Source organism: Nesterenkonia haasae, from assembly GCF_010119385.1.
GTDB classification, from domain to species: Bacteria; Actinomycetota; Actinomycetes; order Actinomycetales; family Micrococcaceae; genus Nesterenkonia; species Nesterenkonia haasae.
This window is the reverse complement of the sequence record NZ_VFIE01000018.1, coordinates 322,863-378,471: the sequence shown is the minus strand read 5'-3', so window position 1 is coordinate 378,471 and position 55,609 is coordinate 322,863. Positions and strand designations below refer to the sequence as shown.

Sequence of the window (55,609 nt, the reverse complement as noted above, 5' to 3'; positions counted from 1 at the left end):
GCGGCGTCGTGCTGAGGAATGATCCCGGAGTCCAGGTAGCTCTGCGCAGCTGCGCGGATGTCTTCCAGTCCAGTCTCAGCGCTGAGCGGCACTGCCCCGGCCCGCGACATTTTCATCCCGTTGTAGCCGGCCGGATTGTGGCTGGCGGTGAACACCACCCCAGGTGCGTTCGCGGTGCCGGAGGCGTAGTAGAGCATATCGGTGGAGATCAGCCCGAGGTCGGTGACATCGGCGCCGCGGGATGTGGCGCCTTCGGCGAAACTCTGCGCGAAATCGGCTGATGAGGGCCGCATGTCCCCGCCGACCAGCACCTGCTTCCCGGCAAGTTCCAGGACGTCGACGAACGCGGCGCCTACCGCGCGCACGGATTCGACCGTGATGGTGTCCCCGACGATGCCGCGGACATCGTAGGCTTTGAAGGAGGCAGAAAGCTCAATAGTCACGAGCATAATCCTACGGTGGAACACCGGGAGGGCGGTCACCAGCGCGCTGTGCGGAAGGAGGTGCCTGACCAGGTGGTCCCGCATTGCGTACACTGGTTTATATGGAGATCCTTCTGCTCTTAGTCCTCGGGCTGGTGGTCTTCCTGTTTGTGCGGACAATGATGCAGCGCCAGGCGCAGAAGATGAACAACCGCATACAGCAGGAAATCACGCCTGAGACGGCTCGCCAGGCCGCATTGGCATTGAACGACGACCAGCACAAAGCTGTGTATCAGGCGATTGCCGCCGAGGACGCTAAGCGCGCCATGATGGTCTTCAAGCAAGCGACGGGTGCGTCGGTCCAAGACTGTTTGGTGGCTGTGCAGGCCTTGTTCCGCTTCCCGCAGCCCAACCCTTCGGAGATTCGCTTCCAGGAGGGCTTCAACCTCAACCATGAGGACGCCTCCGGTGAGGACGTCAGCGAGGAGTACCTCGAGGACGCCATTGACGATGTTAGGGACGACGCCGATTCCTCTCCGGACTCTGAGGAGGGCCCGTTGGCGGAGGCGGACCCCAACACTGGGGAGATTGTGGGCGAGAACGCCTCGAATGTGCCGAACATCCCGAATGGCCAGAAGCCCACCACCGGTGATCACGGCAGTGATGACATTGACGCTCGAGCGCGTGAGCTGATGGAGGCTTCCGGATTCGACCCGGATCAGGAGCTGACCATCCCTGAGGAGTGGGCCTCTGAGGATGAGCAGGCCGGTTTCCATCTTGAGGTCCAGCGCGGCGATGAGAAGATCACCCTGTCACACGAGGACCTTGAGCCGTGGGTGCACGATCAGCTCTATGCGTTGCTGCGTGATGATCACGTGGATGAGGCCGCAGACCTACTGGCCGCGAATTCGCCGCTGACAACAGAAGAGGCCCACCGTTTCCTGGTGGTCTTCAAGAACCAGGGCTGATGACTGGCCTTCAGCTGACTGCCGTGCTCCTCGTGGGCCTGACCATCATGCTTGTGGTGTTCCTGGGCTCCATCATGGTCAGCAACCGTAAGAACGCCGAGCGGAAAGCTCAGGGCCAAGACCCCCACCAGGAGTAACTTGCGGGTAGGGGGCCGCTTTCTTGGCTGCCCAGAGCGTTGGAGGGCAAAGCGAATGACTGAGCCAGTGCGGCGTTTCCAGGTGATCCCTGCGGCCTATGTGCTGCTGATAGACGAACAGGACAGAGTGCTGCTGTCTTTTCGCCGGGGCACCGGATATATGGATGAGCACTGGGCTTTCGGAGCTGCTGGCCATGTGGAGCAGGGTGAGACGGTGTTTCAGGCCGCGGTTCGTGAGACACGTGAAGAGCTTGGAGCGATCCTCAACGAGGAAGACCTTATTCCGTTGACGGTCATGCATCGCGCGGGCGCGAACGGACGGCCTATCGACGAGCGGGTGGACTTTTTCTTCGCAGTACGGCGCTGGGCGGGAGAGCCGAAGATCCAGGAGACGGACAAAGCGGTGGAACTGCGCTGGGCGGAGCCAACGGCGCTTCCCCATCCCGTTGTCCCGCATGAACTTTTCGTCCTGGACCACTGGGCGCAGGCCACACTACCCGCCGTTACGGCGTTCGGCTTTCCTTCGCACCAATCCTGAGGAACTGCCCCAGGGTTCTTCGCTCTTGTCCGGAGAAGGTCCTGACTCTCACGCGTCTATTCGTCGTCGTCCTTCAGGGCGGTAAGCAGTTCTCCGACTCGGTGATGGCGCTCCAGCGGGTGCCGCAGTGGTAGTTCCGGATGCACCCGGTACCGGTTGCGGCGCCCATCGCGTTCCCTGTCCAAGTACCCCGCCTCTATGAGCTCTGCCAGAATCCGCTGGGCGGCGCGTTCGGTGATCCCCACCTCTTGAGCGATCTCTCGGACCCGTAACCCTGGATCTCGAGAAACGCATATGAGTACATGAGCGTGATTGGTGAGAAAGGTCCAGTCGGCCATGGTTCAGCCTAACCCATATACGACATGAAATGCATGACAATATATTCGTGTATTCTATGTCTCTGGTTGGGGTTCCCTGTCGAAACCCCATGGTGTTGAACATTCCTGGAAGGACTCACCGGCGTGCTGGATCCCGTCATTCTCTTCTTTGTGCTGGGCATATCTGCCGGCCTATTGCGCTCAGAGCTGCGCTTGCCAGCTGCGGTCTACGAGCTCGTCACCATAGTGCTGCTGCTGGCAATCGGGCTCAAGGGCGGCGTCGAGCTGGCGAAACAACCGCTGGGGCAGTTGCTGCCCCAGATGGTGGGTGTGGTGGTGCTGGGGTTCTTCCTCGCACTGATTGCTTTCCCCATCCTCCGCAAGCTGGGCCGCCTGCAGCGTGCGGATGCGGCATCAATTGCTGCTCACTACGGGTCGGTCAGTGTCGGCACCTATGCGGTGGCCGTGGCCTATTTGGGCAGTCGGCAGGTGTCTTTCGAAGAGCACATGCCCCTGTTGCTGGTGCTCATGGAGGTGCCTGCAATCCTGGTCGGTATCATTCTGGCCAGGGGTGTGACGCGTTCTACGAACTGGGGCTCTGTGATGCACGAGGTGTTCCTCGGCAAGGGCATCGTGCTTCTGCTCGGAGGTCTGCTCATCGGCTGGGCGGCCGGTCCGGAAGGTGTCACGCCGCTGGAACCGCTCTTCGTTGACCTGTTCAAAGGCGTGCTGGCGCTGTTCCTGTTGGAGATGGGTCTCATCACCGCGGCTCAGCTGACGGGCCTGCGCCGATACGGCCTGTTCCTGGTCGGCTTCGGAGTTGCCATGCCACTGTTCTCAGCCGTGGTGGGCACCGCGACCGCGTATGTACTGGGGCTCTCCCTCGGTGGGACGGTAATTTTGGCGACATTGGCCGCCAGCGCCTCCTACATCGCCGTGCCCGCAGCTATGCGAATTTCAGTCCCGGAAGCCAACCCCACATTGTCGCTGGCGGCTGCCCTCGGCATCACATTCCCCTTCAACGTCCTGCTCGGCATACCCATCTACCACGCCATGGCCACCTTGGTGCATGGCTGACAAGGAGAGAAGCGTGAATGCTCATAAGAGAAAACTACTGACCATCGTCACCGAGGCCGCCCTGGAGGGAACGCTGGTGCGTGAGATCGACAGACTCGGCGCGCACGGCTACACCATTACCGATGCTCGCGGAAAAGGTGAACATGGGGTGCGCAATGCTGGTTGGGAGGCTAGTGCGAACATCAGGGTGGAGGTCGTGTGCGACGCCGAGACTGCCGTGGCACTGGCCACGCATCTGCGGGAGCACTACTCAGAGAACTACGCGATGATCCTCTATCTCAGCGACGTGGAGGTGCTCCGCCCAGAGAAGTTCTGATCCGCGGCATATGCGCTGGGGCACAATGGGCGGTGGGTGCGGGATTCCAACAACAAGGTCACCGTCAGATTTCAACAGTGTCGATTTTCAACAGTGTCAATCGCGAGAGGGAGAACCGAAATGGTGAGTGCATCGGAACTGTTAGATCTTGAACACCAGGGCTGGAAAGCCCTGTGTGACTCTACGGGTGCGGACTTCTACGGTGAGATGATGACTGAGGATGCGGTCATGACGCTGGCTCATGGATTTGTCTTGGACAGACAGCAGGTCATTGATTCACTCAACGAGGCTCCGCCGTGGAATGCGTACGAGATATCTCAGGAACGGCTGATCTCGGCAGGCGACACGGCTGCAGTGCTGGTGTACCGAGGTGCTGCTTGGCGGGGCGAAGGTGCAGATCCTGAGTTCCAGGCATGGATGACAAGCGTTTACGTGAAGAAGCAGAGCCGCTGGAGGTTAGCCTCATACCAGCAGACCCCGATCCCACCTGGATCGTAGCTCGAACTTCACATGGCGGTGCGGGTGGGATTCGAACCCACGGTAGGGGTTGCCTACAACGGTTTTCAAGACCGTCACCTTCGGCCGCTCGGTCACCGCACCTGGACTATGTCCGGCAGATTACTATACGCCAAAGAGACCGGCAGGCTCGAACCGGGTCCTCGCCGCGCGCCCCGTAGACTGGTCGGCACTATGAAGCTGTTCAAAGTGCGCCGTCGAGCCAAGAAGATTGACCAAGAGCTCGGCAAGGGGCTGTGGCGTCAGGCCCACGACCGCTACGTCCGCGGCTTGGACAGGTACCACCAGATCCTTGAAGGTGTGGAGGACGACGCCGTTTACAACGAGTTGGTCACCATAGGGGACCACCTTGCCGAACAGCTTCCCCGCGTGTACGAGCTGTGCCGTCGCGGCCAGCAAGAGTTCCCAGCCACCGAGATGCAGGTCCCAGCGGGTGCCCACGCCCTGCACGGCGGGCTGTCCCGGGCTGCCAATCACCTGGCCACGACTGCTGAGGCCGAGGCGATGGTCAGGCTGAGCAACGGTCAGCTAGCGTCCGTGCACCACCGAGCGAGGCAAGTGGTGGACAGTCTCACCGAGGCTGAGTCGACCTTCAGCTAAGCGCTGCGAACACCGCTCCAACGCGGGACTCCCAGACACACCAACACAGACACAACAGAACCGGCAGCGGATCGGATTGATCCGCCACCGGCCCTGACTTCTATGTGCGATGCAGGAGCGTGGACTTCCTGCCGCTATGGGCTCAGTTCTGGACGAGTGCCTCATTCATCGAATCAATGGCGCCGGCCAAGCTCTGCACATGCATGCTCAACCCATCTTCGATATCTTCGGCAGGCAGCTCACCGCCGGAGATGTCCTCGAAGAACTCACCAGCGTCATACCGATAGGCATCCAGATCCATCAGAGCTGACTCGGCGGCGTCGTCGTCGCCCTCTGCCACTGCTCCGGCGTAGTCCACGAAGTAACCGATGTGGTCACGCCACAGCTCCAGGAAGGGCTCGCGCTGGTCCTCACCGGCAAGCTCACCGATAGCATCTGCCAGTTCAACGGCGTTGTCATCAACTACTCCGGCTGCAGCCTCGAAGGCCTCGGACTCAAGGCCATCTTCATCGGTGTAGCCGACGAATACGGCAATACCTGCCACGTAGACGTGTTCGTTGAGGTTGGCGGTCAGTGCGCTGCGCAGTTCGGAGGCGTCGTCGTTGGGATCGCCTTCCAGGTCGGTGGCGTTGGCGAGGCCCTCTGCCATGACGGCGGAGCCCATGACCATGTGGTCAGCGGCGGCCTTCAGATTGGTGAACGCATCGGGGTCACCGGCAGCGAGTGAATCCACTGCTGCCGCAAGAGTCTCGATGTGACCGTTGATGGATTCGGTCACTGCCTCGGCGGGCAGCTCTCCGTCTGTGATCCGGTCAAAGAACATGCCCACACCATCGGCGTACTCGGTCAGATCTGCAACGGCCTGGTCCATTCCTTCTTGGTCACCAGCTTCGGCGGCCACGGCGTAGTTGACGAAGTAGTCGATGTGCTCACGCCAATTGCGCAGGAAGGACTCGCGGGCGTCGTCGCCGGCCAATTCGCCGACTTTGTCAGCCAGGGCCACGGAGTTCTCATCCACAGTTTCGGTGGCGAGTTCAAACTCGTCGGAGTCTGGGCCTGCCTCGTAGGCGGTGGCTACGGCGATGCCGGCCAGGTAGACGTGCTCCTGGAACAGGGCAGTCAGCTCGCCGCGCAGTTGCGCTGCCTCAGATTGGGGATCGCCTTCGATGTCGAGGGCTTCGGTGAATCCGGTGGCGAAAGTTTCACCGGTCATGGGCATGTGGACGGCCGCCGTGCGGGCATCAGCGAAGGGGTCGCCTGTGCTCTCTGGCTGGACTGCGCTGAGGTCATCAGACTCGGAGTCTTCTTCCTCATCCATCTCGCTGTCCATTTCGTCGTCGTCTTCTTCCATGTCCATGTCTTCGTCCATGTCGGAGTCGGTGTCTTGCTCGTCCTCCTCCATAGTCTCGGTTTCTTCCTGCATGGTTTCTTCAGGCATTGGCTCGTCGGCGTCGGCGCTGTTGTCGCCGCAGGCTGCCAGGGCAAGTGCGAGGGTCAGTCCGGTTGCTGCGCCCATAGTGACTTTTGATGTCCGCATGAAGTATCTCCTTGTGTATCTGCTAACTCGGTCACTACGGGTTCGGAGCTGATTCACAGGTGGATGGTGAAATTTTGAAATTCTTTTTGGAGGGTATCTCTGGACCGCTATCTGGGGGTCGCTGGATCCGCGTCAGGGCGGGTCATCCTGGGGGATGAGATGACTTTGGTCCCACGGGCCGATTCATTTTCCTGCTGGGGTCCATAGCGTGAGGGGTATGGAGAATTTACTTGAAACCTTGACCACCGTCGGCCAGATCTCAGCTTTGGTGTTCGGCGCCATGGTGATCGTTGCTATGGCCCTAGCTTCGCTGTCGATGTACCATCGCAACCGCCCTCAGTCGTAGAGGGCGTCGGCATGAGACAGCATGGGGAATGATGTTTCGACCGCTGTCCTGCAGACGAGGCATTAGTTGCTTTCGCAACCTACACCGTCGTTGTCGGCGTCAAGGCCGTGAACGTCCGAACCTATGACTCGGACCGGGAAGCTGATGTCGCTGCAATTGATGTCAGGAGGATACACCGGCACGCACGGTGTGTAGTTCGGGTCGCAGTCTGAGGCGTTTTGCTCCGGTGCTGGTGCTGGTGCTGGTGCTGGTGCTGGCGGTGGCGCACAGCTTTGCATGGCGGTAGCGGAGTCTGCTGCGACGTATTGTGGTTCCCGAGTGTGGAAGCCGTAACCATCGCGGGAGTCATACCGGGAGATAGCCAGACCTTCCTGAATGAGTGTGAGTCCAGCGTCGGTGTTTCCGACATCCAAGTAACGCAACAGCCGATCGTATCGGTCGGTGTCTTCCCCGTCCCGGGTTAAGGTGACGGTTTGGCCCTGGACGAGTTCGGCCATGCGAGCTGAGGCTGTCTCGAAATGACACTCGCCTTGCTCCGGTGTGTCGATGCCCAGAAGGCGGACTCGCTGTCCGCCCTCGATTTCCACAGTGTCTCCGTCAACCACTCGTGTCACGACGGCAGAGGCCTCGCGAGGGTTCTCGGTGGGTGACGGAGATCGTGCGGGGGAGGGCGTGGGTGTCTCAGATGCCGTCGCGCTCGAACGTGGAGTCGGAGTCGCGGATGCAGTGTCAGTGGGTTCAGCTGAGGGAGTCACCGACTCAGGGGCAGCGGAAACCGGAGTGGGTATAGGAGTCTCCGTGACTGTCTCGGCAGCTGCCTCGTCGGACTCTGCAAGCTCGGGCGCGGCGATCGCGATAATTATGCCGAGCACGACCAGTAGCGTGAAGAACCCTACCGGGATGGCACACCCTATGGCTGCGATCTTTCCTGCAAGCGGCCAGGCTTTAACCCTCTGCCTCAGTGTTCGCCGAGCTGGTAGGTGAGCGTGGGTAGGGTGGCTAGACATTGGGCCTCAAAGGTAGTCGCGTTGACAGCCCGCCCCTCGCGAACCTGGACTCAGATTAGCCTATTGAATGCCGTGACATAACTCACTGGAATTTGTGTCGTCACTAGTCAGCCGCCACTCGGCCCCCTACGTCTTGTCTCCGCGGCCGGAGTCTCGACACGGTAGCGTGTGACCATGGGCGAAGAAAGCGCGATCACCAGACTCAGAGAGTTCATGCGGGCACGCGACTGGGAACAGTTCCACTCGATCGAGAACCTCATTAAGAGTGTTTCCGTGGAGTCAGGCGAATTGCTGGAGTGCGTCCAGTGGCATGGTCAGCCAGACACGGAGCGTGTGAAGGATGAGCTTGCCGATGTCCTCACTTACTGCTTCCTGCTGGCAGATGCACTCGGTTCGGAGCCTGAAGAGCTCATTCTTGCCAAGCTCCAGAGCACCGAGGCGAAGTACCCCGTCGACAAAGCCAAGGGCAGGAGCGCGAAGTATGACGAGCTTTAGAATCGAAACTCTCACGCTCAATGATCAGACACTTGAACAGCTGGCTCGGCAGAAGGGCCGGTACGTGAATTGGCCAGCTGTCTACGCGCTCCGAGACCGACGCCGAATTTACGTGGGTGAGTCTCGCAATGTCGCGGCTCGTCTGCGCCAGCATATGGCATCAGATAGCAAACGTACGTTGGAGCAAGTCCAGATCGTTCTTGATGAGACCTTCAACAAATCCGCCGCCCTAGACCTCGAGGCGTTTCTCATTCAGTACCTCGGAGGAGAGGGGAAATACTCGCTACTGAATCGAAACAAGGGAATCATCGACGCTGAATACTTCGACCGTTTCAGCTATCGGGAGCTTTTCCGGGATATTTTCGAGCAGCTCAGATATGGGGGCACATTCGAGCGTACCCTGCCCGAGATCGAAAACGATGACCTTTTCAAGCTCTCACCATTCAAAGCGCTGACCCCGGACCAGGCTGTTGCAGTCGAAGATGTGGTCCGGAGCTTCTTTAGCGACGGCGGGAATGGCCCGATCGTGGTCCAAGGTGACCCCGGCACGGGAAAGACCGTTGTGGCCATCTACCTGATGAAACTTCTGGCAGACATTGCCGCGTCTGAAGATGCGGATATCGAAGTCGTGACTGACGATGCCGATGCGCGCTTCGCCGAGTTCTTTACAGCCTCCCATCGCGAACAGATCCGGGACTTACGCATTGGTATTGTGATTCCGCAACAGTCTCTGCGTGCCTCGGTGGAGCACGTTTTTCGCAACACCCCCGACCTCCACAAATCCATGGTGCTGAATCCTTTCAAAGTCGGGTCTTCCGAAGAGCACTTTGACCTCTTGGTGGTGGACGAAGCTCATCGTCTCAACCGTCGCGCCAATCAAGCATCTCCGGCTCAGAACCGTAAGTTCGCTGAAATCAACAAGAAGCTCTTCGGACGAGACGATGATTCTTATACGCAGCTCGATTGGATAGTGGCCAAAAGTGACCATCAGATACTGCTCCTAGACTCTGAACAAAGCGTGAGACCCGCAGACATACCCGACGAAACTTGGGCTGAGCTTGTCGCATCAGCGAGTAGATCGTCCCGGTTCCACCGTCTCAGATCCCAACTCAGGGTGCGTGGGGGTGAACGATATATCGACTACATTCGCTCCATCTTGTGGTCAGAGAACCCACAGCCCCAAAAGTTCCCCGAGTACGAACTTCAGATGTTCGACAACGTGGAATCCATGCACCGACATATAAAATCTCAGAACCAGCAGCACGGTCTCGCGAGACTTGTTGCAGGGTTCGCGTGGCCGTGGGTTAGCAAAAATGACAAGTCTGCCTTCGACATCGAAATAGACGGTTACGAGTTGCGGTGGAACTCCGTGGCGAAAGACTGGATCAACTCGAAGAATTCAGTCAACGAGGTCGGGTCCATACACACCGTTCAGGGGTACGACCTGAATTACGCCGGGGTCATCATCGGTCCTGACCTCACTTTTGATGAGTTGTCACAGAGGATCACCTTTGTGCGCTCGAACTACCATGACAAGAAGGGCCGGGAGAACAACCCGCGACTGGGCATCACCTACGATGACGACGACCTGCTCAAGTACGTCATCAACATCTACAAGGTGCTTCTGACTCGCGCCATCAAAGGAACTTACGTATACGTCGCAGACCCTGAACTCAGGCGCTATCTGCAACGCTATTTCCCACGCGTCGGCTCGTCCACCCGCACCATTGATATTGGGTACACGGAAACGCCCGGAATCAATTACAGGGCAGCGGGATCTGACGAAACCTTGCCAACGCCCCCCTAATTGGGCGACGCCACATGGGCTGAGGCCAGAGCGCTGCGGCTGTGAGGGTACTAGTCTGTGATCCATGCGAGCCATCACATTTGATGCCCCTGGAGATGAAGACGTTCTGACCTGGAGCGAGGTTCCTGATGTGGAGCCCGGCCCGGGAGAGGTGCTGATTGAGCTAGCTGCAGCAGGCGTCAACAACGCCGACCTGCTGCAGCGCAAGGGCAACTACCCCGTGCCATCCGGCGCCTCAGAGATCCTGGGACTCGAATGCTCCGGCCGGATCATCGCCCTGGGCGAGGGTGTGACCGGGTGGGAGGTCGGACAGCACGTGGCTGCGCTGCTCACCGGCGGTGGATACGCCGAGCGCGTGGCCGTTCCCGCCCCACAGCTCCTGCCGGTGCCGGAGAACCTGGACCTGGTCTGCGCGGCAGCCCTGCCGGAAGCAGCCTGCACCGTCTACTCCAATATTGGGATGGTCGCCAACCTCCAGCCGAGGGAGTCCTTCCTGGTGCACGGGGGCGGCAGCGGGATCGGCACTCACGCCATCCAGTGGGCCCATGCACTGGGGGCACGCGTGTTCACCACCGCCGGTAGCCGAGAAAAACTCGACGCCGCAGAGGAACTGGGGGCCAGCGTCGTCATCAACTACCGCGAAGAGGACTTCGCGCAACGCATCAAAGATGAGACCGAGGGTGCAGGGGTGGATGCCATCCTCGACATCATCGGTGCGCCCTACCTGAGACCAAACCTGAAATCACTGGCCTACAACGGGCACCTGGTCATCATCGGCGCCCAAGGTGGGCTGCGCGATGCCGAGTTGGACCTTGGACGGATGCTCGGGCGCCGGCTCCACGTCTCCGCCACCACCCTGCGCGGACGCCCCGACGAGGAGAAGGCCGAGATCGTCACCGCAGTGGCGGAGAACGTGTGGCCCATGGTCGCCGACGGCCGGATCGCACCTGTGGTGCACACTGTGCTGCCGATGAAGGACGCCGCTGAGGCGCACCGGATGCTGGGACGCGGCGAGGTCATCGGCAAGCTGGTGCTGACGCCCTGAGGTCCACAAGGCCTCAGAGAAAACGGTGGTAAGAGTATGCAACGAGCGCCAGAGCCGCCGTTGCGGAGAAATTCAGTGTGACACCGGTGTCCCAGTCGTCGACCAACCACCAGGCTTGATCCAGCGGCCACCATTCAGGTACCGGTAGTTGGAATACCCACAGCACACCCAGCGCGGTGAGGCAGAGGGCTCCGACAGTGCTGCCGGCAATCCTGGGCCAGGTACGGACCCCTTTGATGGCGACCCTGATAGCACGTGCTTTCAGAGGGAGCAACCAATTCCTAACCCAGGTGTAACGGGTCGCCAGCAGAGCGAACCCCGAGACCATCAGCAGCAGGCCCGGGATCAGGGAGCACCAGCGCAACGGCGCCCAACACCACCAGAGTTCAGCGTAGGGTCTCCGCCCCACGGCGCTTGAGTCACCGCTGGACAACAGGGAGATCGTGGTTATCGAGTTCCACCGGAAGACACCCACCTCCCGGTGTCGAGCGTCAGGAAACGCCTGAATCGCTCTGACAAGCACCGACGTTCCTGGCTTCAGAGCGTAGGCCATGCTGGACGTTGGGTGTTAACACTCCGTGAGTTGCTCAGGAGCCCCCGCGGCTACTGCCGCCGGCCCTCGTCAAATTGACCACGGAGCGATCCCACGAAGAGTGCGTCCGCAGTGAGATCATCGCTGAAGGTGGGTCCCAGTGGTGTGGGGTACAGTACGTTCACGAGTATCCGAGCCATTGTGATGCGGTTGCCCGAACGGCGTTCAGAGTGTTCCAACAGCGCCGCCGTGGAGATGGTCAGCCGCCTCAGAGATGAACACAGGCCTCTGTTGGGCAACGTATGCCGCTGGTGATCCGCTAGCAATTTCCGGCGAGACGAGTGAGCCGAAGCGTTTAGGTTCCGAGTTCGAAGATCCCGATCTCGCCGATCAGTAGAAACAGCAGTAGGCCCAGGCAGATGAAAGCAAAGATTGCCAGCATGGTCGTCGTCGAACGTGGGCTCTTGACCGGTTTATCTGGAGGGCTGTCGGTCGAAGTCTCACCGTGAGCGGGAGCCTTCTGCTCCTCGGGCTGGGGTGCACTGGGAGTGGACATAGTGACCACCACATCCTCGCGAACGTTTCAGGTTGTTCCTTGCCCGGAGACCGGGGCGCTGTGCACTGTGTCTCCGTAACTCAAGCGCACTCCTCGCTGCGTAACCCATCAGTGCATGAGAGCGATCTCACTATGGCGAGTTTCATGGGCGCGCAGTGATAGGGCCGTAGCGGCTGCTGTTCTCCAAGGAACCCTCGTGGTGAGCGGCCCGGGCCCCGGTCTCCTCCGACTCCACGACGTAGACCGGGTCCTTGTCCGAGGCGCGGAAGGTCTGTCCCTTGAAGGAGAGATCCGCAGCGTGGTTTGAGACCACTTTCCCGTGAGTCCTGCCCTGGCTGGTCTTCCAACTCACGAACTGGCCCTCTTGGAATGCCATCGTCGACTCTTCAGGGCAGATCCCTGGCCGCCTGCTGCGTGCGACGCTCATCGTTACGGAGTCGTGCGGCGGCCAAACGTGACGGCACGTGCCGCGGTCGGTTTGTCACGATGCGCCGGGAGACGGCACTAGCCTCCGCCTCATCGTCACCGAAATAGCCGCCGCCCAAAACCTCAGCGGCATCGTGGATCACCTCGACCAGCGAATCACCCAAGTCTGTGCCCAGCTGGCCCACCAGCCTTTCCTCAAAGACTTCCAGCTCGGCGTAGCATGCCTGAATAAGCTGCCAGCCCTGCTCACTCAGCCGCACTAACCGGATACGTCGGTTCTGAGGATGATCTCCTCTAGTCACCAACCCACTCTCCACAAGTTCCTCCAGGACGGTATGGGCTGCTTGTGGGCTCACAAAGGTTCGGCGAGCCAGTTGAGCGTTTGAGACAGGCTTCCCTTCCGCCAGGACCTGAAGTGCGAGAAATTGGGAGAGCGTCACCCCGTGTGCCAGGGCAAGATTCTCCGTGAACCGGTCAAGCGCTCGGCTGAGCCGGTAGCCGCTGTAATTCAGGCGCTCAGTCGCTGGCCTCCCTCTCGGGTCACATTCGAGTTCATTCACGAGAGCCGATTTTATCAGCGCACCTTTCAGAGCCTCGTCTTGAGGAACTGCCTAACCTGCTCTGGGATGCGCGCAGCTTGGCTTGAGCGTTGATCGGCGTTGTTGGCACGAATCTCGAGAACGGGTATACCGGTGGCCTCCAATGCATCAGTGATGAACCCGCTGCCTGGCGTGTCATCTGCGATAAGATGGACCACGCCATCGATGCCATGAGTTTTCGCTTCTTTGACATACCATTCCGATGACCAGGGTGGCACGTAGAGTTGATCCGTCAGACCCACGAATCGCGCGGCTAAGGCCCTGCGGCTGTTGTCCCCGTACCTGGCGTAGCCATCGGCGGCAATGGCCAGATACATCGACCATACAAACACCGCTCCAAATTCTTTGTGGAATTCGGTGTAAAGGTCTAAGTCTGACCAGACTCCACGACCCACCCACATCAAGCGGCGTCGCTCTCCTGGACACACAGCGGCAGACCGCTCCACACGTGCTTCAATCTCCCGATAAAGACCCTGGGCTGCGTCAACAGCCCATTCCGTTCCGCGATGCCACTGAGGGACCATCACCGCGGGCATAGTGTCGCGCACCAGAACCGGCGTGGGACGCACACTGGCCACTAAGTCACGAGACCGGCGGTTCCATTCTGCCTGCTCATTTGCGCGAGCCATGATTTCAGCGAGCTTGTTCTCATTCAGGCGTCTGCCCGTGCGCTCTTCCAACCAGAGGATGAGCTCATCAATCTCGCCTTCCAACAGGTCGAGGCGTGCCGCTCCGAATGCACTCTCCCATTCGTGGGGCACAAGCTCCCACCAGTTCCTGGGCACGGGTTGCGCTCCAGTGCGCGAGAGCAGAAACGTCTCAGTCTCCGGCCGTTTGCCCCACTGCTCGAAGATTTTTTGGGTCACGTCCCCGCTGCGTTCCGCGACGGCAAAAGCGGGAGTGGGAAGTCCGCCCCAGGGTCGCTGATCTTCCGGCAGCAGCTGTTCACCCAGCGGGAGCGCATCATATTGAACGCTGAAGTCAGGCAGACCCTGTTCTGCTAGTTTCGACAGCGCTGCGGGACCGAACCCCTTGGCTGCGATAATTGAAGACCACCACTGGGTCACCACGTAGGGTATGTCCAAGGCCCTGAAGATCTCGTGGGGGGCGTCGGCGTTGAGTATCGCGATGGGCTCACCGGAGCGTGCCGCATCACGGAGGTCGCTGAACCACTGCTTCTGGTACCGAGTCGCGGATACAGCAGCTTGGAGCCGTTCCCATTTCACCGTGATTCCCTCCATTTCGGGCCCTTTAGCTCGCCTATGATTGACTGGGCAGCTTCAACCGCTCCCGCCGCTGCGATACGTACACGAGACGCCATCGGCAGATTCCGGGCGCGTAGTGCCGTCTCTTGTTCCGGCAGGTCCCACGCGGGCGCATCATCGAGTTCACGTATGAGCGACACCGCACCCACGCATCGAGTCTCTTCGACGCCCCGGGTCAGGTGCTGCACGCGCTCGCTGGTGAGCGCTCGCGCAGCAAGCGGAGGTCGCACCGCATGCTGATTGGCGAGGCGCTCGAATAGGACATCCGGGTCGGCTTCGTCTATAGCCTCACCAACCCACGAAGAGTCTCCCGTATCGTGATCTTCAGTGATCACTACATGCCCGGCGTCCTCCAAAAGGCCGTAGATCGTCTCGTCCGGGTGAGAGCTTCCTGTCATGTAGATACGCCGAGCGCCTTCGATCCCCGATGAGACAGCAGCGTCGATTATCCGCACCGCCACATCAGGAGTCTCTTGAGTTGCAGCTCGGTAGGCTTTCAGCGCCTCTGCCCCGGAGCAGTGCTGGGCGAGGCGCCTCTGCCGAAGCCTCCGCAGCGCTGCTCCGATTTCATGTTCTTCTTGGGCCGCGCTGAGGACCGATTCGCCGTCGAGCGCGTGCCCGGTGATCGTCTCAGCGAACTGAGCAAGCTGTGCAAACTGTCGGGTGACGAACTGTCTGCGTGGTCCGCCGGTCCCACGCGGGGCATCAACTAAGTGAACAGGAAACGGCAGGCGGCCCTGCTGTGAAAGCAGACGCGCTATGTAGAACAGGCGTAGATGAGCCATTGAATCGTTGCAGATCACAAGTCCGTCAAACCTGTATTGGCTGGGTACAAGGAGTGAATCTAAAATACGCGTGGTCACGGCGTCGACCGCACCGAGCAGCCGAGTGGCCTCAGCCGTGATGGGCCCGTCCCAGGTACCGAATACGCGCACTGGCAGGGCACGGGATGCCATTACGATCTGGCGAGGTACGTCGGCGCCCACTATCCCGATCCGATGCCCGCTTCTGGCGGCGTACTCGCCGGCCGCCGAGAGATTCACAACACCCCCGATTTCCGCAGACCGGCAATGGATCCCTCGTCGTATCCGAGGCTGCTCAAAATCGTTTCCGTATGCTGACCTAGGTGGGGAGCCGTAGTGTCCATACCCGCCTGACTTTTCGAGTACCGGAAAGGCATGCCTGAGCCGAAGAGCCCGTCAAAGTGACCAAATTCAGGGTGAACCAAGGGCACGACTTCGCCGCGTTCTGTGACACGAGGGTCACGTACCGCTTCGGAAGTGGAACGGACGGGTGCTGCTGGCGCGCCCTCCCTGCCGAGTGAGCTTAGGGCTGTGTCCAAAGTTTGTTCGGCCGCCCAACCGGCTATCAATCCGTGGAGGCGTTTTGAGTTTGCCACTCGTGCGTCGCGAGTCCCGAAGTCCTCAGAGTCCAGAAGATCTGACCGACCTATGCCCCGCAGGACTCCGGCGGCGAATTGGTCGGTCGGAGCGCAGATCGCGAACCATCCGTCCGAGGTCTCGAACGTCCCGAACGGGGCCAGACGAGGAACATAGGCACCGGTGCGCAGGGGAAACCCTACGGACTCAAGGGCGTCAAAGGGTTCGCATGCCACCAGGGAGGTGAGGGCACCCAGCATGGAGACGTCCACGTGTTGGCCCTCTCCCGTGCGTTCGGCGTGCAACACGGCTCCCAGAGTGCCGATGACGGCCGAAAGTGGGGCCACCAGGTCTCCAACAGGCAGCCCGAAGCGCACGGGCGGTTCGCCGGGCTCTCCGGCCGTCATCATGACCCCGCTCAAAGCTTGAATGATCGTATCCATCGCTTTGCGGTCGCCGCTGTCAGTGCCTGCTCCGAAACCACTGATGGAGGTGTACACCAGTCTTTCATTCAGTGACCGCACACTCGCATAGTCGATACCGAGTCTCTTGGTGACCCCGGCACTGTAGTTCTCCACGAGAATGTCCGCCTCGCGGATGAGATCGAATAGTACGTTGCGACTCTCCGGATGCTTGAGATTCAAGGTCATGGACTCTTTGCCGCGTCCCCGGAGCATCATGGAGACGGACATGTCCTCGGGGGAGGTACGCCGAGTGCTCAGCCCCTCTTTAGCAATGTAGGGGGAGTTGTTTCGTGAGGAATCGCCTCCGCGTGAGGGGTTCTCAACTTTGATCACTCTAGCTCCGAGCCCGGAGAGGAGCAGAGTAGCGTAGGGCCCGGCTAAGGCCGTGGTCAGGTCGACGACCGTCTTGCCCTCTAGTGGTCCGGTTTTCATAGTGTGCTTCCCTCCAGTTTCACGTTCAAGCGATCCTCCTGCCACTCGAGGGTGGTTCTCAGACCGGCTTCTTCTGTGATGCGCTCAATGTAGTCGCCGACTGCCTGGCCCTTATCTGATCTGGTGACAGGCAGTGGGCGGGCGTTGTCGTCGATCCAGCACGGTATGAGCTGGGCTCGGATCAGACCGCCTGCGCCAAACTCCAGGGCGGCAATCGCGGTATTGCGGCTTTCCGGGTGAAAAGGGTACTCAGGCATCATGGGGTCGGGTTCGAAGCCGAACAGGCGAATCCGCTCACGTGCCCAGGACCGCCGCTCCGGAGATTGACCAGAACTGTTGTTTAAGGCAGTTGTCACGGTCGCGAAGTTCCCTAAACCGTGGAAGATGGGGCGTCCTCGGTACACTTCGACGCCTTTGAGAATGTGTGCATGATGAGAAAGGACGGCAGAAGCTCCGGCGTCGATGACCGCGTGTGAAATCTCGTACTCGTAGTCAGCGAGGGCTGCTGGCTGGTGAACGAGTCCTTTGTGCAGTGACACGACAATGTCGACATCATCGGCTACATGTCGGTTGATGTGTGCTTTTAGCGACGCCAGGGAGCGGGATTCCGCAAAGGTATAGATCCGCGGAGGGCCACCTGGGTTTGCGCCGCGGGACTCGTAATGGGTTATCACGTCCACGAACGCGCAACCGGGCTTGTTGCTGCCCGCCCATGACTCTCTGGGCCCGACGCAGTTCACGCTCAACACCACAAGCCGCCGACCGTTGTGAGTCACCACGGCAGGTTCCCATGCTTGGGTGAGATCGCGTCCGGCCCCTGTGGGGGTGATACCCCTATTTTGGCAGTGCCTTCGGGAGTCCTCGATTCCTTTTCCGCCGAAGTCGAAGACGTGATTGCCTGCAAGTGTCAGAACTGAGAAACCAGCTTCGGCAACTGCATCGAGAGCCCCGGGCGGGCCGGGCTGGGCCGGAACATCAGAAGACATGACCACCGATGCACCTGTATGGGGCACCTCCAAATGTCCGATGACCACATCAGCGGACGAAAGCAACGACGCTGTCGGGGACAGGAGATCGCTGCAATCTTCCCGCTCCAGTACGAGGTCTCCAGTGGCGAAGACAAGAGTCATGCATTCACCTCGTTGGCGTCACGGTTGCTTCTAGCGAGGAATGTGCGCAGCTGTTCTGAGTGCGGGTTCTCGAAAAACTCTCGCGAAGGGCGATCTTCAATAATCTTTCCCTCAGCCATGAAAATGCACCGATTCGAGACTTCGCGCGCAAATTCCAGCTCATGAGTTACCACCATCATGGTTCGCCCGGTGGATGCCAGGTCCTTCATTGTCTGAAGTACCTCCCCGACGAGCTCTGGGTCCAGTGCGCTGGTCGGTTCATCGAAGAAGAGCACGCGCGGTTCCACGGCAACAGCCCGGGCGATGGCCACCCGCTGCTGCTGCCCGCCGGAAAGGTGACGAGGATAGGCGTGGGCTTTCTCAGAGAGCTCTACTCGCGCCAACAGATCGAAGGCACGCTTCTCGGCTGCGGCCTTCGACAGCCCGTGCGCGACCACCGTCGCCTCAGTGATGTTGCGCAGGACGGTCCAATGCGGAAAGAGATTGAACTGTTGGAAAACCATGCTCATGCGTCGGCGCTGCAAACGGTGTTTCTTATCACTGAGCGGGCGAAGCCTCCCCCGGACCTGTTCGAAGCCCAACAGCTCGCCATCGAGGTAAACGGCACCTGCATCAATCTGCTCAAGTTGGTCTATGCATCGAACAAGAGTAGATTTTCCTGAGCCTGAGCGCCCTAGCACGGCGACGACTTCTCCCTCATCCACTGTGAGACTCACCTTGTCCAACGCGGTCAGCTCACCGAAATGCTTGCTCAGCGAGGTCACCTCGAGCACAGGTGCTGTTGATATATGAGTTTTCACGATTTCTTGCCTCGTGTTCTGGGTTTTTTGTGTGCAATGCGGACGGCTCCTCTGCCGAAATGCGCTTCGACCCTGCGCTGGGCAAGGGTCAGCAGAGTGACAACGATGAGATACCAGATGACAGCGACGATCAGCATGGGAACGACCTCGTAAGTTCGGTTGTAGATCGTCTGCACTGCGTTGAGTAGATCTCCCATCGCAATTACGCTCACCAGCGACGTGCCCTTCAAGAGTGCGATGACCTGGGAACCTGAGGGAGGAATGATGACTCTCATCGCTTGGGGAAGGACAACGCTGCTGAAGGTGTGCCATCTGCTGAAACCCATGGCGGAGGCGGCGTCGTGCTGGCCCAGATCGACAGACAGTAGGCCGGCACGAATGATTTCTGCCATATAAGCGGACTGATGTAGTGAAAGTCCGATGATCGCGGCGGTCAAAGGGGTGATGAGCGAGTTGGTCGACCAGCCGAAAAACTCGGGCCCATAGGGAATACCAACCGAGATGCGTGGAAGAAGATACGCAAGATTGAACCAGAAGATGAGTTGGACCAATGGGGGCACGCCTCTGAAGAATCCGACGAACACCACGCAGGCCAGCCGATACGGCCAGAAGTCACTCAATTGGCCAGAAGCCAGCACGGTGCCCAAGAGCGTCCCCAAAAACATGCACACTACGGTGAGCATGAGTGTCATGACCAGGCCGGTCAGCACACTCGGCGCAAGGAGGTACTCAGCCACGACGGGCCACTCGAATCTCTCGTTGGTGATGAGGAAGGTCAGCACGCCTAGCGTGACCATGACCAAGAGGGTGGATCCGAGGATTCGCAGTGGCATGATTCTAGGTCGTGCCTCCGCTGCATCGTGTTTAAGCGGTCGAGCAGGACTGGTTGTAGTGGGTGCAGATGTGAGCGTCATACGTCACCGTTCGACATGGGGTTCAATGATGGCTCATCGACCGCTGCGTCCTGGAGATTCCAATCTTGCATGATTCGCGCGTATTTTCCGTTCTCGAAAATGGCCTCGAAGGCGGCGAACATGGGTTCCGCAAGATCGTTGTCCTTGGGCATAAACATGGCTAGCAGGTCGACACCTGCTCCCTGCTCGTCGGATTGTGCGATGTAATCGTAGACATCCGGATCCTGGCCTTGGATGTCCAAAGCAGCTGCCTGAGTGGTTCCTGCGTAATCGGCCCGATCAGAATTGAGGGCGAGGATTGTCGAATTGGTGTCTTCCAGACCGATGAATTCAGGGGCCTCCAGGTCTAGTTCCGCACACCATTCTGTGTACAGTTCCAACTGACTCTCGGTGACGGATCCTGACACGCCAGCTACCCGAGCTCCACACAACGCTTCGGGATCCTCCAGCTCGTTGGATTGCTCGGCAAGGTAGAGATAGGAAGTCCGTGTGGTCATCCAGACGACGGCATCGAAGTCTTCTTCTCGTTCAGGAGTGGTGCGCACTGGACCGTTGAATGCGTGATAGCGGCCGGAGAGCATCCCTGAGAGCATGGCGTCGAGCCCAGAGGTCGTTTGAACGTCGAAGGGAACTCCCAGCTGCTCCACCAGGGCTTCCTGGAGATCGGGATCAATGCCGGTAATGTCACCGTCGTCAGCGATCGTGCGATAGGGAGGATGAGTGTCGGCCGCAATCACTATGTGGCCGAGGTCTTGGATGTCTTCCGGCAGTTGGTCGTAGAGCGGGGCATCGGTGTTCACCCCTCCCGCTTCCTCCGGCGCATCCTCAGCTGAACCGCCGTCATCTCCTGCGCATGCTGTAATCGCTAGGACCGCAGTGACAGTCAATGCTGCCCTTCGGAGTCGTCTCTCTCTCATGGCAACCTCCTAAATTGTGAGCTGTATCACCTGTGTAGGTAGTCGGACAATATCATACAGATTGATAACTAACCATTGAGAAGTCCAACGAAACTGGACACCGAATCACGCTCCGACGGAAGGCTAGGCTCAACCCGGGGGAGACACCTCGGATGGAGCAGGCGACCGGACCACCACGCGCTAAGCAGGAGTCCATGACGCTGCCGACGAGTCGGAGACCTAAGTTTGCAGCTGTAGAAGAGGTCAGTTTTTGGCCGACAGTTCTACATTTTGGTCGATGCATGGCGCCGACAGCGTAAGGAGAGAAGTGACAAGATTCCGATGTCATAGCGGAGGACGGGACCGGCCGTGATCGTGAGGACGAGGTTTTACGAACCGCCGATCGCCTACACCGTCAGAAGTGGCCTGCAAGGAGAAAACGCTCTTGACGTCCCTGGGAAAAGGTGATCTTCTATTTTGAGTATGATAACCGTCACAATACTCAGCTTCTCCAGGGGCATTGGCTCAGCCGCGATCTGCGGTATCGAGAACCCATCAGGCCCTAATCCAGGTTAAGTAGTCACACCCTCTCCTTTGAAAGAGGCACCATGACCGACACCACTACAGCCCTGCAGGACGCGGGGCAGCAGGCTCCGATCAATACGCCGCTGTTCTACGGGGGCAGAGAGCACAAAACCGATCAGACCATAACCGTTACAAACCCCGCTAAACCTTCCGAGGTGGTCGGCCACGCTGCCGCGGCAACTCGCGATCAGGCGCTTGAGGCTGTGGTCGCAGCGAAGGAAGCCTTCGTCTCTTGGGCTGAGCTCTCGGGCTCGGAGCGCGCCCAGCGGCTGACTGAGGCTGCGGGCACCATCATGACGGAGTCCGAACGAGAGGCAGCCATCCTGTCTTCGGAGAACGGCAAGGTCGTTGGCGAGTCAACGTTCGATCTGATGGGTTTGGCGAAGCGTTTTGAGTTGGCCTGTGGGTTGGCTGAGGAAGTTGATGCCGTCGAAGCTCTTCCTGGACCGCCCACCGAGGTGCACATTTCACACAAACCCATGGGTGTTGTGACCATCATCGTCCCCTTCAACTGGCCGATCGCGATCCTTGGTGCCTCGCTGCCCTACGCTCTGATGGCGGGAAACGCCGTGGTGGTCAAGCCGCCGCCGTCATGCCCGCTGGCCACCACGCGCGCCGTGCAGCGCCTAGCAGAGAAACTGCCAGCTGGCGTATTGAACGTGGTTACTGGCGAGGACGCCGAGATCGGTGAGGCACTGGTCTCTAACGAAGATGTCGCTAAGGTGTGCTTCACTGGCTCGGTCAATGGAGGGAAGCGGATCATGTCCATGGCCTCGCAGACGCTGACCAATGTAACCCTGGAACTGGGGGGCAACGACGGTGTTCTGATCCTGGACGATGCTGAGTTCAATGAGCAGAACATGGACCTGCTGTTTATGGGCGTGTTCGGCACCACCGGCCAGGTGTGTATGAATGCCAAGCGAATCTACGTGCACTCCGCCAAGAAGGACGAGCTCGTGGCAGAAATGACTAAGCGCCTGGAGCAGGTCAAGATCGGCCCGGCACAGGATACTTCCACCACGATGGGGCCGTTCCACCAGAAGGCCCAACTGGAGTTCGTGCAGGCACTTGTGCAGGAGGCCAAGGACTCTGGCGCAGAGGTCCGCGAGTTCGGTGAACTCCCCGGTGGTGAATGGGCTGATGGCAACTTCATGCGTCCCTCTCTTGTCTTGGATCCTGATCCGAGCCTGCGCATCGTGACCGAAGAGCAGTTCGGGCCGACCATCCCGATCATCACCTTCGAGGATGTCGAAGATGGCATCCGTATGATCAACGACACCCGGTACGGTCTATGCAACTCCGTGTGGACCTCCAACGAAGAGAGCGCTCACGCGGTGGGCACCCGCCTGGAATCGGGTTACGTCTTCCATAACACCCATGGTCCGGCTCTGCTCGACCAGCGTGCCCCGTTCGGTGGCGTCAAACAATCCGGTATCGGGCGCGAAATGGGCACTATTGGCCTGCGCGAGTTCCAGGAACCGCATGCCCTGGGCATCCTGAAAGGCTGATGCTCGGCGGTACGGCTCCGATTCCAAGTCCGGCCGTTCAAAAGGGTGTCGTTGTTTGCAGTAAGCACCGTTGCCGGGTGTAGGAATAGGTGCCAAGCTGGAGCGGAAGGCGTCCTGACTAGGAAGGTTATACGACCCTGGACTGCTCGGTGCGCCGAAAAGCCAACTAAAGTCACCTCGGGCGACCGTTTGGAGCGGTCGTTCCTGAAGATTGTGGAGTTCTACTGCGAGTACCAGCGCGTTCCGAGATTGACAACACGGGAGATCACTGAGCGTAAGTTCGGAGCCAGGTTGGACGGCATCCTGGCTCACGACGAGAAAATCGAAGCGCTGCGACACCTGGAGGAGTTTGGACTGCTCGAGATACCAGAATCACCAGAATCCGTGGATGACCTGTTGGACTCCGATGGTGCGGACCTACTGGAGGACACCTCCGGCGTTCTGGATACCAGTAGTCTGCCTGCCCCGCCGCGGGCTAAGCGGACTGACCCGGAGGATGTGGCGCAGAAGAGTAAGAGCGAGGACTCTGCAGCCTTCGATCCGCTGTTCGCGCAGAAGCATGAGGAACTGCGTAGCCGCCAGGCCAAGCTCGCGCCGTTCGGAGGAGAGTCCAGTATCGAACCTGGTGCGTTTTTCGTCCTCTCGGGCCTGATGCTCTTTGTCGCTGAGCTGGGGGCGAAGCAGCCGGTCTCCGGTAAGCGCGTGTGGTATAAGCAGCGCACCCGTAACGCCGACCAGGCCACCGGATTTATGTACGTGCTGCGATCACTCAGCGATGCCCCGCAGATCAGCAGCATTGAGAAACTCCACAAGATCGGGTTCTCCCGAGGCACTCGAGCCGGTTCATCACCGCCGGCAGCCAAGAAAAACTCGACGCCGCAGAGGAGTTGGGTGCCAGCGTCGTCATCAACTACCGCGAAGAGGACTTCGCGCAACGCATCAAGGACGAGGCCTAGGGTGCCGGGGTGGATGCCGGCCTAGCTGGACCTCGGACGGATGCTCAAGCGCCGGCTCCACGTCTCCGCCACCACCCTGCGCGGACGCTCCAAAAAGGAGAAGGCCGAGATCGTCACCGCAGTGACGGAGAACGTGTGGCCCACCGGATGCTGGGACGCGGCGAGGTCATCGGCAAGCTGGTGCTGACGCCCTAGCTCAGCTGTCCAGCAGGGCGTAGACGCGGGCCGGGCTGCCGGTGCCGCCCACGATCGGCAGCGGAGCCACCACAAGGATTGCGCCCGTGGCGGGGAGTTTATCCAGGTTCTGCAGGGAGGTGATGCCGTACTTATCACTGCCCAGCAGGAAATAGTGCGCGGGGAACGGCGGGTCCAGCTCCGCCGCATTTCCCTGGTCGATGCCGACGGTCTCCACGCCGTAGCCGGAAAGTTCAGTCTCCTCCGCCAGCCATTTGGCACACGCTGAGGAGATCCCCGGAGTGTGGGAGCCAGACTCATCTGCGTTGAGGAACGCCTCCTTGTCATCGGCATACTTGTCCCATCCCGTGCGCAGCAGTAGCCAGCCATTGGCCGGCAGCGGCCCGTGCTCGGCCTCCCACGCCTTGACATGTTCGACCTCCAGAAGGAAGTCCGCATTCTGCGCCACCGCAGCGCTGACATCCAACACCGCGGCGGGCCCGATCAGACGTTCCGGCTCAATCTGAGACACGTCCTTACCCTCCTTGCCGGATGCCCAGTGGACGGGTGCGTCAATATGGGTGCCGATGTGCTCACCTGTATGGATGTTGTGGTGCTTCCAGAACGGGCCAGACTCGTTGTAAGCGGCAACCTCCTCCAATCGGAAATCAATCAGGTTCGGGAACGGCTCCGGCAGGCGCAGGGTCGGAGTCTCGGCGGAGAGAGTATTGGTCAGGTCCACGATCTTCAGTGAACCCTCCGCCAGGGCAGTGGCGAGGCTGGTGGTCAGTGACATGGGGCTCCTTCGTCTTCAGTGCGGTGCAGGCGGGGTGCAATGAGTATTCAGTTATCAGGCATGTGCAGGCTAACGTCAGTGCCCTTTGAAGGCTTCGGCGAGCCACCAGGAACCGCCGTCGGAGGCGATCTTGGCGTCAATCACCAGCACAGAGTCCACACCCTGACTGATCCGGGTGCAGGCTGCGGTCAAGTCTTCTGCGGTGCGGATCGTTAGGCCCTCGGCGCCGAAGCCGCGGGCCACAGAGGCAATGTCCGTCTCCGGGAATCTCACGATCTCAAGCTCGTCCTCCGCTGCGTCGAAGTGGTGGACTTCTGCTCCATAGGCGTCGTCGTTATAAACCACCACAACCATGGGCAGCTGCTGCCGCACCGCGGTGTCCAACTCAGCGATGCTCATCAGGAATCCACCGTCACCGGTGCCCAGCACGGTCAGCCGGTCCGGGGCGGCGGTGGCGAGTCCGATCGCGGTGTGCAGGCCCAACCCGATGGATTGGAAGGACTGCGTCATGCAGAATCCGCGCTCATCGGGGACCTGGAAATAGGCCGCTGGATAACCCATGAAGTTCCCGGAATCGATCGCCACACTGCGCTGGGCCGGAAGCGCCCTATCCAGCTCGATACTCAGCACACGCGGATCGATCCGCTCACCAGTCGAGAGATCCTCAAACGGCTCAGTGTCCTTCCGCGCCCGCTCCGCAATGAGGTCCTGCATATGGGTGGTGCGCAACTTGAGTTCGACGTTGAGTGGGGCGGGGGAGCGGCTGAGCAGTTCGGTGCGCACAGCGGTGGCGGTCTCCGCGGCGTCGCCCAGCACGCCGGCGCTGATGGGCCGGTGAGCACCCAGTGCCGTCTGCTCGGTGTCGACCTGGATCACCGTGGTGTCCTCGCCGATGAGGGAGCCATGGCGCATAGTCCACATATTCAGCGCACATCCGAAGGCGACGATCAGATCCGCGTTCCTGATGGTCTCAGCGGCGAAGTCGGAGGAGAACCCGCCGGAGATTCCCAGGCAGAAGGCGTCGGCGTGGAACAGGCCATGGGCCGCGGCGGAGGTGGCGGTCAGCGCGCCAGTCACCTGAGCCAGGGCGAGAAGTTCCGGGCCGGCATTCCGCCCACCGCGGCCTGCGAGGATGACCGGCCGTTGCGCCCGGCTGAGGGCATCAGCCAGTGCGGAGACAGACTCTGCGGAGGGGCGCAGACTCTGCGCAGTGGGGCGACGGCGAGTACTGCCCGCCGCAGGTGAGTCGGCACCGGGGTACGGCTGGCCCTGGATATCGATCGGTACCGACAGCACCACTGTGCGGCGGGCTAAGACGGCCGTGCGGAACGCACGCTCCGTGTCCGCCACGGCAGAAGCTGCCGAATGCACACGCTCTGCCACCGCACCGACTGAGTCGGCCAAGCCGTCCTGATCAATGCGGAAGTTCGACAGCGTGGCCGCGACCCCGGTATCAGCGGTGAGGACGATCATCGGGGTCCGCGACTTCGCCGCCTCAGCGATCCCTGTCACGGCGTTGGTGAGCCCACACCCCTGATGGGTGGTGACCACCGTGACCGTACCGGTAGTGCGTGCGTAAGCATCCGCCATAGTCGCTGCCCCGCCCTCATGACGTGCAGCCGTCCAGCCTGCGCCACCGCGCCGCAGCGCGTTGGTCATGGCGAAGTTCCCGCTGCCCACCACACCAAAGACATGCTCGACGCCGAGCTCTGCCAGGGTGCGGCCCACAGCCACGGCAACCGTTTCAGGCTGCGGAGATGGTGCGTTGACGGACAAGCTGACCTCCTCTATCAGGGTCAGCCTATGCAACACGCGCTCGCGGCAGAACTTCGGTCAGAAATGAGTCAGCGAATCCGCCGGTACGAATAGGCAACCATGGCCAGCGCGATCACACCCGAGAGAATGAGCGTGATGCCGGTACCCCAACCTCCGAAGAGCCACCATCTTGCGTCCAGCGGCCACCATTCGGGAACAGCGGGTTGAACCACCCAGAGCACGCCCAGTGCAGTGATACCGAGTGCGCCGATGATGCTGCCAATGATCTTGGGCCAGCTGCTGACCCCTTTGATCGCGAGCCTGATGGCGCGGGCCTTCAGAGGCAGCAGACGGTTCCTGGCCCAGGTGTATCGAGTCGCCAGCAGAGCGAAACCAGACACCAGCAGTAGGAGTCCAGGGCCAGGGAGCACAAGGGCTGCGGCCCCCACCGCCACCAGAGTCCAGCCGAGGATCTCCGCGCCACGGCGTTTGAGCCACCGCTGTGCCGTGGGAGGGTCGTGTTCCAGGAGATCCACTGGGAGATCACCCACCTATCAGACTCATACACCGGGGAACGTCTCACACGCTCTGATCAGCACCGATGTCTCTTATCTCAGAGTGGGGCGTGCGGCTGGACGTTGTGTGTGAGCAGGCCGTGAGTTACTCAGAGAGTGAGGTGGGATACAGTGCGGACATGATCATCCGAGTCATTGTGATGCGCGTAGCCCGTATGGCGATCAGAATGTTCCGGCAGCGCCGCCGCGGTCAGGGCCAGCCTCCTCAGCGATGACTGGTCTGTCGTTAGGGGGTCATTTCTGCCTGTCATGGGCGCCAGCAGCCCCCGGAGCAGCGGCTAGGTCAAGCTGAGTCAGTTTCCTGTCTCGAAGATTCCGATCTCACCGATGAGCAGAAAAAGCAGCAGACCTACGCAGATGAGGGCGAAAATTGCCAGCATTGTGGTCGTCGACCGTGCGGGCTTGCTGGGGCTTTCCGGTGAGCTGGCGACGTCGTCAGTGCTGAGCTGCGAATCCGCAGGGGATCCGGGCTGACCTGTGCCCTTTGGGTCTTCTGACTGATGTGTATTGGAAGCTGACATGGTGACCGACACATCCTCACGAACATTGTGGATATTTCGCTGTGCGGAGTTTCAGGCTGGTCGCCCTCCCTCCGATACTCAGCGTACTCCTGTCATGCGGAGGTGACTCCGCTGTGCGGCACAGATCACGGTGGTGTGCGGCACGTTGATGGGATATGGCGTACAGGGGGCGCGCAAGCCTAGCCGAGCTCTGCCGTTCCTGGGCCAGCAGTGGCAAGATGAAACTGTCAGCACGCAGGAGATCAACGCGGCGCTCGGGCAGCATCAGCCAGAGCGCACGGCAAGGAGGCCAGCAATGAAGGCACTGCAATACGTCCAGGTCGGCAAGCCTCCGGAGGTTCGGGAAGTCCCGACTCCGGAACCGGGCCCGGGAGAGGTCCGACTCAAAGTGACCGCCGCTGGCGCATGCCATTCGGACAGTTTTGTCATGGGGTTGAGTGAAGAACAGTACGCCGCCTTCGGCTACCCGCTGCCGATGACGCTCGGCCACGAAGGTGTGGGAGTCATTGATGCACTGGGAGAAGGCGTCCGTGTCGCCGAACTGGGAGAGTCCGTAGCCGTCTACGGACCGCAAGGCTGCGGGCGATGCAAACCCTGCGCTGAGGGGAGCGAAAACTACTGCCCCCACGCCGCAGGCCTAGGAATTACCCCTCCGGGGTTAGGCAGCGACGGCGCGATGGCTGAGTACATGATTGTTCGTGACCCACGGCTGCTGATTCCCTTGGGTGATCTTGACCCCGCAGAGAACGTGGCACTGACCGACGCCGGACTCACCCCCTACCACGCAGTCAAAGGTTCTATGGAGTTCCTGGTGCCCGGCAGTGTTGCCGTTGTGATCGGTGTCGGCGGGCTCGGCCATGTGGCTGTGCAGATGCTGCGGGCCATGACCTCGGCAACGGTGGTGGCGCTGGACATCAGTGAGAGCAAGCTCGAGTTCGCGCGCGAAGTGGGCGCCCACTACGCGTTCCTTTCGGATGAGAACGCTGCTCAGCGCATTGCAGAAGAGGTGGGGACCGGGCCCGCAGCAGCGATCTTCGACTTCGTCACCAATGACAAGGTACTGGAGATTATCGACGCGCTGAGTGGACCTCGGACTGACATGGTGCTGGTGGGAGCTGGAGCGGTGCAGAGAACTGTGGGCCTATTGGGCCAGCCGTTCGGCTCACGCGTGAGAGCACCGTACTGGGGCACTCGACCTGAGCTGATGGAGGTCTTCGAGCTGGCTCGCACCGGTCAAGTCTCTGTAGAGACGGAACACTTCACATTGGATGACGGTCCGGAGGCGTACCGGAAGCTGCACGACGGTGAACTCCGCGGCCGGGCCGTGGTGGTGCCATAGGATCAGGTGGCCCCGGTGCCTATTCGGGCGGCTAACGTCTCTGCAGCCTCAGGGAGCCCTCGTGGTGAGCTGACGCGCATCGCGCTGCGATGGTTCCGATACCACCACAGCGCGATGCGCGTGTTTTGGGTTTTCGCCTAGCTGACCTCTGCCTCCAGTTCGGCGACCATGCCTTCTGCTGCCTCATCTACCGTCATACGGTCGAACAGCAGTTCCAGCAGGTGCCGGTCGATGATCTCTTGGAATGTGCCGAACCCCGGTGGAGGTACGGGAGTGGTGCCCGCTCCACTCTGCTCTACCTCTTCCACGAATTCTGCAGCGGCTAGTTCAGGACCCTCGATCTCTTCCAGCACCGATTGGCGGATCTCAAGGTTGGCAGGAAGGCCGCGCTCCATGCCATTGATTTCGCCAGCCTCCTGAGAGTTCACGAAGAAGTCGATGAACTGCTTCGCCTCCTCAGGATGGTCCGTGCCTGCCGCAGCGGAGAGGAACATGGACCCCTTGATCCAATCACCGTTCGCCTCCGCGCTGCCTTCCTCACTGGGGAGTCTCAGTACCTGGAGGTCCGAGCCGGAGGCGCTGGTCTGCGCAATCACCTGTGTTGCCCACCTGAATCCCATGGCAGCCTCATTAGTGCCCACAGCAGAGTCTTCCGGGCCGAGACCTTGAGACTCGGAGATGTAGTCAGCGGAGGGATAGTCGGCATCCTCGTGGAGGTCGAGGGTGAACTGCAGATAATCGCGTGCATCATCTGTGCTCAGTGCCAACTCACCGGAGTCATCAAAGAGGTCTTTGTCATGCTGACGCAGCCACACCTGCAGACCCATTGGTGCTCCGACGAGTTCGCCTGCGCCGTAGACTCCATCCAGGTCGGAACTGACCTGGGCTGATATTTCAGCGAAATCATCCCAAGTCCATGATTCGTCGTCGGGCATGTCAATCCCGGCCTCATCCAGAAGGTCAGCGTTGACGATAGTTCCGAGCGCAATCACGCCGAGGCTAATGGCGTAGAGCCCATCTTCGGTGCGCCCGGCGTCGACGGCGGCGTCTTCGAGTTCAGAAGTGTCCACATCGGAGAGGTCCAGCAATGCGTTTCTGTCGGCGTATTCACGCACGTACATCTCATCCATCTGAATGATGTCCGGGGCGTTGCCTCCGGCGGTCTGGGTGGCGATCTGGTCCCAGTAGTTGGACCATTCGCCGAATTGGGCCTCGACCGTGATGCCAGGGTTTTCTTCCTCGAAGAGGTCGATGATTTCCTGGGTCGCTTGGTGGCGGGTGTCGGAGCCCCACCACGCGAAGCGCAGCGAGACATCCTCTTGTGTGTCCTCTCCGCCTTCTGCATCAGAGCTGCATCCGGTCGCGGCCATGAGCCCGACGATGACGATGCCGAGTCCTGTGGTGATTTTGTTCCTCTTCATGGGGTGCCTTTCAGTGATCGTGAACAGAGTGCCGGTGATTGCTTCTGAAGTGAGGTCGTCGCAGGGGAGTCGCTTATACAGCGGGTGCTTTCATGGGAGCCCACGGCACGAGGTCGCCGCTCATGCTCTGAGCAAAAGGATCGGTTCCTGCGATCTGGCCTGCCGAGACTGTCTCGCGGCGGAATGCGGAGGCGTACGTCGCAGCGGCGAACTCCAAGGTTCGGCGCGCCTCTTTCAAAGAGACTTCCGGCTCAGTGTGGTTCGTGAATGCCTGGAAGATCGCACTGAGCTGCATCCTGTGGCTACTGACCTCATCAGAGGTCGCCTCGCCCCATTCAGCCGCAAGATGCTCGTGCCCGGGGGCTGCAGTGAAGGTCCAGTCGGCGTCCTGATAGCCATACAGGTGTTCGACTTCGACTGTTGCGTACTCGAAGTCAAAACGAAGCCGCGAGGTCTCGCGAGGAGAGACCACGGAATTGACGACAGTGGCCAGCGCCCCGTTTTCGAACCGAGCCAGAGCAACTGAGACATCCTCGGTGTCTGTGGGCCGAGACTGCCGAGCAGCAAAGGCGCTGATATCCACCCACGGACCCAGGACCGAGAGCATCAGATCGAACTGGTGAATCCCGTGCCCCATAGTGGGCCCTCCGCCCTCGATGTCCCACCGACCGCGCCAAGGAACCTCGAAGTATGCATCGTTGCGGTACCAGAGCGTTTCGCAGGTCGCCACAAGCGGCCGGCCGAGCTTCTCCGCCTGAACGAAGTCACGCAGGCGTATGCCAGCTGCCCCGAATCGGTGCTGGAACACAGTAAGGATCGGCGCCTCATACCGAGCCTGAGCCTCAGCCAACTCATCCATTTCCCGCAGGGAAAGCGCCGTCGGCTTTTCCACCAACGCTGCGACGCCGTGACGTATCACTTCAATTGCGAGAGGTCCGTGGGTCTGGGGTGGAGTGCAGATATTGACCAGATCGAGTTCTTCGGCTGCCAACATGGCTCCAGCGTCGGTGTAGACCGCAGGTACTGAGAATCGCTGCGCGAACTGTTCTGCTCGGTCGGCGTCGATGTCAACGACGGCGACCAGTTCTGCCTGCTGAGGGAGATCGGCGAGAGCAACGGCGTGTGCAGTGGCTATACCCCCGGTACCGATGATGGCGACTCGATAAGGCGAATGTTCTGAGCTCATGTACATCTTTCTCTTGAGATTGACGACGATGCATAGGTGACGTCGGTCGCTGATGCGTTCGCCGCAAGTCGTATCGATAACATGCTGTGATAGTAGTCACAATAGTTATCGATACGACTAAGGTCAAGGGGCGAACACAGATTGTGTGAGAATTTGAAGAGACACCCCGAGCCAGTCAGGAGCCAAGTATGTCGACAAGGGATTTGCCGGCGCGGCGCCCAACCATATATGACATCGCCAAGACCGCCGGTGTGTCTCATATGACCGTCTCGAGGTACCTGCGCTTCGATGGCGAGCGCACCAGCGAAAAAGCGCGGGCCAATATCAAAGCGGCCATCCTCGAACTGGACTACCGGCCAAATCTAGCCGCGCGAGCTATGCGCACTTCTCGCACGGGTCGTCTAGGGATTCTGTTGCCGGCCGGAAACGCCATCAGCTCGATGCCCATGCTCGCTGGCGCAGCCCGCGCTGCTCGCGAAGCAGGCTACGAGGTCGACGCCATCACACTTGCCGGTACTACCTCTGACCGGTCCGAGCGCATACTCGAACTTGCCGAAGCAGGCTTGTTCGAAGGGCTCTTGGCGCTCACGCCGCTCTCCGAACATCGCGATGAGCAGATCGCCCAGCGGGTTCCGACCGTCGTTGGCGCAAAATATGACGACGAGATGCGAGGCATCGGTGACGTCGCTGATGCATCGCCGATGGACGAGATCGTCTCTTCATTGGCCGATCTTGGACACCGGCACTTTCTGCATATCTGCGGCGATCGAGCTCATACGGCCGCGCGGACTCGCGAGCAAGCCTACCTACAGGCGGTGGACAGAAAAGGGTTGAGGTCAGTGGGCGTGGTCGGAGGCGACTGGTCCGGCGCGACGGCACACCAGGCGATCATGGACCTGCCCCAGGACACGGAGGCCACCGCAATCATCGCAGCGAATGACGTGCTCGCAGCAGCGGTCGTTCATGGCCTGCACGAGCGTGGCTGGGCGGCTCCTGCAGATTTCAGTGTCACTGGTTGGGACAACACTCCGGTCGGCGAGTGGCTCATACCGTCGTTGACAAGCGTGAGTCTGGACTACGTGGAGCTCGGTCGCAGATCCATGGCCCAGCTCCTGGCGACTATGCAAGGGTCTGCGCTGCCGGTCTTTACTGCACCGGTGGGTAGTGTTCTCTGGCGCGGAAGCACCGGACCCGCCCGGCGCACCTGAATCAGGGAGCGCAGGTCGCACAAATCCGGCCTCGACTGCTTACTCAGTTGTTCCAGATACCTGATGACGCCAGAAAATGAGCGAGCACATCAACCCCTCCGATAGAGTGCTCTCACAGTCTGACCTGGGGCTGGACCGGATTTAAGGGTGTGAGATGGATTCGCTAGTTGAGATGTTGGAAGCCGTGGAGGATCCTGCCTGGCAGTTTGTGGGCATCCCAGTCATTACGGCTGTCGCGATATACCTGATGGTGCGTACGCGGTTAGTCCAGCTGCGGCATATACCTAATATGTTCCGGTCCATCACTCAACGAGCACAACGTGACTCAGGCGGCCGTACCCGTTCTCTGTCAGCGTTCCAAGCGTTTGCCGTGACTGCTTCAGCCCGAGTGGGCACCGGCAACATCGCCGGAGTCTCTGGAGCAATCGCCATGGGCGGCGCCGGCGCCGTCTTCTGGATGTGGGTCATGGCCCTGTTCACTGCGTCCGCCAGTTTCGTGGAATCCACGCTGGCCCAGTTGTACAAGACGCGCCGGTTCGACACCTTCAAGGGTGGGCCGGCCTACTACATCCAACGAGGTCTCGGCTCACGTTCATTAGGAATGGCCTTTGCGGTCGTCTTCATTTTCTGCTTCGCGCTCAGCTTCACCTCCCTGCAGGCCAATACCATTGTCGACACTGTGACGGGAGCTGCGGAGACTGCTGGAATGACCGACACCGGGCCCTTAACCTGGGCGTTGGCACTCCTCCTGGTCATCCTGACCGGCATCGTGGTGATCTTCGGGGGACTGCGCAAGGTGGCCCAGGTAGCACAGAACGTGGTCCCGCTGATGGCCGCACTCTACCTAGTGCTGGGCGTCGTGGTGGTGATTGTCAACATCGACCAACTGCCCGGCGCGGTGGCCGCAATCTTCGGCGAGGCCTTCGACTTCCGGGCGATTGCTGGTGGCGCGTTCTGGGCAATGATCGTGGCCGGGGTCCAGCGTGGAATGCTCTCAAATGAGGCAGGTATGGGTTCAGTGCCGAACGTTGCGGCCACTGCGGATGTTTCCCATCCGGTGAAACAGGGTCTTGTGCAGACTCTCGGGGTGTACTTCGACACCTGGCTGATCTGTTCGATCACAGCGTCCATCATCCTCGTGACATATCCGGATCCGGCCGCCGCGGAGGCGAACGTCGGTGCTGAACTCACGCAGGGTGCGCTGGAGGAGACGTTCGGACTTTTCGGTGCCATAGCTCTAGCATTGATCATCTTCTTAGTGGCCTTTACCTCTATTTTGGGTAATTACTCCTACGGGGAGGCCAACGTCCTGTTCATCTCAGACTCGGAAAAGCTCCGAAAGGTCTTTGCAGTCGTGCTGACCGGTGTCGTCTTCATCGGGGCAACTATCGAGGTGGACTTGGCTTGGGCTATTGCAGGGGTCGCCATGGTGGTCATCGCATTGTTCAACCTGGTGGTCATCACCATCCTCGCCCCCACTGCGCTGAAACTGTTGCGTCACTATGAGGATCAGCGGAAGAGAGGCCTTCAGCCTGTATTCACGGACACCGACCTTCCGGAGTTGGAGGATGTCGAGTGCTGGGGCCTCGAAGATGTGCAGTACTACCTAGACGAGCGTGCCGCGGAGAAGACCTAACGACGCCAGAGGACCAGGACTCCTCAGCCGAGGGTCAGTTCTTTCCTGGTGAACAGGGTAGTCCCGCGGTCGGCGTCCACCTCCGTGCGACCGGTTTCTGTGAATCCAACCTTGGACAGGACACGACGTGAAGCCGCGTTCCAATCCCAGACGGTCGCCCACAGAGCTTGATACCCAGACGCCTTCGCCCAGTCGATGACCACCCGGGCAGCTTCTGTCGCGTAACCGTGACCCCAGGCTCGGCGCAGCAGCTCGAAGGCCAGCTCCGGTTCCCCTTCCGAGCCTCGTCCGCTGTCGACCAGTCCGCAGTATCCGATGACATCCCCGGCGGTCTTCCGTTCAACGGCGAGCAGACCGACCGACGAAGGCTGGCTGGTGCGTATCGCCTCTTCGAGTTCTTCCAGCGTCGGGCGGCCCTCTGCGTCTATCCGGCGATGGGGCGGTACTCGTGGATCTCGCTCCGTCCACAGTTCACGCATGACGCCGGCCTCGGTGACTCGCCAAGGTCTTAGCAGCAACCGCCTCGTCTTAAACATGAGCTCACCCTCTGGATACCCCTCACTGACCATGACGGCAATTCTGGCACAGTGACCGGGGCGCTACTGTGTTTCTTCGCGTTCGATGCTTCCCCGTTTAACTGAATCTGGAAGGGTATTAAAGCCCCCGGCAAGGTTGACGACATTGGAGTGCCCCATGTGGCGGAGGGCATCAGTTGCTAAAGCTCCTCGATTGCCCCCATTGCAGTAACAGACCACAGTGGCGTTCAGCTCGGACGCTACCTGCTTGGGAGACGCTACCTGCTCTGAGAGCTGATCGAGAGGAAGGTTAACAGCACCGCCAAGATGGCCCTGGGCATACTCATCGGCTCCACGGACATCGACAAGCGTCTGCTTCTCTTGGCCTGGCCTAAGTGCAACCTCTGTTGGCTCTTCGCGGATACGGCTTCGCGCTTCTACCGCCCGGCGCAGGAACTCGGCGTCGGAAATATCAGCCATTCAGAACCCGTCCTCTCGTTCACATCGGCGGACCTCGTCCCGTGATGAGACCGGGTCAATACTCACACCACCGTCGCAGAACACCCGCCCGTTGATTGCAGTCCCCCTCCCAGAATATCCCGGTCTGAATACAGCGAAGAGGGCGTTTCCAGGCCGCGAGCGAACAGTCCACCATGGACGTCGTGACTGTCGGCACCCAATATGAGGGTTCAATCATTCGGCACGGGTGCCGCAAACGTTGGTGTTCGTACAGTGACGGCAGCAGTGACTGCAAGAGTGCGAGCGCTAAACATCAAAACGCGCAGGAGCAAGTTACGAATCCGTGCACACGCGCTTCCTGCCTTCCTTCGGAGGGCGGCAGCTCACGATACAACTCCTCAAACTCGCCGATCCGCTGCGCACTTCGTATGCCATGATCGTGTGGTTTCCTCGCATGCGTGCGGACCCTGAAGAGCCTCAGGGTTCTCTAGCAGCCTCGACCGGGGCCTGACGCCCGAATGTAATAGGGCCACAGCGCCGTGACGAATCTCTGCAGGTGTGCATTCGGCATTCCTCAGTTTGTTCCAAGGGCGACCTGGATCCGACAGTCAGAGCGATAACCCCTGGAGGGAAGGTCACGGTGTCACTTTTTACTGCATTGAGCCCTGCGTGTCAGGTGCGGGCGGCAAAGGGAAGGCCCTCATGAGTCTAGGAAGTCGACGACCAGGCCTCCCCGTGCCTTGGGACACCCGCTCTTTGTGGACGATGACGAGGAGGCATCGGCGCCAACATGTAGGACAAGTAGTAGGTATTTATGTGTCTTGACAGCGAGATTCAATGCTGTGATAGTTGTCACAGCGCCGCATATAGCGCTAAAGACGGGTTTTCTACCTAATTTCAATTCGGAGGCGGCTTACAACATGTCTGACAAGTGGACTCCAAATGGTCGACAGGACCTTCACCTTCGAATGATCGATTACCTCGACGGCGAAAACCTGAAACCCGGGGCCCATTTGCCTGGGGAAATTGATTTGGCCAAAGAAATGCAAGTAAGTCGGTCCCAGATCCGTGAGGCTCTGCGGATGCTCGAAGCTCTAGGGGTGGTCAAGACCCGTCAAGGAGCCCGACGCATATGGCTTGGATTCACGACGTCTGCCTTCGCCCACCAGCTCGTGGCGGTATTGAAACCGACAGCGCGTTCATTGACCGACTTGCTAGACATTCGTCAGGCTCTCGAGACCTCGATGCTCCCGAGAGCGATGACCGTGATGAATGCCAATGATAAAGACCTTCTAGAACAAGTCGCGGTCCAGATGGTGGAACTCGCGCAGGCTGGCGAGAGCTTCACAGACTACGACGAAGAGTTCCATCGTCTGATCTTCGCGTCTCTTGGAAATGAGTTGCTCAACGGTCTTCACGCGGCATTCTGGTCAGTTTATGGTGCCTACGCAAAAACTGATCCGCCCGAAGAACGCCCCGTTCCCGTGGCCATGATGCATCTACGTATCGCCCAAGCCGTTCAGGCCGGGGACACCAAACGGGCTGTGCACGAACTCGACGCGCATTACTACGGCATTCGAACTCGGACTTCATCTCGGTTAAGCCCTACTTCCTCCGAGAGTGCCGACGGTTCTAGTGAATCCACCTTTACACCCCAATGAAAGAGGACCTAATGAAACGGCTCAACTTTTTAGTCGCCCCCATGGTCGGCGCTCTTACACTCGGCATCGTTGCCTGCGGCGGCGACGGGGGCAACGATGCTGGCGGTAGCGACGGCCCCACTGAGATCACATATTGGCTGTGGGAAGACGACGCCACTGACCCCACCTGGGAGAATCTCTCCGAAGAATTCAATACCAGCCAGGAGGAAGTTGAGGTCACCTTACAGACAATTCCTCTCGACCAATATCAAGACCGATTGACTACAGCGGTTTCTTCAGGCTCCGGTCCGGACGCCGCGCGTTCCAAAGATTGGTGGCTGGGTCAACTGGCGCCACAGGGTGTTCTCGCTGAGCTCGACCCATTCATCGAAGACTGGGATGCCTCGGAAGATGTCATGGAGCCACTGTGGGCAACAGGTCAGCTACCAGGTAGCGATGAGACATATATGTTGCCGCATCAATACGTAACCCTCTATCTGTACTACCGCAAGGACTACTTTGACGAAGCCGGCCTGAGCGCCCCCGAGACGCAGGAGGACGTAGTACAAGCCGCGAAACTTATAACCGACCAGAACGAAGGTCGGTACGGCATCGACCTGCGAGGTGGAGCGGGGGGCCAAGACCAGTGGCTTGCATGGATGTACGCGGGAGGGGCTCGTGTGGTTGACGAGGCCGGTGAAGTGGTCCTGGACGACTCCGTGGCAGAAGAAGCCAACGAACGCTACCTCAGTATTGCGACCGAATACGACGCGGCCCCTCCTGGCACCGCAACGGCCGCATTCGCCCAAGTACAGACGAACTTCTCCTCAGGAACCACAGGAATGATGATCCACCACGCCGGTTCCCTGGACGCCATGCGTGAAGCCCACGGTGAAAATCTAGGCGTGGTCCCAATGCCTACGGGTCCAAGCGGAGAAGCATCCACGCTCGGCAGTATGAGCGGGAACGTGGTTCTATCCGATTCAGACAAGCAGGAAGCGGCATGGAAGTGGATTTCCTGGCTTTCCACGACTGACGCCATGGAAACGATGTCTACGTCGCCGCAAGGTCAACTTCCTGTGCTCGACTCCGTCGCCGAACTCGAGGAATTCACGTCGGACGAAGCCGTGCAGATTTCCCTCGAGGCGTCACAAACAGCGCGTACATGGCCCGCAATCCCCGGTGTCGCCCAACTCGCTGCGACCACTTGGCAGACAAGTCTCCAACCCGCCATGGCCGATGAGAAACCAGGTGCTGACGCACTGAACGAAATGGCTTCTCTCCTCCGAGAGGAATGAATCACGTGACTCTACTCGAACGACCCAACTCACAGGTGTCACATGTGCGCTCCCCACAGCCATCACCCACCCCGAAGGTGAAGCGCCGGTTCACCCACCGTGAACCACTTGTGCTACTCGCTCCGGCATTGATACTGGTCGGTGTCTTCGCTGGTATCCCATTGGTGCGGTCCCTGTGGTTCGCGTTCAACGAGGTCAACCCTTTCGAGGGCGTAACAGGCTTCGTAGGCTTCGAAAACTTTGTCACCGCCGTCAGCAACCCTGCGTTCGGCAGCCTATTGAGCAACACAGCCATGTGGACATTCGGTGCAGTAGGCCTACAGCTCATCTTCGGGCTTCTCGGGGCTCTCTTACTCAACGCACGCTTTCCATTGCGTGGGGTGTACCGAGGTCTGGCGATGATCCCTTGGGCAACACCGAGTGTGCTCGTGGCCCTTATGTGGATGTGGATACTCGACCCCAATCACGGGATACTTAATAAGGCGTTGATGGGGGTCGGCATTATTGACTCACCCGTCGCCCTCCTGAGCCAAACCTCGACGGCGTTACCGACCCTGATCGTCATCGACGTCTGGCAGGGGATCCCCCTGTTCGCAGTAATGATCCTAGCTGCGCTCCAGGCGGTACCCCCAGAACTCAAGGAGTCCGCGAGTATAGACGGGGCGGGGCGGTGGGGCGTGTTTCGGCACGTCGTCATCCCAACGATCTTGCCGACAATTCTTATCACCACGATCCTGCGTCTCATTTGGACGGCAAACTACATCGACTTGCCGTTCATTCTCACCGGTGGTGGACCCGGCAACGCGTCGACAACTCTCGCGCTCCAGTCCTACGTCACCGCGTATAAAGGCTCCGACTTCGGGACTGGTGCAGCGTACGTAGTCATGCAGGCTGCAATTCTTGCAATCTTCATTGTGATGTACGTCCGGCTCACCCGAAAGGCGGAACTTAAGTGACACTCTCGCGCATGTTCAGTCGCGCAGCACTAGCCGTCGCCCTCATCGGCTGGCTCGCTATAATTCTGGGTCCTTACCTGATAATGCTCGCCACTTCCGTCACCCCCAACGAAGTGCTGAGTCAGTCGGGGGCCTCACTGATCCCGCCCGAAATCAGCTTCGAAGGATACCGGCAACTGCTGGGTGGGACAGCTTTTCTCAGCTATCTGCGCAACAGCCTCATAGTTGCTGCGATTGCCGTACCTCTGACACTTACCGTGGCGACGGGCGCAGCGATTGCTCTATCCAGATACCAGTTCCCAGGCCGGCAGGCATTCATGACAGGGGTACTTATCGCGCAGCTATTGCCCGCCGTGCTACTTGTCATCTCTCTCCAAGGCCAGCTCCGCACATTCGGCCTACTCGACTCTACGCTTGGCCTGGCGCTGGTCCACGCAGCCTTCGCGACGCCGTTCGCAGTATGGCTACTCAAGGGATTTCTTGATTCGATTCCTCGAGAGCTGGAGGAAGCTGGCCGAATCGATGGCGCGAGCGGCGCTCAAGTGATTCGTCTTCTCATTCTTCCACTCCTCGGGCCAGGCCTTGTAGCCGCTGGAACTTACGTTTTTATCCTGACGTGGAACGAGTTCCTCTACGCCCTGACATTCACTGCCTCGGAAGCGACCCGCACGCTCCCTGTCGGCCTCCAGCTATTCATCGGTGAGTATCAAATACGGTGGGACCTTCTCACTGCCGGCGGTGTACTCGCCGTCGTACCTGTCATCTTGGGCTTCCTCTTAGTCCAGAAACATCTGGTGGCAGGGCTCGCCGCTGGTGCCGTCAAGGGCTAACTCTTACTCCATCATTCTCCAAAAACTTGTAAAGGAAATTCAGCAGTGAAGATCGATCAAATCGAGTTCCAACTCTCCCGCATCCGCCTTCCGAAGGGTGACTGGGGTGACCAAATCCACCACGTCACCCACATTGAGATCATCACCGCCGACGTCTACTCGGACACTGGAATTGTGGGCACCGGATTCACCCATACATCTGGGGTCGGAGGCCGGACGATCTTGGCGATGCTGGAAGAGATGCGTCCCACTCTCATCGGCCAATCGGTGAACCCCAGGTCCGTCTGGCACGACGCCTGGCGATACATTCGCGACAATGGCCCCGGTGGGGTCACGACGCTCGCCTTAGCTGCAATCGACATCGCGCTGTGGGACATCGTCGGTAAGGTGCAGAACAAAGCGCTAGCTGACGTGATCGGTCGCGTTCGCGAGGACGTCCCACTCTACGGCAGCGGTATCAACCTGAACCTCTCAGCTGATGAGGTCGTAGAGCAGGTCCGTGATTGGAGGGGCCGCGGCTACTTCGCCGGCAAGGTCAAGGTTGGCAAGCCTGAGCTTGAAGAGGACGTTTACCGCCTCACCAAGATCCGCGAAGCAGTTGGTGAGTACCCACTCATGGTCGACGCTAACCAGGGCTGGAGTTATCCCGAGGCGGTGCGCGCGATGGAGCGCTTCCGCCACCTGAACCTGTATTGGGTCGAGGAGCCGCTGCCAGTCGATGACGTTCTGGGCCATGCTCGTCTGCGCGCTCGTTCCTCTCTTCCGATCGGGTTGGGTGAGAACGTCTACACGCTCAATCAGTTCAACCAATTCCTGGCCTCAGACGCTTGCGACTTCGTTCAGGCGGACATAGGACGAGTTGGGGGCATCACCCCCTACCTCGATATCGCCGCCGTCGCCCGCTCATACAACGTGCCAATGGCGCCACACTTCGTTATGGAGCTAAGCGCACATCTGCTCTGTGCCGTCCCAAATGCTCTAGGCGCCGAAGACACCCACGGCGGCACACTCACTGAGCTCGGCGTGATCGAGCCTCAACACCCCGTCAACGGCGTGTTCACTCCTCCTCTCACGGCCGGCCACGGCCTTGTCTTTGACCGCGTCAAGCTTTCGGCTAACGCTGTCAACCCCCATGAAACGCCCGTCGTCGACACACTGGCCGCTGACACGTTTGCCTGACCCCCCCACCACTATGTGGCGCACACGCTCTCCGGCGCCAGGAAGGACTACAACATGCAAGACCCGCTCTTTGACCTCACCGACCGGATTATCGTCATCACAGGGGGGCTCGGGCAAATCGGCGCCGAGTTCGTCAAGGAATTCCACGACCGGGGCGCCCGAGTTGCGGTGTTCTCTCGGAACGTTGACGAGAGACGGGTCCGCGATGTGCTTGGGCAGCTTGCGGTCTCCGACCGGCTCCGCGTCTACTCGGCGGACATCACCTCCCGTGAGTCCATTGACCAAGCGCTGGAGGCGCTCCACACTAAGTGGGGCACACCCGAGGTCCTGATCAATAACGCCGGCCTCGACACACAGCCGAGCGCCCCCGCTGAGGTTTCCGGACCGTTTGAGGACTTTCCCGAGGATGTGTTTCGCGAGGTAATAGAAGTAAACCTTGTGGGGACCTTCCTTATGACCCAAAGAGTGGGTAGGCGGATGCGAGACAACGGTTCAGGCGGGTCAATCATCAACATCGGCTCCATATACGGTATGGTCTCGCCCGTCCAGGACATCTATGCCTACAAGGCGGAAAAGACGGGTACGCCGTTTATCAAGCCGGTAGCTTATTCGGCTGCGAAGTCCGGAGTGTATAACCTCACCCGCTACTGCGCGACGTATTGGGGACGAGAAGGTATTAGGGTCAACACCCTTACTCCCTCAGGAGTGGGTCGCGATACGCAGGACACGGAATTTCAGGCCAACTACACTGCCCGCATGCCCATCGGGCGCATGGCGAACGCCAACGAGTTCAACGGCGCAGCCGTCTTCCTCGCAGCAGATGCCTCGCGCTACATGACGGGGTCGAACCTGGTGGTCGACGGGGGCTGGACAGCGTGGTAGCGCCGGCCGACGAGCTCCATCGCATCTTTTCCGCTCTCATCACCCCCACCCGGGAAGATGAGTCAGTGGATTACGGCGTCATAGAGAAGCTCGTGGAGGGACAAATTGCCCGCGGGGTCGAAGGCTTTTACTGCTGCGGGTCCTCGGGCGAAGGGCCCCTTCTCACGTTGCAGGAGCGGAGGCAGGTGGTCCGCACGGTCGTCCAGAGTGCCGCTGGCCGAGTGCCCGTCATCGCGCACGTGGGGTCCCCCCGCACTGCTGACGCAACAGCCTTGGCCCTCGCCGCTTCCAAAGATGGTGCGACCGCAGTCTCGGCCGTCCCGCCCTACTACTACGGCTACAACCCGGGTGAGATCGAGCAGTACTATCGCGCGATTCTTGCTGCGAGTGACCTACCGGTCATCCTCTACAACATTCCCCAGTTCACGGGAGTCAGTTTCGACCACAACAACTCAGCAGCACTATTCTCGGAGCCACGGGTCATTGGGCTCAAACACACTGAGCACAACCTCTATGTGCTTGAGCGGCTTCGGTCCGCTCACCCAGAGAAGGTTTTTCTCAACGGTTTCGACGAGATCTATCTCTCTGCCCTGGCTGCCGGCGCCACAGCGACGGTCGGCACCACCGTCAATATCCAGCCAGAGCTCTTCCTTGCGGTCCGACGGAACTTCGATGCCGGTGATATGAAAGAAGCACAACGGGTGCAGAGCCAAATCAACCACGTCGTTGAGACTCTAGTAACTCATGGCGTCTTTACCGCTACGAAGTACGTGGTGAGCCTGCAAGGCTATGCGACGAGCGGCTGCCGGGCCCCGTTCCGCCCGTTGGACATAGGTGACCGGGCCGCCCTAGAGGCATTGCACGAACAAATGAAGGCCTTCGAGGCAACTCTTGATTGATCCAAAGACATGGCTCAACGCCGTCGCAGACGCCGGTCCTTACTATTTCAGCCGTAGCCGAGGTGTCGTCTTGAGCCCAGTGCGACCGCATCGAATCGACTGCTGAGGGAGGGATGGTAATGCGAGACAAGGTCACACTTGGAGTCGACGTCGGAACGTCAAGCACTAAGGGGATCCTGGTGCGTCCCGACGGATCTGTGCTCCGCTCCACAGTGAGGGCACACGCGGTCCAGCGCCCCTACCCCGGACACGTCGAGATGGACGGCAGAGTCTGGTGGCAGGAATTCTCCGAAATCGCACGCGAACTCCTCGTTCCCGGAGACGTGGAGGTCATCGCAGTGGGCCTCAGCGGAATGGGGCCTTGCCTCCTGCTCACCGACGCGCACGCTGAGCCGCTGCGACCGGCGATACTCTACGGGGTCGACACCCGAGCCACCGAACAGATTTCACACTTAACCGACGAGTTGGGGGGTGAGGAGACCATCCTGGACCGGTGCGGCTCAATCCTCACCACTCAAGCTGTCGGGCCCAAACTCGCATGGTTGGCGGCAAACGAGCCAGAGATCTTCGCTGCTGGGCGTCGGATCTTCATGCCGGCATCGTGGCTCGGCTATCAGCTCACCGGGCAGTACGCGCTGGACCTCCATTCCGCCAGTCAGTGCACACCGATGTTCGATATTGAGGAGCTCGAGTGGTTCTCACCGTGGGCCGAGGCTCTACGCGGATCCATCGAGCTGCCGCCGTTGAAGTGGCCCGGGGACGTCTTGGGCACAGTGTCGGCCCATGCCGCGCATACCACGGGCATTCCGCTGGGCACCCCAGTCATCACCGGAACAATTGACGCGTGGTCTGAAGCAATCAGCGTGGGCGCGCACGAGGTTGGCGACCTCATGGTGATGTACGGCACAACGATGTTCCTCATCAACACTGTCGCTGAGCCATTGAGAACGCGGTCCATGTGGGGCACCGTGGGTGCCGTCCCCGGAACGCGGAACCTCGCTGGTGGCATGGCGACGTCGGGAGCGATTACGGCGTGGCTTCGTGACCTGTTTGGATCCCCGACCTACCCAGAGCTTCTGGCCGAAGCTGAGACCGCCGGACCCGGAGCCCACGGGCTACTTATGCTCCCCTACTTCGCCGGTGAGCGGACCCCCATAATGGACCCTGACGCCCGCGGGACCATCGCCGGGCTCAGTCTCGCCCATACCCGCGGTGACATCTACCGCGCGGCTCTCGAGGCCACTGCCCTGGGAGTACGGCACAACGTAACGACCCTGGTTGAAGCCGGCGGTCGGATCGACCGACTCATCGCCGTCGGGGGCGGCGCCCAAGGGAAACTGTGGACCCAAATTGTCTCTGACGTCACTGGCCTGCCCCAGGTCATCCCTTCCCAGACTATAGGCGCGAGCTATGGGGCTGCGTTTCTCGCTGCCTCCGCCATCGGTGATCCAGACATCGCGGTTTGGAACCCGCCCTCGGAAATTCGCGAACCGAACCCCGTGCTCCGGGTCCAGTACGACGAGCTTTACGCACTTTACAGCGAGCTATACACCGCCACGCGGTCCGTCAGTCATACCCTGGCCGCGCAGGAACACCGACTCGCCTCAGATACGAAAGAGAGACCATGAATAACTACACTATGCCTCATCCCACACAACGTCCCGTCGTGGAGCCACAGACGGTCTATCTCGTCTCCTCCGGGGATCAGCGCGAATCCGCGAACATCGCAAGCTGGAACGTCCAGCAGCAGTTAGAAGCGATGCTGACCCGCGTCATATCAGAGCGGGGTTTTGCCATCGTGCGAGCCAACGAGGTGGACTCGAATGTCGGCCACGGATTCATCAACAGCCAGCGTATGGGGCTGGAAGTATTCGCCCGGATTCCTCGGGAGGCACCACTCGTCGTCGCCATCGGAAACTGGCAGTACTCCAGCCACGTCTTGCCCGGTTTGCGTACTCATGAGGGTCCAATCCTCACTGTGGCGAACTTCGACCCTCGTTGGCCAGGTCTCGTCGGTCTTCTCGGTCTCAACGGCGGGCTTACCAAGATGGGTAAGGCCTACTCGACACTTTGGACCGTCGACGGAACTGACAGCTGGTTTAACGACCAGTTCACGAGCTGGCTAGACAGTGGGGAGGTCACTCATGATGACTCTCACGTCCGAGAACTGGGCGAACTGCGGGAGACAACCGAGGTGGCACTCGGCCGAGCCCTAGGAAATCAGTTGCTCGAGGACAAAGCGATTATTGGCGTCTTCGACGAGGGGTGCATGGGCATGTACAACGCCATTATTGACGACGAACTGCTTAACCCGATCGGCATCTATAAGGAGCGTCTGTCCCAAAGTGAGCTGTGGGCGGAGATGCAACGGGTAAGCGATGACGAGGCCGCCGCTGTGGGAGGGTGGCTGCTCGACGCCGGTATGACGTTTCGGGTTGGCTCAGACGAAGCGACAGAACTCACTGAGAACCAATTGCGATGGCAATACAAGATGTATATCGCCGCGTTGCGACTCAGTGACGATTTCGGGCTCGATGCCGTGGGCATCCAGTACCAGCAGGGTCTCAAAAACCTGTCGCCCGCTTCGGACCTCGTTGAGGGGCTGCTCAACAATGACGAGCGACCACCTGTGACTAGCCGCGACGGGTCTCGAATCTTGTGGGATGGTCAGGCGTTGCCGCACTTCAATGAGGTGGATGAGGCCGTCGCTGTCGACGCGCTTATTACCAATCGCGTTTGGCGCTCGATGGATTTAGACCCGGCGACGACGCTCCATGACGTGCGCTGGGGGGAGGAGCGTGACGGCGAGTACGTTTGGACGTTTGAAATCTCTGGGTCCGTGCCCGCCTCCCACCTCGACGGAGGGTACAGCGGAGCTGAAGGCTGGCGGCAAGGCCCTGTATTTTTCCCTGCGGGGGGAGCGACTCTCAACGGGGTATCCAAACCAGGCGAAATAGTGTGGTCGCGAGTTTACATAGAGAACGACTCACTTCACGTCGATATCGGTCGTGGTTCCTCGGTCAAACTGACCGAGGAAGAGAGCAATCGCCGCAAAGAAGCGACGAATCCCGAATGGCCAATCATGCATGCCATCCTCCATGGTGTGAATCGAAATCAATTCATGGCTCGTCATAAAGCGAACCACGTACAGGTTGTCTACGCCCCGAACGCCGACATGGCGGATCGTGCGCTTGAGTCTAAAGTGGCTATGTTTGATCAGATAGGAGTCATCGTCCACCTATGTGGGAACACCTCCTCTATCAAACATATTGCAGCAGACGTCGCACCACCATCGAGTTAGGAGGCGCATACCGATGAGCGAAGGGAGGAAAGACCGATATCGAGGAGCCCCTTGGAGAACTTACTCGCTACTCATGGACCGTCCGGAAGGGGAGATGAGAGTTCCGGTCAGCGAGAAGAACGCGCGGCGGACCGACTTAGTGGAGCCTCCTACCGGATTTGAACCGGTGACCTTTCCATTACGAGTGGAACGCTCTACCAGCTGAGCTAAGGAGGCCTGCGCTGGGCGCGATTGACTATGCTACCGCCACGTAAGCCCGCGCCGCCACTTTGCCGGCGCTGGGCCCGCATCACCTCAAGGGCGCATGCGCCGCTGCGTGGTCATCATCCGGCATTCGCGGATCGTCCGCCTCCGGGACCACCATGACTGGGCCTGCTGCGTGCATCAGCAATGAAGACGAGGTGGAACCCAGCAGCACGCTGGCCAAACCGCCACGGCCCCGTGTGCCGACCACCGTCAGCTGTGACCGCTGCGTCTCCTTCTGCAGCACCTCCACCGGTAGCCCATCAATCACAGCGCAGCTGATGATCAGGTGCTCGAAATGCTCAGAGAGCCACCGCACAATAATCTGCAGACGATCTTCCAACTCCTGGCGGCGGCGCTCTCGCTCATCGTTGCGCGGACCCAATTCCGGGTACCACATTAGGGCACCATCCAACGGCGGTACCGCCATCACCACATGGAGTGAGACCTCATGATTCACCGCCGCCTCCGCGGCCTTCAGTGCCGCGTACTTGGACCCGTGCGATGAGTCCATACCCACCACCACAGGTCGCTCGTCACTGGTGATCCATGGATCATCACCGGTACTGGTGAACTCATAGCTCTGCCCAACCACCACGGAAGGACACGCGGAGTGCGCCGGCAACGCGGAGGACACCGAACCCAGCACACGGCCGACGAATCCGCCGCGTCCGCGGGCGCCTACGACCGCGATCTCCGCGTTGGACGAATGGGCAACCAGCACGCCGGCGGCGTCGCCATATTCCACATGAAAAGTTGCATCCCCAGGGAAATCTCGAAGGATCTCCCGTGCCTCTTCCAAAGTCTGCTCCGCGCCCTTGCGCGCCAATGAATCACCCGCCACCTCAGTGGTGCTTTCGGCATAGCCGGAAATCATGCGCGGCACAGTAAAAGCGGTCACCACCGTCACCGGCACGCCCTGCCGGTGGGCCTCGGCGGCACCCCACTGCAACGCACGGATCGCATGATCTGATCCATCGAATCCGACCAGGACCCCCAGTGATCCATTAGTGTCCAACATGGCTGCCTCCTGAGCATTGCCTTGCGACGACTGCGGTGTGATGCGCTCTCAGGCTATCAGTGGCCCTGATCAAGTGACCAGGGTCAATAGTCCTGTGGGGCCGCGCGCAGAGGGCGTAGTAGCCGGGTCACTATTCTGCGAGCCAGCGATCGATCTCACCGTGGAGCTCCCGGGTCCGCGATGGGCTGATGAAGCTCGAATCCACAGCGTTCCTGGCCAGTTGGGCCAGCTGTTCCCGACTCAGCCCAAAAACCCCTTGGATAGCGGTGTAGTTGGTGTCCACGTAGCCACCGAAATACGCAGGATCATCGGAGTGAACAGATATCTTCAGACCTGCCTCCAGCATTGCCGGGAGCGGGTGCTCAGCCAAGGTCGGGACCCCACGGAGCGCCACATTGGACAGTGGGCACACCGTCAGGGGGATCTGCTCCCGCACCAGGCGCGCGACAAGCTCGGGGTCTGCCAAGCTCTGCACTCCGTGATCAACCCGCTCCACCCTAAGAACATCTAAGGCCTGGCGCACGTAGTCTGCAGGACCTTCCTCACCAGCATGAGCCACAAGCCTGAGACCGTTGCTGCGGGCCAGCGCAAAGATCTCCTCAAACAGTCGGGGAGGATAGTCACGCTCTGCGGAGTCCAACCCGATGCCGATAACCGGCGCTTCCATTTCCAGCAGCTGCTGCAACACGTGCATGGCTTCCGCCGGGTCGCGGTCCCTCATGAAGCACGCAATCAACGATGAGCTCATCCCGTACCGCTCCGTGCTCTCTGCCAGGGCGGAGAAGATCCCATCGACCACCGTTGTCAGCTCCACACCGCGCGCCATATGTGCTTGCGGATCGAAGAACAGCTCAACATGCTTGACGCCTGCAACCGCGGCCCGCTGAAGATAGGCACTCGTCATGTCCGCGAAGTCTTGCGCGGTCACCAGCACCTGCATGTTTTGGTAGTAGAGGTCCAGAAAAGACTGAAGATCCTCGAATCGGTAGCGGGACCGCAGGTCGTCAATATCTTCGTACGGCAGCTCGATGCTGGAACGGGTAGCCAGCTCCCATATGGTCTCAGGCTCCAGAGTCCCCTCAATGTGGACATGGAGCTCCGCTGTAGGCGGCGTGAGGTTTGCAGGCCTCTCCGACATGTGCGGTCTCAGCACTCCTCGGTGCCCTCAAAGAGCTCACCGTCGATCAGGTAGTCATCGGCGATCTCGTTCACGCAGGTGTTGCCCAAACCGTAGGAGATGTGGCCGTCACCGTTGTAGATCAGCAGCGACGAGTTCGGCAACAGACTGTGCACGTTGTCCGCCCACTCGACAGGTGTCGCAGGATCTCCCGTACCGCCGATCAGCAGCATCTGCGGCAGCTCGTCACTGGGTTCCCAAGGTTCACCGGTCCGCTCACCCGGGAGGACGTCACAGAACTCCGTATTCGCTGACAGGAACTGTTCGGTGTAGGACACATCCTCACCCTCCAGCAGCCCCGGCCCGGTCAGCCCCTCGCCGTCCTCCGGGTAATCACTGCACATGATGGTGCGGAATGACCAGCTGGAGATCCAGTCGTACGTGCCATCAGGGTTACGTCCATCAGCAATGTCAGAAATCTGCTGGAAGTACTCAGGGTTGGCCTCATTGATCCACAGTTGCAGTGCCTCCAGCAGAATCTCCTGGCCGCCAGCGATGTACATAGTGGTAGACAACCCACCGAAGATCGTGTTCGCCGTGATCTGCCGTCCGTCCGACGCCGCCACGGGAGCCTCCCGGATCTCATCGGTCAGCTCCGCGATACCGTCAAAGACGTCCTGGGCGTCCCCGCTGATCGGACACTCCTCCTGCTCCGCGCACCATTCGGCGAAGTCCCAGAGCTGGCGCTCGAACCCGACCGCCTGATCTTCGGCGATACCCGCCAGGCTGATCGTGACGTCCATCACTCCGTCGAGGACCCAGCGGCCGACCTCCTCGGGAAACATCTCCGCATATGTCAGACCAAGCTTGGTGCCGTAGGACATCCCGAAGTAGTGCAGTTGGTCCTCGCCGACAGCCGCCCGCATAATATCCATATCGCGGGCTGAGGAGATCGTGTCGATGTGCTCGATGATGTCTCCGCTGCGCTCCTGACACTGCGCGACAATCTCCACCAACTCCTCGTCGTCCACATCCAGGTCAGTTTCGAACCCGGCCTCCCCTGTCTGCTGATTCCAGTCGTCGTACTCGCTGTCATCCATGCACTCCAAGGGTTCCGAACGCGCCACACCACGCGGGTCGAAGCCTATGATGTTGTACCCCTCGCGCAGCCTGCTGCTGAACAGCGCATTGGCCTGATCCGCGACCATCTCATAGCCCGAAGAGCCCGGGCCTCCCGGGTTCATCACCAGGAATGGCTGATCCTCCAGCGTGTCAGCGACGAACTCGATGGTGATCGTGTCGCCGGCCGGATCGTCATAGTCCCGGGGAACCTCGACCGACCCGCAGTGCAGGTCCTCCTCGCAGGCGCTCCAGTCCACCTCCTGGTCGTAGAACTCCTCCAAACCCGCTGTCGGCTCATCCGGAAAGTGCGCCGGCGCCTCGTGACCCGGATCGGGAGATACATCGCGGTCGTCGTCCTCGTCAGCATCCGCTTCAGCGTCGTCGTTCTCCGTCCCTTCCGGGGTCGGTGAGGTCTCCTCCGTCGCTTCAGGTGAGCCGTTCGTTTCAGGCTCAGGGTCCTCCGGAGCGCATCCCACCAGCAGAAGAGCGACGACGCCGCCCACAGCAGTTATTGCGGACAAGGGACTTTTAGCCACGTGGTCTCCTGGGTATCAGTTGCATCATGAGGGCTTCCATCGCCAGGGCCGGCGGCACATTCTGGGTGATCCGGATCCGAGACGTGTTGAGTGCATCGAGGCAGGCCAGCGCCTGTTCGGGGGAGAGGTCCTCAGCCAGCTCAGTCAGCTGACGGCGCAGGTGCTCATTGATCAGGTCCACGCCGGTTGCGAGCTTCAAGCTCAGCACATCGCGGTACACAGCGGTCAGGTCTATGAGCGTGCGGTCCAAAGAGTCGGTGACAGCCCGCTTGGCGCGGCGGCCGGCCTCATCCTCCAGGCGTTTGAACTGGGCGCGCAGCTTCGCTGGAACCTTCTCCTCCGGCTCTAGTCCGAGCGACCGACGCAGCGAAGCCTGCTCTTCAGCCAGGCGGGCGTCAGACTCCGAAGCGGCATCGGCCTGCGCCATGCTCACCAGACGGGCAGCCGCCACAATCGCCTGCGAGGCTGACCTGACTTCCAACGGCAGGGAGACCGTCTCTTCACGTCGAGTCCGCGCATCAGCATCTGTGGCCAGCCTCCGGGCCACCCCAATATGATTCTGCGAGACCCTCGCGGCGAACTCCGCGCGATCAGGGCTCAGCCCGTCACGGCGGATGAGGAGTTCCGCCACAGCCTCTGTAGGAGGGATGCGCAGGCTCACATGACGGCACCGCGAGCGGATCGTCACCAGCACATCAGCAGGTGAAGGCGCACACAGCACCCACACTGTCCGCGGGGGAGGCTCCTCGATAGCCTTCAGCAGAACGTTGGTGGCACGTTCGGTCATCCGATCAGCGTCCTCCACCACAATGACGCGCCACCGGTAGCCCTGGGGGCGATCCTGGGCGGTGGTGATGAGCTGCCGCACATCCTCAATCCGGTAACTCACATTCTCCGTGGACACCAGAGACACCGCCGGATGAGAACCGGTGGCCACCAAGCGGCAAGAGTGGCAGTCCCCGCACCCTAGAGATTCGCAGTTCAGTGCGGCGGCGAAAGCCCGGGCTGCATTTGAGCGTCCCGAACCCGGCGGGCCGGTGAACAACCACGCATGAGTCGGTGCGCCCGATCTCACCGCGGACTCCAGCTGCTCGACCACTGCCTGCTGCCCCACCAGCTCGGCGAAAACTCCGCTGCCGCCCGGGTGAGCGGGGGGCGTGACGCCGTGCGGCGGCGTCGTGCTCGAAGGTGCGGCTCCGCCCGCAGCCGAAGGCGGGTTCATGCTGAGCTTCCCGCGGGGGAGAGCAGCGACTCAAGCCGGGTCCGCACAGCACGGTGCAGCGACTCCACCGAATCCTCGCCATTGAGCACCAGATAGCGTCCCGGTGCCGCAGCCGCGCGGTCCAGGAAAGCTTCACGCAGTGTCGTGTGGAACGCCAGGTCAGCGGACTCGATCCGATCTCCAGCGGCGCCACCATCACGGGAGGCCCGGCGTCGTGCGGAGACCAGCGGATCCACATCCAACAACACTGTCAGATTCGGTTCCAGGCCTTCGGTGGCCCAGGCATTGATCTGGGCGACCTCCGCCACACCGAGACCGCGGCCCGCGCCCTGGTAGGCCAGCGAAGAATCGATGTACCGATCACACAGCACCACCGCACCAGCGTCCAGCGCCGGGCGAATCTTCTGCGATACATGAGCTGCCCGCGATGCTGCGAACAACAGAGCCTCAGTGCGCGGATCGACCTCGCCCTGACCGTGGTCCAGCACCAGCGCCCGGATGCGCTCGCCGACCTCGGTGCCACCGGGTTCGCGGGTCCGCACCACGCGGCGCCCCGACTGCGCGAGCCACTGCTCCAGCAGGCCCAGCTGGGTCGTTTTGCCTGCACCTTCGCCGCCCTCCAGGACAACGAACAGGCCTTTCGTCTCGTCGATCACGGAGTCAAGCCTATAGGCTTAGGTCCTATGGGAAACCACTGCCTTGCTAGCCCCCTGTGGGGCGCCGTCTGCTACACCGAAGCCATCATGCACATCGTTCTGTCGATCGCATGCATTGTGCTTGCCGTTGTCGCTCTCGTGAAATGTCTGCCGAAGAACGCCGATATGTTCTTCGTCCAGAACAAGCGGACCAAGGGGTTCTGGACCGGCATGACTGGCGGCGCCGTGGCGCTGACACTGATCGGATTCCTGGGTGTCGGCCCCTTTGGGCTGCTCTTCCTGTTGGCGGGTGCGTGCATGGCCTCGGTGTACCTCGCCGACGTGAACCCAGCGGTCAGCGGTAAACCCGACAGCTTCTGAACCGGCGCGGATATGCGCGCGCCGAGTAGACTCGCGAGCAGGACAATGACGTCGCGAACTCACCACCCCTGACGAATCGGAGTACCGGTAATGAGCTATGACCTGATCCTGCTGCGCCACGGCCAGAGCGATTGGAATGAGAAGAACCTCTTCACCGGATGGGTGGACGTGCCGCTCACCGAAGCCGGCCGGGCCGAGGCCGCCCGTGGTGGGGAGCTCTTGGCCGAGCACGACCTGCTGCCCGATGTGGTCCACACCAGCCTGCTGCAGCGCGCCATCACTACCGCGCACCTGTCGCTGGAGACCGCAGACCGGCTCTGGATCCCCGTCAAACGCGACTGGCGGCTCAACGAACGCCACTACGGCGCCCTCCAGGGCAAGGACAAGGCCGAGGTCCGCGACCAGTACGGCGAGGAGCAGTTCATGCTGTGGCGACGCTCATACGACACCCCACCGCCGGAGATCAACGACGACGACCCACACAGCCAGACCGGCGACCCCCGCTACGCGCAGCTGGGCGACGCCGCCCCCAAGACTGAGTGCCTCAAGGACGTAGTGGAGCGGTTCATCCCGTACTACGAATCCGAGGTGATCGGCGACCTCAAAGCTGGGAAGACCGTGCTGTTGGCCGCCCACGGCAACTCACTGCGCGCCCTGGTGAAGTACCTCGACGGCATCTCCGATGAAGACATCGCCGGGCTGAATATCCCCACCGGCATTCCGCTGCATTACAAACTGGGTGAGGACTTCACCCCGCAGAACCCCGGCGGAACCTACCTGGACCCCGAAGCCGCCAAGGACGCGATCCAGGCTGTGGCCAACCAGGGCAAGAAGTAGGGGCCGGTTCCCTCTCCCAACGTTTCTCTCGCCAGAGTGTCTCGGGATGTGGGGAACTCAGCGTTCGGAGGGGGGAGTTCCCCACATCCCGAGACGCTCTAACGCGGGGGGCATGCCTCACGAGGTAGCGCGATACAACCGGTTTTCCACAGATCGGCCGCCCGCGCCCCATGAGGCTGCCATCGGGGTCATTCTGAAAAGGTGCGATCACCGACACCCCTGCCGCCAGAACTCGCCGGAAGGGTCTTCACCCGCAGCGAGGCGAGCCGCCTTGGCGTCAGCTCTGACCGGCTCAGGGCGCGGGACATCCAGCGGGTAGCGCACGCTACGTACCGGCACCTTCACCCAGCGGCTGCAGGGGGCGGCGGCCCGTTACACGTCTCACCGAAGCAAACTGACGCGCCCATACGACTAGATGTTCTGCGTGCATTGTGCAGGCGCTCAGCTGTGGTGAGGGTGAGTCACATTACGGCGGCGCTGCTCCACGGATTGCCTCTGCCCAAGCGCGTCACTGAGGACTCACCGCTCCACCTCACCGGCCGGAGCAGTTCACATTTCAGCCCCTCAGACCCACGGGTGAGGTTGCACCGGTTAGCGGAAGTCCCCGACTGCTCCTACCGTCTGCATGGCATTCCGGTCACCGCGCCAGCTGAGCTGTTCGTGGAACTTGCCCGATACCTGACGGTGACTGAACTTGTTGTGGTCGGTGATCAGCTGGTGCGGACCCCGCGTGCAGGACTGGAGTCCCGGCCCCGCGCGTGGTGCAGCTGGCAAGAGTTGGAGCTCAGCGTCGGCAGCGCCAGGCGAAGACGCGGCATCACCCGGGCCAGGCAGGCGCTGCAGTTCGTCAGAGTTGGGGCGGACTCTCCGCCGGAGACGCGGCTGAGACTTGCGCTCATGGCCGCTGGTTTGCCTGAGCCTCAGCTGCAGATCCCGCTAGACCCCCGTGATCCCCGCTCTCCGGTAGGGGACGCGGGATACCGGAGGCAGCGGCTGGTGATGCAATACGACGGCGAACATCACTTCACACCCGAGCAGCAGGCCCGTGATCAGCGGAGAAACGCCCAGTTCCAAGCCGCAGGCTGGACGGTGCTGCTGGCTAATCGGGTTGATCTCCGGGAGCGATTTCGGAGTCTCATCGCCCGAGTCGAGACGCACCTTGGCGCATTGACGGATCAATGAGACTCCACCACTGACGGGCACCTCAGAAGAACGTCTCGGGATGTGGGAAACGACGCCGCCATCGGCCATCATTTCCCACATCCCGAGACACTGTGTCACGCGGGGTGTTCAGAGACTCGGTTTGGCTTCCCACTCACCAGTCACCAGGTACTGGACTTTCCGGGCCACGGAGACTCCATGATCACCGAAGCGCTCGAAGAACCGGCTGGCCAGAGTCGCATCAGCGGTCGACGCTGGAGAAGCGTCCCATTCCGGCCGGGCGATCGTGGTGAAGATCCCAGCGTGGAGCTCATTGATCTGCTCATTGAGAGCGAAGACCTCCGAAACCAGACCCAGTTCACGGGTATCCATGAGCTCCACCAGCTTTCTGGCGATCTCAACGTCCTTCATGGCCATCTGGTGGTAGACCGCCACCAGCGGGGCGGGAGCCACCGGGTCCGGATAGCGCAACCTGGTCAGCTGAGCGATATGCCGGGCAAGATCGCCCATGCGCTCCAGGGAGGTCGACATCCGCAGCGCGCCCACGACAAGGCGCAGGTCAGAGGCTACCGGACCCTGTAGGGCCAAGAGCTCAATCGCCTTCTCGTCAAGGTCATTCTGTTTGGAGTCGATGCGCGCATCGGCGGCAATGACCTCCTCCGCCAGCTGGACATCAGCTGTTTCGAAAGAACGGTAGGCCTTCTCCATCGCTTCGGCCACGAGGACTGCGATGTCACTGAGCTGATCCCCCACATTGTGAAGATCGTCCTGAAAGAGTTTGCGCATGCTAAGAGGTCCTTTCTTGGCGCAGGGGCATGGTGAGATACTCCCCGGGTCGGATGAACGCCGGCCCGCTGATCAGGCAACCAACAGGTGAACAGCTTGTGAACTGTTGACATTTTGTCCGCCGTTCGGCAACCGCCACAAGTCTTTTGCGCCTAAGCTGGGGCACTGTGGATTCCCTGCTGATTGCCGTACTGGCCGGCGTCGTCGGCATCGCCATAGGCGTGGTCGGCATGCACGCCTTCCGTGTGAGCGAGCGCCAGCGCGCCCAGGGAATCGATGTCGATGAGCCCACCATGCCTGAAGGGGCCAATGAAGTGCTCGCCTCGCTGGGGTTGGCCTACATCGTGGTGGACACAGTCGACGGTGTGGTTCGGGCGAATCCAGCCGCCTACGCATTCGGCCTGGTCC

General features: G+C 60.4%; 58 protein-coding genes, 2 tRNA genes and 1 pseudogene (1 of these 61 running past the window's edge). 30 read left to right on the top strand and 31 right to left on the bottom strand.

Annotated elements, in window-relative coordinates:
- A protein-coding gene (locus FH975_RS05135; protein WP_162320368.1) for a phosphomannomutase/phosphoglucomutase crosses the window boundary here: on the bottom strand, positions 1–449 show its beginning. It extends 958 nt beyond the left edge of the window; only the first 449 of its 1,407 coding nucleotides appear in the window; its start codon is at positions 447–449; its stop codon lies off the left edge, out of view.
- A gap of 95 nt (positions 450–544) precedes the next feature.
- On the opposite strand from FH975_RS05135, the gene FH975_RS05130 reads away from it, so the two are divergent.
- Genes FH975_RS05130 through FH975_RS05120 form a run of 3 tightly spaced genes read left to right on the top strand, consistent with a single transcriptional unit; the run spans position 545 to position 2,065 of the window.
- The gene (locus tag FH975_RS05130) at positions 545–1,390 is read left to right on the top strand and encodes a hypothetical protein (RefSeq protein WP_162320367.1); all 846 of its coding nucleotides are present in this window, start codon (positions 545–547) and stop codon (positions 1,388–1,390) included.
- A complete protein-coding gene (locus FH975_RS05125) occupies positions 1,390–1,527 on the top strand; it encodes a hypothetical protein (protein WP_162320366.1) in 138 nt (45 codons plus the stop codon). Before FH975_RS05130 ends, FH975_RS05125 begins: the two co-directional genes overlap by 1 nt.
- Before the next feature lie 55 nt (positions 1,528–1,582).
- Entirely contained in the window at positions 1,583–2,065 is a 483-nt protein-coding gene (locus tag FH975_RS05120; protein ID WP_162320365.1) for an NUDIX domain-containing protein, read from the top strand.
- 56 nt (positions 2,066–2,121) lie between these two features.
- On the opposite strand, the gene FH975_RS05115 is transcribed toward FH975_RS05120, so the two are convergent.
- A complete protein-coding gene (locus FH975_RS05115; RefSeq protein WP_162320364.1) occupies positions 2,122–2,403 on the bottom strand; it encodes a helix-turn-helix transcriptional regulator in 282 nt (93 codons plus the stop codon).
- A gap of 123 nt (positions 2,404–2,526) precedes the next feature.
- Here FH975_RS05115 and FH975_RS05110 point away from each other — a divergent pair, with 123 nt between their 5' ends.
- From FH975_RS05110 to FH975_RS05100, 3 genes are all read left to right on the top strand, one after another.
- Positions 2,527–3,459: a sodium-dependent bicarbonate transport family permease gene (locus tag FH975_RS05110; RefSeq protein WP_162320363.1), complete on the top strand. Its 933-nt coding sequence runs from the start codon at positions 2,527–2,529 to the stop codon at positions 3,457–3,459.
- A 13-nt stretch (positions 3,460–3,472) separates the two neighbouring features.
- Entirely contained in the window at positions 3,473–3,775 is a 303-nt protein-coding gene (locus FH975_RS05105) for a P-II family nitrogen regulator (RefSeq protein WP_162320362.1), read from the top strand.
- 120 nt (positions 3,776–3,895) lie between these two features.
- A complete protein-coding gene (locus tag FH975_RS05100; RefSeq protein ID WP_162320361.1) occupies positions 3,896–4,273 on the top strand; it encodes a nuclear transport factor 2 family protein in 378 nt (125 codons plus the stop codon).
- A gap of 13 nt (positions 4,274–4,286) precedes the next feature.
- Here the strand turns inward: FH975_RS05100 and FH975_RS05095 are convergent.
- Positions 4,287–4,375 (bottom strand) — tRNA-Ser (locus FH975_RS05095).
- Between the two features lie 90 nt (positions 4,376–4,465).
- On the opposite strand from FH975_RS05095, the gene FH975_RS05090 reads away from it, so the two are divergent.
- Positions 4,466–4,891 carry a hypothetical protein gene (locus FH975_RS05090; protein WP_162320360.1) on the top strand — a complete coding sequence of 142 codons (426 nt, stop codon included), beginning with the start codon at positions 4,466–4,468 and terminating at the stop codon, positions 4,889–4,891.
- Positions 4,892–5,033: 142 nt separating this feature from the next.
- On the opposite strand, the gene FH975_RS05085 is transcribed toward FH975_RS05090, so the two are convergent.
- Positions 5,034–6,428, bottom strand: a complete 1,395-nt coding sequence (locus FH975_RS05085) for a hypothetical protein (protein ID WP_162320359.1) — start codon at positions 6,426–6,428, stop codon at positions 5,034–5,036.
- A gap of 217 nt (positions 6,429–6,645) precedes the next feature.
- Between FH975_RS05085 and FH975_RS16750 the strand changes: the two genes are divergently transcribed.
- The gene (locus FH975_RS16750; RefSeq protein WP_268896669.1) at positions 6,646–6,774 is read left to right on the top strand and encodes a hypothetical protein; all 129 of its coding nucleotides are present in this window, start codon (positions 6,646–6,648) and stop codon (positions 6,772–6,774) included.
- A 62-nt stretch (positions 6,775–6,836) separates the two neighbouring features.
- Here FH975_RS16750 and FH975_RS05080 read toward each other — a convergent pair whose 3' ends face one another.
- Positions 6,837–7,781 carry a thermonuclease family protein gene (locus FH975_RS05080; RefSeq protein WP_162320358.1) on the bottom strand — a complete coding sequence of 315 codons (945 nt, stop codon included), beginning with the start codon at positions 7,779–7,781 and terminating at the stop codon, positions 6,837–6,839.
- A gap of 174 nt (positions 7,782–7,955) precedes the next feature.
- Here FH975_RS05080 and FH975_RS05075 point away from each other — a divergent pair, with 174 nt between their 5' ends.
- The 3 genes from FH975_RS05075 (at position 7,956) to FH975_RS05065 (ending at position 11,128) form a co-directional block, all read left to right on the top strand.
- The gene (locus tag FH975_RS05075; protein WP_162320357.1) at positions 7,956–8,276 is read left to right on the top strand and encodes a nucleotide pyrophosphohydrolase; all 321 of its coding nucleotides are present in this window, start codon (positions 7,956–7,958) and stop codon (positions 8,274–8,276) included.
- Positions 8,263–10,083 (top strand): DUF2075 domain-containing protein, encoded by a 1,821-nt coding sequence (locus FH975_RS05070; protein ID WP_162320356.1) that lies wholly within the window; start codon positions 8,263–8,265, stop codon positions 10,081–10,083. The genes FH975_RS05075 and FH975_RS05070 overlap by 14 nt, the downstream gene beginning before the upstream one ends.
- Before the next feature lie 64 nt (positions 10,084–10,147).
- Positions 10,148–11,128: an NAD(P)H-quinone oxidoreductase gene (locus FH975_RS05065; RefSeq protein WP_162320355.1), complete on the top strand. Its 981-nt coding sequence runs from the start codon at positions 10,148–10,150 to the stop codon at positions 11,126–11,128.
- Between the two features lie 13 nt (positions 11,129–11,141).
- Here FH975_RS05065 and FH975_RS05060 read toward each other — a convergent pair whose 3' ends face one another.
- The 11 genes from FH975_RS05060 to FH975_RS05010 all read right to left on the bottom strand — a co-directional run bounded on the left by FH975_RS05060 (position 11,142) and on the right by FH975_RS05010 (position 20,542).
- On the bottom strand, positions 11,142–11,681 hold the full coding sequence (locus tag FH975_RS05060) for a hypothetical protein (protein WP_162320354.1): 540 nt from the start codon (positions 11,679–11,681) through the stop codon (positions 11,142–11,144).
- Positions 11,682–12,015: 334 nt separating this feature from the next.
- Positions 12,016–12,216: a hypothetical protein gene (locus tag FH975_RS05055; RefSeq protein WP_162320353.1), complete on the bottom strand. Its 201-nt coding sequence runs from the start codon at positions 12,214–12,216 to the stop codon at positions 12,016–12,018.
- A 142-nt stretch (positions 12,217–12,358) separates the two neighbouring features.
- The gene (locus FH975_RS05050) at positions 12,359–12,592 is read right to left on the bottom strand and encodes a hypervirulence associated TUDOR domain-containing protein (protein WP_162320352.1); all 234 of its coding nucleotides are present in this window, start codon (positions 12,590–12,592) and stop codon (positions 12,359–12,361) included.
- Positions 12,593–12,602: 10 nt separating this feature from the next.
- A complete protein-coding gene (locus FH975_RS05045; RefSeq protein WP_162320351.1) occupies positions 12,603–13,202 on the bottom strand; it encodes a MarR family winged helix-turn-helix transcriptional regulator in 600 nt (199 codons plus the stop codon).
- A 26-nt stretch (positions 13,203–13,228) separates the two neighbouring features.
- Complete coding sequence (locus FH975_RS05040; protein ID WP_162320350.1) at positions 13,229–14,482, bottom strand: 2-hydroxyacyl-CoA dehydratase family protein; 1,254 nt, start codon at positions 14,480–14,482, stop codon at positions 13,229–13,231.
- Positions 14,464–15,549, bottom strand: coding sequence for a 2-hydroxyacyl-CoA dehydratase family protein (locus FH975_RS05035; RefSeq protein ID WP_162320349.1), 1,086 nt, complete (start codon positions 15,547–15,549; stop codon positions 14,464–14,466). The genes FH975_RS05040 and FH975_RS05035 overlap by 19 nt, the downstream gene beginning before the upstream one ends.
- Complete coding sequence (locus FH975_RS05030; RefSeq protein WP_162320348.1) at positions 15,546–16,781, bottom strand: CaiB/BaiF CoA transferase family protein; 1,236 nt, start codon at positions 16,779–16,781, stop codon at positions 15,546–15,548. Before FH975_RS05030 ends, FH975_RS05035 begins: the two co-directional genes overlap by 4 nt.
- Positions 16,778–17,911 (bottom strand): CapA family protein, encoded by a 1,134-nt coding sequence (locus FH975_RS05025; RefSeq protein WP_162320347.1) that lies wholly within the window; start codon positions 17,909–17,911, stop codon positions 16,778–16,780. The genes FH975_RS05030 and FH975_RS05025 overlap by 4 nt, the downstream gene beginning before the upstream one ends.
- Complete coding sequence (locus tag FH975_RS05020; protein ID WP_328821786.1) at positions 17,908–18,711, bottom strand: amino acid ABC transporter ATP-binding protein; 804 nt, start codon at positions 18,709–18,711, stop codon at positions 17,908–17,910. Before FH975_RS05020 ends, FH975_RS05025 begins: the two co-directional genes overlap by 4 nt.
- Complete coding sequence (locus FH975_RS05015) at positions 18,708–19,544, bottom strand: amino acid ABC transporter permease (protein WP_235928460.1); 837 nt, start codon at positions 19,542–19,544, stop codon at positions 18,708–18,710. Before FH975_RS05015 ends, FH975_RS05020 begins: the two co-directional genes overlap by 4 nt.
- Positions 19,545–19,621: 77 nt before the next feature.
- Positions 19,622–20,542: a transporter substrate-binding domain-containing protein gene (locus FH975_RS05010; RefSeq protein WP_162320345.1), complete on the bottom strand. Its 921-nt coding sequence runs from the start codon at positions 20,540–20,542 to the stop codon at positions 19,622–19,624.
- Positions 20,543–21,129: 587 nt separating this feature from the next.
- On the opposite strand from FH975_RS05010, the gene FH975_RS05005 reads away from it, so the two are divergent.
- The 3 genes from FH975_RS05005 (at position 21,130) to FH975_RS04995 (ending at position 23,757) form a co-directional block, all read left to right on the top strand.
- Entirely contained in the window at positions 21,130–22,614 is a 1,485-nt protein-coding gene (locus FH975_RS05005) for an aldehyde dehydrogenase family protein (RefSeq protein ID WP_162320344.1), read from the top strand.
- A 189-nt stretch (positions 22,615–22,803) separates the two neighbouring features.
- Positions 22,804–23,595, top strand: coding sequence for a hypothetical protein (locus tag FH975_RS05000; RefSeq protein WP_235928459.1), 792 nt, complete (start codon positions 22,804–22,806; stop codon positions 23,593–23,595).
- Between the two features lie 15 nt (positions 23,596–23,610).
- A complete protein-coding gene (locus FH975_RS04995) occupies positions 23,611–23,757 on the top strand; it encodes a hypothetical protein (protein ID WP_162320342.1) in 147 nt (48 codons plus the stop codon).
- 9 nt (positions 23,758–23,766) lie between these two features.
- Here FH975_RS04995 and FH975_RS04990 read toward each other — a convergent pair whose 3' ends face one another.
- The 4 genes from FH975_RS04990 to FH975_RS04975 all read right to left on the bottom strand — a co-directional run bounded on the left by FH975_RS04990 (position 23,767) and on the right by FH975_RS04975 (position 27,391).
- Positions 23,767–24,540: a cyclase family protein gene (locus FH975_RS04990; protein WP_162320341.1), complete on the bottom strand. Its 774-nt coding sequence runs from the start codon at positions 24,538–24,540 to the stop codon at positions 23,767–23,769.
- A gap of 75 nt (positions 24,541–24,615) precedes the next feature.
- Complete coding sequence (locus FH975_RS04985; protein ID WP_202923027.1) at positions 24,616–26,316, bottom strand: thiamine pyrophosphate-binding protein; 1,701 nt, start codon at positions 26,314–26,316, stop codon at positions 24,616–24,618.
- A 68-nt stretch (positions 26,317–26,384) separates the two neighbouring features.
- A complete protein-coding gene (locus FH975_RS04980) occupies positions 26,385–26,846 on the bottom strand; it encodes a PGPGW domain-containing protein (protein WP_328821785.1) in 462 nt (153 codons plus the stop codon).
- A gap of 317 nt (positions 26,847–27,163) precedes the next feature.
- A complete protein-coding gene (locus FH975_RS04975; RefSeq protein ID WP_162320340.1) occupies positions 27,164–27,391 on the bottom strand; it encodes a hypothetical protein in 228 nt (75 codons plus the stop codon).
- 295 nt (positions 27,392–27,686) lie between these two features.
- On the opposite strand from FH975_RS04975, the gene FH975_RS04970 reads away from it, so the two are divergent.
- Positions 27,687–28,730 (top strand): NAD(P)-dependent alcohol dehydrogenase, encoded by a 1,044-nt coding sequence (locus FH975_RS04970; RefSeq protein ID WP_162320339.1) that lies wholly within the window; start codon positions 27,687–27,689, stop codon positions 28,728–28,730.
- A gap of 137 nt (positions 28,731–28,867) precedes the next feature.
- On the opposite strand, the gene FH975_RS04965 is transcribed toward FH975_RS04970, so the two are convergent.
- Positions 28,868–30,151: an ABC transporter substrate-binding protein gene (locus FH975_RS04965; protein WP_202923026.1), complete on the bottom strand. Its 1,284-nt coding sequence runs from the start codon at positions 30,149–30,151 to the stop codon at positions 28,868–28,870.
- Between the two features lie 73 nt (positions 30,152–30,224).
- Entirely contained in the window at positions 30,225–31,337 is a 1,113-nt protein-coding gene (locus FH975_RS04960; protein WP_162320338.1) for a Gfo/Idh/MocA family protein, read from the bottom strand.
- A gap of 188 nt (positions 31,338–31,525) precedes the next feature.
- Between FH975_RS04960 and FH975_RS04955 the strand changes: the two genes are divergently transcribed.
- Together FH975_RS04955 and FH975_RS04950 are read left to right on the top strand one after the other, a co-directional pair.
- Positions 31,526–32,545 carry a LacI family DNA-binding transcriptional regulator gene (locus tag FH975_RS04955; protein ID WP_162320337.1) on the top strand — a complete coding sequence of 340 codons (1,020 nt, stop codon included), beginning with the start codon at positions 31,526–31,528 and terminating at the stop codon, positions 32,543–32,545.
- A 154-nt stretch (positions 32,546–32,699) separates the two neighbouring features.
- Positions 32,700–34,181, top strand: a complete 1,482-nt coding sequence (locus FH975_RS04950; protein ID WP_162320336.1) for an alanine/glycine:cation symporter family protein — start codon at positions 32,700–32,702, stop codon at positions 34,179–34,181.
- Positions 34,182–34,204: 23 nt separating this feature from the next.
- Here FH975_RS04950 and FH975_RS04945 read toward each other — a convergent pair whose 3' ends face one another.
- Positions 34,205–34,750, bottom strand: a complete 546-nt coding sequence (locus FH975_RS04945; RefSeq protein ID WP_162320335.1) for a GNAT family N-acetyltransferase — start codon at positions 34,748–34,750, stop codon at positions 34,205–34,207.
- Between the two features lie 30 nt (positions 34,751–34,780).
- Positions 34,781–35,176, bottom strand: coding sequence for a rhodanese-like domain-containing protein (locus tag FH975_RS04940; RefSeq protein ID WP_162320334.1), 396 nt, complete (start codon positions 35,174–35,176; stop codon positions 34,781–34,783).
- Between the two features lie 947 nt (positions 35,177–36,123).
- On the opposite strand from FH975_RS04940, the gene FH975_RS04935 reads away from it, so the two are divergent.
- From FH975_RS04935 to FH975_RS04895, 9 genes are all read left to right on the top strand, one after another.
- A complete protein-coding gene (locus FH975_RS04935) occupies positions 36,124–36,816 on the top strand; it encodes a FadR/GntR family transcriptional regulator (protein WP_162320333.1) in 693 nt (230 codons plus the stop codon).
- A gap of 11 nt (positions 36,817–36,827) precedes the next feature.
- A complete protein-coding gene (locus FH975_RS04930; protein ID WP_162320332.1) occupies positions 36,828–38,093 on the top strand; it encodes an ABC transporter substrate-binding protein in 1,266 nt (421 codons plus the stop codon).
- Between the two features lie 5 nt (positions 38,094–38,098).
- Positions 38,099–39,049 carry a carbohydrate ABC transporter permease gene (locus FH975_RS04925; RefSeq protein ID WP_162320331.1) on the top strand — a complete coding sequence of 317 codons (951 nt, stop codon included), beginning with the start codon at positions 38,099–38,101 and terminating at the stop codon, positions 39,047–39,049.
- A gap of 11 nt (positions 39,050–39,060) precedes the next feature.
- Positions 39,061–39,879 (top strand): carbohydrate ABC transporter permease, encoded by an 819-nt coding sequence (locus FH975_RS04920; RefSeq protein WP_162320330.1) that lies wholly within the window; start codon positions 39,061–39,063, stop codon positions 39,877–39,879.
- A 45-nt stretch (positions 39,880–39,924) separates the two neighbouring features.
- Entirely contained in the window at positions 39,925–41,058 is a 1,134-nt protein-coding gene (locus tag FH975_RS16895; protein WP_162320329.1) for a mandelate racemase/muconate lactonizing enzyme family protein, read from the top strand.
- A gap of 54 nt (positions 41,059–41,112) precedes the next feature.
- Positions 41,113–41,940, top strand: coding sequence for an SDR family oxidoreductase (locus FH975_RS04910; protein ID WP_162320328.1), 828 nt, complete (start codon positions 41,113–41,115; stop codon positions 41,938–41,940).
- Positions 41,934–42,839 carry a dihydrodipicolinate synthase family protein gene (locus FH975_RS04905; RefSeq protein WP_162320327.1) on the top strand — a complete coding sequence of 302 codons (906 nt, stop codon included), beginning with the start codon at positions 41,934–41,936 and terminating at the stop codon, positions 42,837–42,839. The genes FH975_RS04910 and FH975_RS04905 overlap by 7 nt, the downstream gene beginning before the upstream one ends.
- 119 nt (positions 42,840–42,958) lie before the next feature.
- Entirely contained in the window at positions 42,959–44,467 is a 1,509-nt protein-coding gene (locus FH975_RS04900; protein ID WP_162320326.1) for an FGGY-family carbohydrate kinase, read from the top strand.
- On the top strand, positions 44,464–46,140 hold the full coding sequence (locus tag FH975_RS04895) for a fucose isomerase (RefSeq protein ID WP_162320325.1): 1,677 nt from the start codon (positions 44,464–44,466) through the stop codon (positions 46,138–46,140). The genes FH975_RS04900 and FH975_RS04895 overlap by 4 nt, the downstream gene beginning before the upstream one ends.
- A 140-nt stretch (positions 46,141–46,280) precedes the next feature.
- Here FH975_RS04895 and FH975_RS04890 read toward each other — a convergent pair.
- The 6 genes from FH975_RS04890 to tmk form a co-directional block, all read right to left on the bottom strand.
- Positions 46,281–46,356, bottom strand: a tRNA-Thr gene (locus tag FH975_RS04890).
- A 73-nt stretch (positions 46,357–46,429) separates the two neighbouring features.
- Positions 46,430–47,404: a universal stress protein gene (locus FH975_RS04885; protein ID WP_162320324.1), complete on the bottom strand. Its 975-nt coding sequence runs from the start codon at positions 47,402–47,404 to the stop codon at positions 46,430–46,432.
- 130 nt (positions 47,405–47,534) lie between these two features.
- Positions 47,535–48,542 carry an adenosine deaminase gene (locus tag FH975_RS04880; protein ID WP_162320323.1) on the bottom strand — a complete coding sequence of 336 codons (1,008 nt, stop codon included), beginning with the start codon at positions 48,540–48,542 and terminating at the stop codon, positions 47,535–47,537.
- 8 nt (positions 48,543–48,550) lie between these two features.
- On the bottom strand, positions 48,551–50,179 hold the full coding sequence (locus FH975_RS04875) for an alpha/beta hydrolase (RefSeq protein WP_162320322.1): 1,629 nt from the start codon (positions 50,177–50,179) through the stop codon (positions 48,551–48,553).
- Positions 50,172–51,401, bottom strand: coding sequence for a DNA polymerase III subunit delta' (locus FH975_RS04870; protein ID WP_162320321.1), 1,230 nt, complete (start codon positions 51,399–51,401; stop codon positions 50,172–50,174). Before FH975_RS04870 ends, FH975_RS04875 begins: the two co-directional genes overlap by 8 nt.
- Positions 51,398–52,057 (bottom strand): dTMP kinase, encoded by a 660-nt coding sequence (tmk, locus tag FH975_RS04865; RefSeq protein ID WP_162320320.1) that lies wholly within the window; start codon positions 52,055–52,057, stop codon positions 51,398–51,400. The genes FH975_RS04870 and tmk overlap by 4 nt, the downstream gene beginning before the upstream one ends.
- Before the next feature lie 27 nt (positions 52,058–52,084).
- On the opposite strand from tmk, the gene FH975_RS04860 reads away from it, so the two are divergent.
- The 3 genes from FH975_RS04860 (at position 52,085) to FH975_RS04850 (ending at position 54,436) form a co-directional block, all read left to right on the top strand.
- A complete protein-coding gene (locus FH975_RS04860; protein WP_235928458.1) occupies positions 52,085–52,417 on the top strand; it encodes a DUF2516 family protein in 333 nt (110 codons plus the stop codon).
- Between the two features lie 90 nt (positions 52,418–52,507).
- Positions 52,508–53,254 (top strand): phosphoglyceromutase, encoded by a 747-nt coding sequence (locus FH975_RS04855; RefSeq protein ID WP_162320319.1) that lies wholly within the window; start codon positions 52,508–52,510, stop codon positions 53,252–53,254.
- Between the two features lie 456 nt (positions 53,255–53,710).
- Entirely contained in the window at positions 53,711–54,436 is a 726-nt protein-coding gene (locus FH975_RS04850) for an endonuclease domain-containing protein (RefSeq protein WP_162320318.1), read from the top strand.
- Positions 54,437–54,544: 108 nt separating this feature from the next.
- On the opposite strand, the gene phoU is transcribed toward FH975_RS04850, so the two are convergent.
- Positions 54,545–55,201 carry a phosphate signaling complex protein PhoU gene (phoU, locus tag FH975_RS04845; RefSeq protein ID WP_162320317.1) on the bottom strand — a complete coding sequence of 219 codons (657 nt, stop codon included), beginning with the start codon at positions 55,199–55,201 and terminating at the stop codon, positions 54,545–54,547.
- A 167-nt stretch (positions 55,202–55,368) separates the two neighbouring features.
- Here phoU and FH975_RS16500 point away from each other — a divergent pair.
- A pseudogene (locus FH975_RS16500) lies at positions 55,369–55,609 on the top strand (two-component sensor histidine kinase); the annotation flags it as partial.

Bases quoted from the DNA above. Each gene is read 5' to 3' on its own strand.
- FH975_RS05125 (WP_162320366.1), top strand. From the start codon at position 1,390: ATGACTGGCCTTCAGCTGACTGCCGTGCTCCTCGTGGGCCTGACCATC.
- FH975_RS05050 (WP_162320352.1), bottom strand. From the start codon at position 12,592: ATGGCATTCCAAGAGGGCCAGTTCGTGAGTTGGAAGACCAGCCAGGGC.
- FH975_RS04880 (WP_162320323.1), bottom strand. From the start codon at position 48,542: ATGTCGGAGAGGCCTGCAAACCTCACGCCGCCTACAGCGGAGCTCCAT.
- FH975_RS04860 (WP_235928458.1), top strand. From the start codon at position 52,085: ATGGGAAACCACTGCCTTGCTAGCCCCCTGTGGGGCGCCGTCTGCTAC.
- FH975_RS05115 (WP_162320364.1), bottom strand. From the start codon at position 2,403: ATGGCCGACTGGACCTTTCTCACCAATCACGCTCATGTACTCATATGC.
- FH975_RS05060 (WP_162320354.1), bottom strand. From the start codon at position 11,681: ATGGCCTACGCTCTGAAGCCAGGAACGTCGGTGCTTGTCAGAGCGATT.
- FH975_RS04935 (WP_162320333.1), top strand. From the start codon at position 36,124: ATGATCGATTACCTCGACGGCGAAAACCTGAAACCCGGGGCCCATTTG.
- FH975_RS05090 (WP_162320360.1), top strand. From the start codon at position 4,466: ATGAAGCTGTTCAAAGTGCGCCGTCGAGCCAAGAAGATTGACCAAGAG.
- FH975_RS05080 (WP_162320358.1), bottom strand. From the start codon at position 7,781: ATGTCTAGCCACCCTACCCACGCTCACCTACCAGCTCGGCGAACACTG.
- FH975_RS05130 (WP_162320367.1), top strand. From the start codon at position 545: ATGGAGATCCTTCTGCTCTTAGTCCTCGGGCTGGTGGTCTTCCTGTTT.
- FH975_RS05070 (WP_162320356.1), top strand. From the start codon at position 8,263: ATGACGAGCTTTAGAATCGAAACTCTCACGCTCAATGATCAGACACTT.
- FH975_RS05005 (WP_162320344.1), top strand. From the start codon at position 21,130: ATGACCGACACCACTACAGCCCTGCAGGACGCGGGGCAGCAGGCTCCG.
- FH975_RS05085 (WP_162320359.1), bottom strand. From the start codon at position 6,428: ATGCGGACATCAAAAGTCACTATGGGCGCAGCAACCGGACTGACCCTC.
- FH975_RS04940 (WP_162320334.1), bottom strand. From the start codon at position 35,176: ATGGCTGATATTTCCGACGCCGAGTTCCTGCGCCGGGCGGTAGAAGCG.
- FH975_RS04895 (WP_162320325.1), top strand. From the start codon at position 44,464: ATGAATAACTACACTATGCCTCATCCCACACAACGTCCCGTCGTGGAG.
- FH975_RS04885 (WP_162320324.1), bottom strand. From the start codon at position 47,404: ATGTTGGACACTAATGGATCACTGGGGGTCCTGGTCGGATTCGATGGA.
- FH975_RS04930 (WP_162320332.1), top strand. From the start codon at position 36,828: ATGAAACGGCTCAACTTTTTAGTCGCCCCCATGGTCGGCGCTCTTACA.
- FH975_RS05055 (WP_162320353.1), bottom strand. From the start codon at position 12,216: ATGTCCACTCCCAGTGCACCCCAGCCCGAGGAGCAGAAGGCTCCCGCT.
- FH975_RS04960 (WP_162320338.1), bottom strand. From the start codon at position 31,337: ATGAGCTCAGAACATTCGCCTTATCGAGTCGCCATCATCGGTACCGGG.
- FH975_RS04870 (WP_162320321.1), bottom strand. From the start codon at position 51,401: ATGAACCCGCCTTCGGCTGCGGGCGGAGCCGCACCTTCGAGCACGACG.
- FH975_RS04855 (WP_162320319.1), top strand. From the start codon at position 52,508: ATGAGCTATGACCTGATCCTGCTGCGCCACGGCCAGAGCGATTGGAAT.
- FH975_RS04995 (WP_162320342.1), top strand. From the start codon at position 23,611: ATGCTCAAGCGCCGGCTCCACGTCTCCGCCACCACCCTGCGCGGACGC.
- FH975_RS04950 (WP_162320336.1), top strand. From the start codon at position 32,700: ATGGATTCGCTAGTTGAGATGTTGGAAGCCGTGGAGGATCCTGCCTGG.
- FH975_RS04900 (WP_162320326.1), top strand. From the start codon at position 42,959: ATGCGAGACAAGGTCACACTTGGAGTCGACGTCGGAACGTCAAGCACT.
- FH975_RS04965 (WP_202923026.1), bottom strand. From the start codon at position 30,151: ATGAAGAGGAACAAAATCACCACAGGACTCGGCATCGTCATCGTCGGG.
- phoU (WP_162320317.1), bottom strand. From the start codon at position 55,201: ATGCGCAAACTCTTTCAGGACGATCTTCACAATGTGGGGGATCAGCTC.
- FH975_RS05030 (WP_162320348.1), bottom strand. From the start codon at position 16,781: ATGAAAACCGGACCACTAGAGGGCAAGACGGTCGTCGACCTGACCACG.
- FH975_RS05015 (WP_235928460.1), bottom strand. From the start codon at position 19,544: ATGCCACTGCGAATCCTCGGATCCACCCTCTTGGTCATGGTCACGCTA.
- FH975_RS04955 (WP_162320337.1), top strand. From the start codon at position 31,526: ATGTCGACAAGGGATTTGCCGGCGCGGCGCCCAACCATATATGACATC.
- FH975_RS05040 (WP_162320350.1), bottom strand. From the start codon at position 14,482: ATGGAGGGAATCACGGTGAAATGGGAACGGCTCCAAGCTGCTGTATCC.
- FH975_RS04920 (WP_162320330.1), top strand. From the start codon at position 39,061: ATGTTCAGTCGCGCAGCACTAGCCGTCGCCCTCATCGGCTGGCTCGCT.
- FH975_RS04945 (WP_162320335.1), bottom strand. From the start codon at position 34,750: ATGGTCAGTGAGGGGTATCCAGAGGGTGAGCTCATGTTTAAGACGAGG.
- FH975_RS16750 (WP_268896669.1), top strand. From the start codon at position 6,646: ATGGAGAATTTACTTGAAACCTTGACCACCGTCGGCCAGATCTCAGCT.
- FH975_RS05025 (WP_162320347.1), bottom strand. From the start codon at position 17,911: ATGACTCTTGTCTTCGCCACTGGAGACCTCGTACTGGAGCGGGAAGAT.
- FH975_RS05075 (WP_162320357.1), top strand. From the start codon at position 7,956: ATGGGCGAAGAAAGCGCGATCACCAGACTCAGAGAGTTCATGCGGGCA.
- FH975_RS04975 (WP_162320340.1), bottom strand. From the start codon at position 27,391: ATGTCAGCTTCCAATACACATCAGTCAGAAGACCCAAAGGGCACAGGT.
- FH975_RS05120 (WP_162320365.1), top strand. From the start codon at position 1,583: ATGACTGAGCCAGTGCGGCGTTTCCAGGTGATCCCTGCGGCCTATGTG.
- FH975_RS05100 (WP_162320361.1), top strand. From the start codon at position 3,896: ATGGTGAGTGCATCGGAACTGTTAGATCTTGAACACCAGGGCTGGAAA.
- FH975_RS04910 (WP_162320328.1), top strand. From the start codon at position 41,113: ATGCAAGACCCGCTCTTTGACCTCACCGACCGGATTATCGTCATCACA.
- FH975_RS04990 (WP_162320341.1), bottom strand. From the start codon at position 24,540: ATGTCACTGACCACCAGCCTCGCCACTGCCCTGGCGGAGGGTTCACTG.
- FH975_RS04970 (WP_162320339.1), top strand. From the start codon at position 27,687: ATGAAGGCACTGCAATACGTCCAGGTCGGCAAGCCTCCGGAGGTTCGG.
- FH975_RS05010 (WP_162320345.1), bottom strand. From the start codon at position 20,542: ATGAGAGAGAGACGACTCCGAAGGGCAGCATTGACTGTCACTGCGGTC.
- FH975_RS05065 (WP_162320355.1), top strand. From the start codon at position 10,148: ATGCGAGCCATCACATTTGATGCCCCTGGAGATGAAGACGTTCTGACC.